Origin of the sequence: Micromonospora lupini str. Lupac 08, assembly GCF_000297395.2 — a bacterium.
Classification (GTDB): Bacteria; Actinomycetota; Actinomycetes; order Mycobacteriales; family Micromonosporaceae; genus Micromonospora; species Micromonospora lupini.
Genome location: NZ_HF570108.1, coordinates 5327296 through 5379599 on the forward strand (window position 1 = coordinate 5327296; position 52304 = coordinate 5379599).

The following is a 52304-nucleotide window of genomic DNA, read 5'->3' on the forward strand; positions in this document are numbered from 1 at the left end:
CGGGGTACGCCGCTGCTCGGCGCCGCGCGCCGGCGTGCCCTCGCGGACGGTCCGGCCCCTCGGGGTGTACGCGCGAGCGCCGGAGATGCCCCCGATGCCCGGCTCGCCGGCCCGCGACTCCTCGTCGGACGGGCCTGCCGCACGCGAAGAACCGCGCCGGGACCCCGTGGGATCCCGGCGCGGCTCGTCCGACCTCGGTGGCACCGGTCAGCCTCCCGTGCCCTGGCTGGTGACCGACGGCTGGCCGGTGGCCGGCTTCGGCACGCCGATCGTCTTGCCGTCCGGCATCCGGATGTACGCCGGCTCACCGGCGTCCACCAGGCCCAGCCGACGCGCCTCGGCGGTCAGGTTGCCCGGCGCCTCGTACTCGGTGATCTGCTTGTCGAGCTGCTGCTTCTCCAGGTCCAGTCGGGCCTGCTGCTGCTGCAGCTTCTCCAGCCGGAACGCGTTCTCATTGATCTTGGTGTTGACCGCCAGGATGCCGAGCACCCCGCCGACGACCAGCACCACGATCAGCGCCGCGAACGGCGCACGCGGCACCGACACGGGCGGCGGCGGCGCCACCCGCAGCCGGGGCGAGCGGGCGGTCGCCGCGACGCCGGCCTTCTCGGCCGGACGCAGCGCGGCACTGCCCTGGGTCGGGAACTCGCGCGCCCCCCGGGCGCGAGTCTCCCCCTGCCGGTTGACTCGATCGATGCGTGGCGTACCGTTCCCCACGCGCGGGGCTCGCTCCGCCGCGGTCCGGCCCCCCGACCGCGGTGCGCGCTGCCCGCCGCCGGTGACGTCCCGGCGGTCGCGCTTGTCAATGTTCATGTCCCCTCCCCCTCTACATCCGTCCCTCTACCGGGCCGGCGCCCCTGATCCCCCACGGATCAGGCTGACCCGGTGCCCGGCTGGTGCATCCCCTTCACCCTGCGGCGGGACCGTTCGCGGTCGGTCCGCCCCTGCTCTGTCGCGTTCGGGTCGAGTCGTTCCGCTGCCCGCAACCGCACCGAAGCGGCGCGCGGGTTCGCGGCGACCTCCGCCTCCCCGGGCAGTTCGGCGCCCCGGCTGAGCAGCCGGAACGTCGGACCGGACCCGGGAAGCTCAACCGGGAGGTCGATCGGGCCCTTACTGCGGACCCGGTCCGCGAGCGCCACCTTGGTGAGCCGGTCCTCCAGCGAGTGGTAGGACAGGACCACCATGCGACCGCCCACGGTCAGTGCGTCGAGCGCGGACGGCAGCGCCGTCTCCAGCGCTGCCAGCTCTCTGTTTACCTCGATCCGTAAAGCCTGAAACGTTCTCTTTGCCGGGTGTCCGCCCGTTCGTCGCGCTGGTGCCGGAATGGAGTCCCGGACCAGCTCCGCCAGCCGCGCGGACGAGGTGATCCGGGCGCGTTCCCGCTCCCGGATGATCGCCGAGGCGATCCGGCCGGCGAACTTCTCCTCGCCGTACACCCGCAGCACCCGGGCCAGATCCGGATGGCCGTAGGTGTTGACCACCTCTTCGGCGGTCACCCCCCGCGTCTGGTCCATCCGCATGTCCAGCGGCGCGTCCTGGGCGTACGCGAACCCGCGGTCGGGCGCGTCCAGTTGCAGCGACGAGACACCCAGGTCGAACAGGATCCCGTCGATACCCGGATAGCCCAGCCGCTCCAGCACCTCGGGCAGCTCGTCGTAGACGGCGTGCTCCAGGTGCACCCGGTCGGCGAACCGCGCCAGCCGGACCCGCGCGTGAGCGAGGGCCTCGGTGTCCCGGTCGAGCCCGATCAGGACCGTCTCCGGGTGCGCCTCCAGCACCGCCTCCGCGTGCCCGGCCAGGCCGAGCGTCGCGTCGACGTGCACCGTCCGGCCGCCTCGACCCAGCGCGGGGGCCAGCAGCTCGAGACACCGCTCGAGCAGCACCGGCACGTGCGTGCCGCGCAACTCCCCCATGTCGACCCCCACTGGTTGAAACGTCCGTTCTTCTCGCGCGCCTGCCGTGGCGACGGCGCTGCCGTCGTACCGCCAGATCCCCATCCGCTCCCGCCCGACACCAGGCCGTCGCCCGATGACTGGATCGTGCGCCTGGCACCGGGGAAGGGGTGCCAGGAACTCGAAAGCGGCTGGAGATCTCGCAGTACGTCGGGCGCCGTTCCGCCCTACAGACCGCCGGGCAGCACCCCCTCCTCGATGTCGGCGAAGTCGTCTTCGCTCTCGGCGAGGTAGGTCTCCCAGGCGACCTTGTCCCAGATCTCCACCCGCGTGCTCGCGCCGATGACCACCAGGTCACGGTCGAGCGCGGCGTACTGGCGAAGATGTGCCGGAATCGTCACGCGGCCCTGCTTGTCCGGCACCTCGTCGTGCGCGCTGGCGAAGAAGACCCGGCTGTAGGCCCGGGCCGCCTTGTGCGTCATCGGCTGCGCGCGCAACTGCTCCGCGATCCGCTGGAACTCGGGTGTCGGAAAGACATAGAGGCAACGATCCTGCCCTTTGGTGACCACGACACCCCCCGCCAGCTCATCCCGGAACCTGGCCGGAAGGATCAACCGGCCTTTGTCGTCCAGGCGCGGAGTGTGGGTGCCGAGGAACATCCGGCCCTACCCCCTCGCCCTTGAGCGGCGTTCGCGGCGCCGCTGACCCCCCGGGCCGGTGAGCCCTCCCGGCCTCACCATTGGGCCCCACCTTACTCCACTTCCCTCCACCTGCAACCAGATTCGCCCGCGTGGCGCGTCCGATCCGCGGGTAAAACCGCACGTCACACGGGGTGGAGCGGAGTGGAGGGCGTCAGCGCCCGCCCGGCGTGGTCCGCTTTCCGACATAGATCGACTCCGTCCGGTGGAGCGCGATCCGACCACCCGCACGGATGCCACGGCCGAACGGTTCACCGTCGGCGGCGATCTGGTGAGGCGGGCGGTCCGGTAACCTCGCTCGCGTGACGGACGCGAAAATGCCCCTACGGGCCAAGGTGGCCAGCTCCGTGTCACGGACCGCCGCGGCGCTCTCCCGGGCCGCCGGCCGTGGCGACGGATCGGTGATCGGCGGATGGATCGGGCTGAAGATCGATCCGGACCTGCTGGCGCACCTGTCGGCCGGACGCGCCATCGCGCTCGTCTCCGGCACCAACGGCAAGACGACCACCACCCGGTTGACCTCCGCCGCGGTCGGCGTGCTCGGCCGGGTCGCCACCAACTCCTTCGGCGCCAACATGCCCAGCGGGCACACCTCGGCGCTGGCCAAGGCCGGCAGCACCCCGTACGCGGTGCTTGAGGTCGACGAGCACTACCTCGCCCAGGTGCTCGAGTCGACCGAGCCGCACGTGGTCGCGCTGCTGAACCTCTCCCGCGACCAGCTGGACCGGGCCAAGGAGGTCGCCATGATGGCGCAGCTCTGGCGCGCGGCCCTGGTCCGGCACACGAACGTACGGGTGGTGGCAAACGCCGACGACCCGCTCGTGGTGTGGGCCGCCACCCCGCCGGGCGACCCGGCCCGGGGCATCAACCCGCCGCACGTGACCTGGTTCAGCGCCGGCCAGCGCTGGCACGACGACTCCTGGGTCTGCCCGGAGTGCGGCTCCACCATCCAGCGCTCCGGTGAGCAGTGGTGGTGCACGGGCTGCCCGCTGCGCCGACCGGAGCCGAACTGGGTCGTCGAGGACGAGGGGGTGCTCGACCCCACCGGGGCCTGGCACAAGGTGTCGCTCCAACTTCCCGGCAAGGTCAACCTCGGCAACGCGGCGACCGCGCTGGCGGTGGCCGCCGAGTTCGGCGTACGCCCGGTCGACGCGGTGTCCCGCCTCGGCATCGTCACGTCGGTGGCCGGCCGGTACGCGCAGGTCGACAAGGACGGGCGCAACATCCGGCTGCTGCTGGCCAAGAACCCGGCCAGCTGGCTGGAGGCCTTCGACATGGCCGACGAGGCGCCGACACTGCTCTCCATAAACGCGCGCGACCCCGACGGTCTGGACACCTCATGGCTCTACGACGTCGACTTCGCCCCGCTCCGTGGCCGGCAGGTGTTGATCACCGGCGACCGGGCATACGACCTGGCGGTTCGACTGGACGTCAACGACGTCCCGTTCCAGCACGTCCGCACGTTCGACGACGCGCTCCGGTCGGTCCCGCCCGGGCGGCTGGAGGTCATCGCGAACTACACCGCGTTCCAGGACATCCGAGCGGAGTTGGACCGTGTCATCTGAGAGTCTGCGCATCGTCTGGATCTACCCCGACCTGCTGTCCACCTACGGCGACCGGGGCAACGCGCTGATCCTCGCCCGCCGGGCCCGCCAGCGTGGCATGCCGGTCGAGGTGCTGGAGGTCCGCTCCGATCAGCGGCTGCCCGCGACCGCCGACATCTACCTGGTCGGCGGTGGCGAGGACGGCCCGCAGGCGTTGGGCGCCCAGCGGCTGATCGCCGACGGCGGCCTGCACCGGGCGGTCGCCCAGGGGTCGGTGGTGTTCGGCGTCTGTGCCGGTTACCAGCTGCTCGGTACCTCCTTCTTCGCCAAGGGTGTGCAGTGTCGAGGGCTGGAGCTGCTCGACCTGCGCTCCGACCGGGGCGAGAGCCGGGCCGTCGGCGAGCTGGCCGGTGAGATCGACCCCCGGCTGGGCCTGCCCCCGCTGACCGGCTTCGAGAACCACGGCGGTCGCACCCACCTCGGTCCGGAGGTCGCCCCGCTCGCCCGGGTCACCACCGGCATCGGCAACGACGGCGCCACCGAGGGCGCGTGGCGCGGCAAGCTGCTGGGCACGTATTCGCACGGCCCGGCGCTGGCCCGCAACCCCGCCCTGGCCGACCTGCTGCTGCGCTGGGCCACCGGGGCGCACCAGCTCCCCCCACTGGACGACACCTGGTCGGACCGGCTCCGCAACGAGCGCCGCTCCGCAGTGGCCCCCGCCCGGGCATGATCCGAGCCGTCCGGCGGCTGCTCCGGCAGCCGTCGGCCGCCCGGTTCGCCCTGCTCGTCCTGCTGATCGGCGCCTGCGGGCTGCTGCTGCTCCTGGTGCCCCGGCCGGATCCGGCGCGGCTACCGCTGCTCGCCGACCGGCTGGGTGACCTCGCCCCGGTGGCGGCGATCCTCGGCGGCGCGCTGCTGCTGGTGGCGCTGGTGCCCCGCACCTTCATCACGCTGGCGGCGGGCGCGATCTTCGGCCCGCTGGAGGGCGCCGCGTACGCCCTGGGCGCCGCGCTTGTCGCCGCCGCGATCGGGTTCACTGTCGGGCGGCTGCTCGGCCGGGAGTTCGTCGCCGAGCGGGTGCGCGGCCGGCTGGCCCGCCTCGACGGCTGGTTCGCCCGGCAGAGCGTGCTCGGCGTGATCACCGTCCGGCTGCTGCCGATCGCCGGGTTCGGGCTGGTCAGCTACGGCTACGGCACGACCGGCGCCCGGGTGCTGCCGTTCCTGGCCGGCAGCGTGATCGCCTCCGCGCCGACCGCGTTCGGTTACGCGGCGATCGGCGCGGCCGTCAGCTCACCCGGCCACATCAACTGGTACGCCGCCGCCCCGTCCAGCCTCGGTCTGATCGCCAGCCTCGTGCTCGTCCACAAGTGGTGGCGCGGCGAACGACGCCGCCGCCGGCTGCCGGTCTGACCGTGTCCCTGCCGACCGACGGCGTCGACGCCGAGGAGCCGCTCACCGGCGGGTACGTCGCCGACGTGGTTCGGATCGGCGACACGGTACGACGTACCCCTCCCGTCAACCTGGACTTCGTCGGTGCGCTGCTGCGGCACCTGGCCGAGGTGGGCGCGGACCTCGCGCCCCGCCACCTGGGCGTCGACGACCGTGGCAGGCAGGTGCTCAGCTACGTCGCGGGGCGGGTGCCGTGGCGGGACTCCGAGGATCGGAGGTTCTTCGCCGATCCGGCGCTGGTGCGGCTGGCCGAGCTGATCCGCCGGCTGCACGACGCGTGTGCGGGCAGCGACCTGGCCGGCGACGCCGAGACGGTGTGTCACCGCGACCTGTCGCCGAAGAACACTGTGTACCGCGACTCGCCGGCCGGGCCGCTCCCGGTGGTCTTCGTCGACTGGGACCTGGCCGCGCCGGGCCGGCGGATCGAGGACGTGGCGTTCGCCGGCTGGCACTGGGCCCCACTGGGCGAGGGCGCCGACCCGGCCGAGCTGGGTCGGCGGTGCCGTGTGCTCTGCGACGCCTACGACGCGGCCGGCCCCGGGGCTCTGCCCCGAGCGGAGCTGGTCGACGTGATGCTCGGGCAGATCGAGCAGACCTGGCGCGGCATCGAGGCCGGCGCCGACCGCGACGAGCCGGGCATGCGCCGGCTGCGCGACGCGGGCGCGGCCGACGGGGTACGCCGCTGGCACGACTGGCTGCGCGCCCACCACGACGTCGTGACGGTGGCGCTTACCGCGTGACAGCACACCGCGCCGGGGCGACACAGCCGGTGAGCGCTATGACTCAGAGGCATATTCATACCTCTGAGTCATAGCGCTCGTCGCAGTCTCCGCTCCCTGCGCGGTCACGCTCGGTAGCGCAGCCGCCCGTGGTCAGGCGACGACCGAGACCAGTCGGCCCGGCACCACGATGACCTTGCGGGGTTCCTTGCCCGCCAGCACGGCCGCCACCGCGTCCAGGGCCGCCGCGCGCACGGTCTCCTCGGAGGCGTCGGCGGGGACCTCGACGCGGCCCCGGACCTTGCCGTTGACCTGCACCGGATAGGTCACCGTCTCGGCCACCAGCAGCGCCGGGTCGGCGGTCGGAAAGTCCGCGTACGTCAGCGAGGTGTCGTGGCCCAGCTTGCGCCACAGCTCCTCGGCCACGTGCGGGGCGAACGGCGCCACCATCAGCACCAGCGGCTCGGCCACCTCGCGGGGCGTGGCCGACAGTCGGGTCAGCCCGTTGGTCAGCTCGATCAGCTTGGCGATCGCGGTGTTGAACCGGATGCCGTCCATGTCGCCACGGACCCCGTCGATCACCTTGTGCAGCAGTCGGCGGGTCGCCTCGTCGGCCGGGTCGTCGGTGACCCGCAGCGCGCCGGTCTGCTCGTCGACTATCGCCCGCCAGACCCGCTGCAGGAACCGGTACGAGCCGACCACCGCGCGGGTCTCCCAGGGGCGGGACACCTCCAGCGGGCCCATCGACATCTCGTACACCCGGAAGGTGTCGGCGCCGTACGCGGCGCACATGTCGTCGGGGGTCACCACGTTCTTCAGTGACTTGCCCATCTTGCCGTACTCGCGGTTGACCGTCAGGTCGCCCAGGTAGTACGCGCCGTCGCGCTCGACGACCTCCTCGGCCTGCACGTAGCTGCCGCGCGAGTCGGTGTACGCGTACGCCTGGATCATGCCCTGGTTGAACAGCTTGCGGAACGGCTCGAACGACGAGACGTGCCCCAGGTCGAACAGCACCTTGTGCCAGAACCGCGCGTACAGCAGGTGCAGCACGGCGTGCTCGGCGCCGCCGACGTACAGGTCGGTGCCCCCGCAGTCGCCCTCGCCGCGCGGACCCATCCAGTACCGCTCGTTCTCGGCGTCGACGAACCGCTCGCTGTTTGTCGGGTCCAGGTAGCGCAGCTCGTACCAGCAGGAGCCGGCCCACTGCGGCATCACGTTCGTCTCGCGGGTGTAGCGCTTCGGCCCGTCACCCAGGTCCAGCTCGACCTCGACCCAGTCCCGCCGCCGCGACAGCGGGGTCTCCGGGTCGGAGGCCGCGTCGTCCGGGTCGAACGTCTTCGGGGAGAAGTCGTCCACCTCGGGCAGCTCGACGGGCAGCATCTCCTCCGGCAGGGCGATGGCCGCGCCGCTGGAGTCGTAGACGATGGGGAACGGCTCACCCCAGTAGCGCTGCCGGGAGAACAGCCAGTCGCGCAGCCGGTAGGTCACCGCGCCGGTGCCGTGCCCGTTCGCCTCCAGCCAGGTGATGATCGCCGCCTTGGCGTCGGCGACCCCCAGGCCGTCCAGGTCCAGGCCGCGCTCGGGCGCGGCGCTGTTGATCGCCGGGCCGTCCCCGGTGTACGCCTTGCCGTCGAAGCCCTCCGCCGGCTGCACGGTGCGCACGATGGGCAGCTCGAAGACCTCGGCGAACGCCCAGTCCCGCTCGTCCTGCGCCGGCACCGCCATGATCGCGCCGGTGCCGTAGCCGGCCAGCACGTAGTCCGCGATGAAGATCGGGATCTGCTCACCGGTGACCGGGTTGGTGGCGTACGCCCCGATGAAGACGCCCGTCTTCTCCTTGCTGTCGGACTGCCGCTCGACGTCGGTCTTCGCGGCGGCGGCCTTGCGGTACGCCTCGACGGCCGCCCGGGGGCTGGCCTGCCCTCCGGTCCAGGCGTCCCTCGTGCTCTCCGGCCAGACGGCCGGCACCAGCGCGTCGACCAGCTCGTGCTCCGGTGCCAGCACCATGTAGGTGGCCCCGAAGATGGTGTCCGGGCGGGTCGTGAACACCCGGATCGGCTCCCGCTCGGTCGGGAAGTCGATGTGCGCGCCCTGCGAGCGACCGATCCAGTTGCGCTGCATGTGCTTGATCGGCTCGGGCCAGTCCAGCGCGTCCAGGTCGTCCAGCAGCCGGTCACCGTAGGCGGTGATCCGCATCTTCCACTGCTTCAGGTTGCGCTTGAAGACCGGGAAGTTGCCCCGGTCGGAGCGACCGTCGGCGGTGACCTCCTCGTTGGCCAGCACGGTGCCCAGCCCGGGGCACCAGTTGACCGGGGCCTCCGAGACGTACGCCAGCCGGTGGTCGTCGACGACTCCGCGGCGCTCGGCGACGCTCAGCTCGGCCCAGGCCCGGCCGTCCGGCGTGGACCGGTTGCCGCCCTCGAACTCGGCGATCAGCTCGGCGATCGGCCGGGCCCTGCCGGCGTCGCGGTCGTACCAGGAGTTGAAGATCTGCAGGAAGATCCACTGCGTCCAGCGGTAGAAGTCGGTGTCGATCGTCGCCACCGAGCGGCGCTCGTCGTGCGCCAGCCCCAGGCGGCGCAGCTGCGTCTTGTACCGCTCGATGTTCGCGACGGTGGTGGTCCTGGGGTGGGTGCCGGTCTGCACGGCGTACTGCTCGGCGGGCAGGCCGAACGCGTCGAACCCCATGGCGTGCAGCACGTTGCGCCCGGCCATCCGCTGGTAGCGGGCGAAGCAGTCGGTGCCGATGTAGCCCAGCGGGTGGCCGACGTGCAGGCCGGCGCCGGACGGGTACGGGAACATGTCCAGCACGTACAGCTTCTCCGCCCCGGCCCGGGGGTGGCCCGGGTCGGCCAGCGGACCGGTCGGGTTCGGTGCGTGGAAGGTGCCCTCGCGCGCCCAGGTGTCCTGCCAACGGGTCTCGATCTCGTCGGCCAGGGCCGCGGTGTACCGGAACGGGGGGATGTCGCCCGCCGGTGCGGCTGCCTCACTCATCGTCTCTCCTCGCTTCGCTTCGCTTCGTCTCGGCACCGCCGGGCCGGACCGGCGGCGGGCACAAAAAAGCCCCTCGCGCAGGAGGGGCCGCCGTGCTGTCGCGCGTTCAGCGCATCAGCACGGCCCGGTAAGAAGCAGGAAGACTCCGGCCATGTCCGGCAGTGTACCGCGTCGCCGTGCGGGCCGTCGGAGGCGTGGGGTGACAGTGGGTCGATCCCCCAACTCGGCGAATATCCGCCCGTAAGCGGCGGACTACCTGCGGGGGTCGGCGATAACGACAAACATGGTTAGCCTGAGAGGCCAGTGAGAATCCTGCGGCAGACGAGGCTCGACGTCGCGAACCCAACGGCGGGTCCAGGTGCTCTCTACAGAGCTGCCGTGACGGCGACGAGGAGGAGGCCCGTGACACAACAGACCTGGGACGAGGTGGGCGGCCTGTTGCCGCACGACGAGTTCCGCGCCGCCAGCGAGGCCATCGTGGCCAACATCGAGCAGGTCATCGAGGGTAAGACCGCCACCGTGCGGCTGGCCCTTGCCGTCCTGCTCGCCGAGGGTCACCTCCTCATCGAAGACGTTCCCGGCGTCGGCAAGACCAAGCTGGCCAAGGCCCTGGCGCGGTCCATCGACTGCACGGTGCGCCGGATCCAGTTCACCCCCGACCTGCTGCCCAGCGATGTCACAGGCGTCAGCGTCTACAACCAGGAGACCCACGACTTCGAGTTCCGCCCGGGGGCGGTCTTCGCCAACCTGGTCGTCGGCGACGAGATCAACCGGGCCTCGCCGAAGACCCAGTCGGCGCTGCTTGAGTGCATGGAGGAACGGCAGGTCACCGTCGACGGCGTGACCTACCAGCTCCAGACCCCGTTCATGGTCATCGCCACCCAGAACCCGATCGAGATGGAGGGGACGTACCCGCTGCCCGAGGCGCAGCGCGACCGTTTCACCGCCCGCATCGCGATGGGTTACCCGGACTCCAACGCCGAGCTGGCCATGCTCGACGGGCACGGTGGCACCGACCCGCTGAACGAGCTGCGCGCGGTCTCCGACGCGGACATCGTCCGGCAGCTCATCGCCACCGTCCGGCAGGTGCACGTCGCGGACGCCGTCAAGCAGTACGCCATCGACCTGGTCACCGCCACCCGCGAGGCCCCCGACCTGCGGTTGGGCGCGTCCCCGCGGGCGACCCTGCAACTGCTGCGCACGGCCCGGGCGGTCGCCGCGCTGGAGGGCCGCGACTACGTCCTCCCCGACGACCTGCAGGCCCTGGCGGTGCCGGTGCTCGCGCACCGGATCATCCCGACGGCCGACGCGCAGCTCGCCCGACGCACCACCGACGCGATCGTCTCCGAGCTGGTGCACCGCCTGCCGTTGCCGCACGACAGGCAACGCAACCCCTACGACACCCGGCCCGCCACCGGCAACGGTCGCGCGCCCTACGAGCCGCGGAGGCCGTGACGTGCGTGCCGGGCTGCGCGGGCTGACCACCCGCGGGCGCTCGTTCCTCGCCGCCGCGATCGCGGCGGCGATCTCGGCCGTCATCCTGGGCGAGAAGGACCTGCTCCGGGTGGCCGTGCTGCTGGCCGTCCTGCCGCTGCTCGCCGCCGCCTACGTGGGCCGCAGCCGTTACAAGCTGGCCTGCAACCGGTCGCTGGACCCGCACCGGGTTCCGGTCGGGGCCAACTCGCGGGTGGTGCTGCGCCTGCAGAACCTCTCCCGGCTGCCCACCGGCACCCTGCTGCTGGAGGACCGGCTGCCCTACGCGCTGGGCAGCCGGCCCCGGGTCGTGCTGGAGCGGCTCGGCGCGCACCAGGCCAGCTCCGTGGCGTACACGGTCCGCGCCGACGTCCGGGGCCGCTACGACGTGGGCCCGCTGGTGGTCCGGATGACCGACCCGTTCGGTCTCTGCGAGCTCACCCGGGCGTTTCCCAGCACCGACCACCTGACGGTCATCCCGCAGGTCACGCCCCTGCCGTCGGTCCGGCTCCCCGGGGAGTACGCGGGCAGCGGCGACAGCCGGGCGCGTTCGGTGGCGGTGCACGGCGAGGACGACGCGGCGACCCGGGAGTACCGCCGCGGCGACGACCTGCGCCGGGTGCACTGGAAGTCCACGGCACGCACCGGCGAGCTGATGGTGCGCCGGGAGGAGCAGCCCTGGGAGAGCCGGGCCACTGTCGTCCTGGACACCCGCGCGTACGGCCACCGGGGCGACGGCCCGACGGCGAGTTTCGAGTGGGCGGTCTCCGCCGCCGCCAGCATCGCCGTGCACCTGCGGCAGGCCGGCTACAAGCTGCGCCTGGTCACCGGTTCGGGGGCCGACGTGGACGCCTCGGAGGGCGGCGGTGACGGTGTGCTGCTCGACCACCTGGCCGAGGTGCGGCTGGACCAGCGGGCCGACGTGGCCGAGCTGGTGCAGCGGGTCCGGCAGCGCGCCGACGGTGGTCTGATCATCGGGCTGTTCGGCGCGGTGAGCGTCGCCGAGGCCGAGTTGCTGGCCGGGCTGCGGGGCAACGGCGCGACGTGCGTCGGTTTCCTGTTGGACAGCTCCACCTGGCTGAGCCTGCCCGAGAAGGCCCGCGCCGAGGCGGAGCACGCGCACGGCGCGGCGGTGCTCGCCATGGTGCGCAACGGCTGGCGGGTGGTCGGCGTCGACCACGGCAGCCGGCTGCCGGCGCTGTGGCCGCAGGCAGGCCGAGGATCCCAGGGCTTCGCCCTGCGCGCCGCGCTGGCCGAGACGGTGGCCGGCGGCGTGCGATGAACGGAAGGTTCCCCTCATGATCGCCAGCCGGAACACCGGCGCGGTGGCGGCCGCCGCGACACTGCTCGCCGCCGCGCCGCTGTCGGCCATCTTCCAGACCTGGACGTGGCTGATCCAGTGCGTGATAGCGGTCGCCGTGGTGGCCGGGGTCGCCGCGCTGACGCGGCTGGTCCGCGCGCCGCTGTGGGGTCAGGTGCTCGGCATGCTGGCCGCCCTGTTGCTCGCGCTGACCTGGCTGTTCCCCAGTGGCAGCGAGCTGCTGACCTTCCTGCCCACGCCGGCCACGATCGGGCACTTCGCCGACCTGCTCACCGGCTCGGCGCAGGACATGCGCTCGTACGGCGTCGAGGTTCCGGACACGGACCCGCTGCTGTTCATCACCGCGCTCGGCGTCGGCGGGGTGGCCGTGCTCGTCGACGTGCTGGCGGTGGGGCTGCGGCGGCCCGCGCTGGCCGGGCTGCCGATGCTCGCGATCTACTCGGTGCCGGTAGCCGTCTACGTGGACAGCGTCCCCCCGCTGCCGTTCGTGGTGGGCGCCGCCGGTTTCCTGTGGCTGCTGGTCACCGACAACGTCGACCGGGTCCGTCGGTTCGGCAGGCGGTTCACCGGCGACGGTCGTGACGTCGACGTGTGGGAGGCGTCGCCGCTGGCCTCCGCCGGCCGTCGGCTCGCCGTGGTCGGCGTGGTGGTGGCCGTGGCGCTGCCGCTTGCGGTGCCGGGCATGACCGGTGGGCTGCTCGACAGGCTGTCCGGCGGCACGGGCAACGGCAGCGGCACCGGCCGGGGCGCGGGCGGCTCGTCCGGCCGGATCGACCTGTTCGCGTCGCTCGCCGGCCAGCTCAACCAGTCCGAGGTGGCCGACCTGGTCAAGGTGACCACGTCCGAGCCGAACCCGTTCTACCTGCGCTACGCGGTGGCCGACGAGCTGCGCCCGAGTGGTTTCCAGGCCCGCAGCCCGAGTGGCCGGCCGGCCAACCGGGATCTGCCGGACCCGACCGAGCGGGGCGGCCAGGGGGTGCAGCAGGTCCGCTACCGGGCGACAGTCGAGGTCACCAAGAGCCTCAGCATGTCCCTCATGCCGGTGTACGCCGAGCCGGTGCGCACCGAGGACCTCAACAGCAACTGGCTGTACGACCCCAGCCAGCAGGTCGTCTTCTCCAACCGGGAGAACTCCCGGGGGCGCAAGTACGCCTTCGACTACGTTCGCTCGACGTACACGCCTGCCGCGCTGCGGGCCGCTCGGCCGCTGCCCGCCGACCACCCGGTCCGCCGCCAGCTCACCGCCACCCCCGGGCCGGTGCCCGAGGTGGAGGAGCTGGTCAAGGGACTGACCCAGGGCAAGCGCACCGACTACGACCGCGTGCTCGCGATCTACCAGCACTTCTCGGCGGACAACGGGTTCAGCTACCGGCTCAGCACCGCGAGCGGCAGCAGCGGCCAGGACATCGTCAACTTCCTCATCAACAAGGTCGGCTACTGCCAGCAGTACGCCGCCGCCATGGCCTGGCTGGTCCGTTCGGCCGGCATCCCGGCCCGGGTCGCGTTCGGGTTCACCAACGGCAGCAAGCGCGACGGCGACACGTACACGCTCACCAACCTCAACCTGCACGCCTGGACCGAGGTCTACTTCGACGGGGTCGGCTGGGTGCCGTTCGACGCCACCCCGGCGTACGGCGTACCCGGCTCCACCCGGTCGGCCTGGGCTCCGGACACTGATGCGCCCGAGCCGTCCACCCCGGAGACGGGTGCCACGGACAGCCCGACGGGCCCGGACTCGTCGGCGGGGCCGGCCGGCCCGGACAACGCCGACCGCGACACCGACACCGGGCTCTCCCTCGGGGGCGAGAAGCCGGCCGAGCAGGCGCCGGTGTGGCCGTGGTGGACGGCGGGCGTACTGGCCCTGTTGGCGCTGCTGGCGGTGCCGGCGCTTCGTCGACTGGCGCTGCGTCGGCGACGGGCCGGCCGCCCGGACGCCACGGTGGCCACCGCCGTCGGAGACGACGCCCGGTCGGCCGACGGCGGGCACGTGATGGTGGTCGAGGCGGACGCCGGTCGCGCTCGCGCGGACGCGCACGCCGCCTGGGCGGAGCTGCTGGACACGATGGTCGACTTCAAGGTCCGGGTGGACCAGACCGAGACGCCCCGGGCGACCGCGGATCGGCTGGTCCGCGACGCCCTCGCCGACGACACGGCGGCGGTCGGAGCGGCGCGCCTGCTCGGCCGGGCGGAGGAGCGGGCCCGGTACGCGCGGAACCCGCTGACCGGCGAACCGCTGCCGCCGGCGCTACGCACGATCCGCGGCGCGCTCGCCACCCGGGCGGATCGACGGACCCGATTTGTCGCCACCGTGCTGCCGCCGTCGGTGCTGCTGCGCTGGCGGCTCGCCCTCGCGGACGCCTCCGGCCGCCTGGTGGCGCTGACCGGACGGATCCGCTACCGGCTGCTGCGCTGGAACCCGCGGCGGATGCTGGCCGACCGGGCGGCCCGCTGAGCGACGCTGCTCAGGTTCGGGGCGACGGTCACCGACCGTCGCCCCGACCCGCACACACCCAGCCCCACCCGCGTGGCTCCCCCACGCCGCCGCGCGCGGCGGCACCCCGCCCTCGGATCCGGTTCGGCGTGCGGCGCCACATGATCACTTGATGCTGAGCAGTTTCAGAGACGTCCTTGCGACTGCTCTCCATCAAGTGATCATGCGATCGCCCCGACGGTCGGGGAAGAGCACCGGTTGGTCGAGCGGCGCAGGTCACGGCGAAAGGCGAGCAGCCGACAAGAGCGGCGGGACGCGACGAAGGCGCCGAGCACCCCGCAAGGCAGCGAGCAGACGACGAGTGGCGGGCGCGCGGATACGACAGTGGTCGCCGGGAGCTTCCCGGCGACCCGCTCGTCGCGGTGTACGGCCCGCCTCAGCGGCGGGACGGGCTCAGCGGTGCCCCTCCGGGCGCTGCCGCCACCTGTCTTCCATCCGGTCCAGGATCGACCGGCGGCGACCGGACCGGCCGCCGCGGGGACGGCGACGACTCGTCGTGCCACCCACCACGTGCAGGTCGGGTGACTGCGCCCGCCGGTGCGACTGCACCGCGAACGCGGCCGACGCCAGCATGACGACGAAGCCCGCCACCGCCAGCGGTGGAGTCTTGATCACCGCGCCATAGACCAGTAGAGCCAAGCCAGCGATGATCACGCCGGCAGCGACGAGCAGGCGACGCCGCGCGTGGAAGCGCGGATCGCTGGCGCGCACGGCCGAGGCGAATTTGGGGTCCTCGGCAAGCGACCGCTCGATCTGCTCGAACAGCCGCTGCTCGTGCTCCGAGAGCGGCACGGCACTCCTCCCCGGTCACGTTGGTCGGGCCCACTCGGGCCGACAGACCGTGGCAGCCAACCGGCTGCTTACCCGCAAGTCTACGAGGGGGGTCGCGCGTCGGAAAGCGGGACGACCTACGGGTGGGGCGGATTTTCCTTTCGATGGGCGTCACGGTCGCCCATCAGACTGGCCGGACCTATGACGGACCGCCCGAAACGGGCAGCAGCGGCGTCCGCGGCAGCTTCCGCCTCCCGCCAACCACGCTCGGGCGCGCCGAGGGTGAGCTGTCGGGGTGCGCCCTGCGCCGGGGCGAGTCCCTCCACCCGGACACCGACGAGCCGGATCCGCTCGCCCGGGTCGAGTGCGGTGTAAAGCGCCCAGACCGTGTCGAACATCTCGCGGGCCGTGTCGGTGGGCACTGTGAGGGTGCGGGAGCGGTTGACGGTGCGGAAGTCGGCAAGCCGCACCTTGAGGGTGACCGTGCGCCCGACCTGGCCGGAGCCACGAAGCCGGACGCCCACCTTCGCGCTGAGCGTGAGCAGGGCGCGGCGGATCTCCACCGGGTCGGCCACGTCGGCGTCGAAGGTCACCTCGGCGCCTATCGACTTGTCGACGTGCTCGGGGCTGACCCGCCGCGGGTCACGGCCCCAGGCCAGCTCGTGCAGGTGCGCCGCGGACGCCGCGCCCACCGCCCGGCGGAGCATGCCCACCGGGGCCTCGGCGAGGTCGCCGACGGTGGCCAGGCCGAGCCGGCGCAGCGCCTCGGCGGCGCGCTCCCCCACGCCCCACAGGGCGTCCACCGGAAGCGGGTGCAGGAAGTCGAGGACCTGGCCGGGGGGTACGACAAGCAGGCCGTCGGGTTTGGCCCGGGTGGAGCCGAGCTTGGCCACGAACTTGCTCGGCGCCACCCCGACCGAGCAGGTCAGCTCCTGCTCGTCGGCGACCCGACGCCGGATCAGCCGGGCGATGGTCGCCGGGGAGCCGAACAGCCTGCGGGCGCCTGTCACGTCGAGGAACGCCTCGTCGAGCGAGAGCGGCTCGACCAGCGGGGTGACGTCCCGGAAGATCTGCATGACCGCCCGGGACGCGGGCGTGTACACGGTGAAGTCCGGAGGCAGGTACACCGCGTGGGGGCAGCGGGCGCGGGCCTGGCTGGTCGGCATCGCGCTGCGGACGCCGTACCGGCGGGCCTCGTAGCTGGCCGAGCTGACCACGCCGCGCGGCCCCACGCCGCCGACGATGACCGGCTTGCCGCGCAGCTCGGGGCGGCGGCGCACCTCGACGGCGGCGAAGAAGGCGTCCATGTCGACGTGCAGGATCGGGCTGGCGGAATCGTCGGCGTCCGGCCCGAAGCGCGGATCGTCGCCCCGGGGCAACGACTGGCTGCGGCCCATCCCGGCAGGTTAACCCGGGGGTACGACAGCACCACCGGCCGACCGGCCGGACCGCGTGCCGCTCAGCCCCGCACGACCAGCAGCGGCACGGTCAGCTCGGCGGCCGTGTCCGCCCCGTGGTACGCCACCAGCTTCGACGCCATCGGCCGCTCGGTGCGGCTGGCCATGACGGCGTACGTGTCGTTGCAGGTCACCACCACGTCGCCGATCCGTTCCAGGTGCTCCTCGGGCACCGGCCCGAACCAGCCGGTGGCCACCGTCTCCGCCCGGGTACGCACTCGGGCCGCGTCGCCGAGCACCCCCGACCAGGCGGCCACCACGTCGTCGACCGCGCCCGGCTCGACGTGCAGGTAGCGCACCCGGGCCTCGCCGGCGACGACCCGGACCCCGTCGCGCAGCCGTGGATCGGTGTCCAGGTCGAAGCGGTGTGCCAGGGGCACGTCGAGCTGCCCGTGGTCGGCGGTCACCAGCAGCGCCGCGTCCGGCGGCAGCCCGTCGACAAGCCGGGCGAGCAGGCCGTCCACCTCGGTGGCGGCGACCCGCCAGGGCGCCGAGTCGACTCCGCTGAGGTGTCCGTGCCGGTCCAGGTCGGCGTGGTAGCCGGAGACCAGGGTCGGCCCCGGGCCGGCGGACAGCGCGGCCAGCATGGTGGCGGCGACCTCGTCGGCGCCGGCCGCGCCCCGGAAGTCGCCGCCCCGGTTCGCGGCCAGTGTCAGCCCGCTGCCGCCGAACTCCGGTCGGCTCACCACGCTCACCGCCACCCCGGCCGCGCGGGCCCGTTGGAGCTGCGTGGGCACCGGCTGCCAGCGCAGCGGCGACGGATCGGCGGCCCAGTCGGTGTGGGTGAGCACCCGGTCGGTGCCGGGCACCCGCACGGTGAAGCCGAGCACCCCGTGCGCGCCGGGCGTGACACCGGTGCCCAGCGTCACCAGGCTCGTCGGGGTGGTGGACGGGAAACCGGCGATCAGCGGCCGACCCACAGTCGCCGCCAGCCCGGCGAGCGTCGGCGCGTACGGGGCGGCGGTCGGCACCTGGTACCAGCCGAGCCCGTCGACAAGCAGCACGGCGATCCGGCGTACCCCGGCCAGGGCGGGCACGAGCCCGAGAGGGTCGGTCGACCCGGGCACGCCCAGCACGGCGAGCGCGCTGGGCAGCACGTCGGCGAGCCGGTCCCCGCTGCCCGCCGGGCCGAGGACGGCAAGCGGCGGCGGCCCGCCACCCGGCGCGACTGTCATGCCGGCCGGCGGGCGAACAGGTGCAGCTGGGCGGCCAGGTCCCGGTACGGGGACTGCGCGGCAAGCGCCAGTTCCAGCTCGACCAGCGAGGCGGACTGCCCGTCGGCGACCGCGGCCGGCAGCAGGTCGGCCAGTACGCGTACCCCGTGGATCTCCTCGACCGTGAGCCCGGCGGCGGTGAGCAGCGCGGCGGCGCCGGGGGCGTCGTAGCGGCGGCGCAGCGTGTCGCGCGGCCCGGCGGTGCCGGCCGGGTCGGCGGCCAGCGCCGCCGCGACCTCCAGGTGACCGTTCATGGCGCGGCCCAGCACGGCGGCGGCCCGCCCCGCGACCAGGACGCTCGCCGCGCCGCCGGGGCGCAGCGCGGTGGCCAGCGCGGCGACCACCGGCGCGGGGTCGTCGACGACCTCCAGGACGGCGTGGCAGAGGACCAGGTCGACGCCGGCCGGCTCGACAAGCCCGGCCAGGGCGTCGCCGTCGCCCTGCACGGCCACGATCCGGTCGGCGACCCCGGCCTCGGCGGCCCGCCGGGTGAGCGCCGCGAGGGCGTCCGGGCTCGCGTCGACGACTGTGACCCGGTGCCCGGCGCGGGCCAGCGGAACGGCGAACCCGCCGGTGCCGCCGCCCACGTCCAGCACCGTGAGCTCGGCGTCGCCGCGCCGGTCCAGCTCGGCGCGCAGCACCGACCAGAGCACGGCGGTACGGGGGGTCAGCGGCGGCCCGGCGAACGGGCGTCGGGTCTGCTCCACCCGGTCGAGCCTAGTCACCCGGTCCAGTCAGCCCTTGCGACCGGTGGTGGCGATGCCCTCGACGAAGTGTCGTTGGGCCAGGAAGAACAGGATGATCATCGGGATGGTCGCGAGCACGCTGCCGGCGAGCACGATCTCCCACTGCTGCTCACCGCCGTAGCCGAACCGGTCCAGCACGACCTTGAGCCCGCGCGGCAGGGTGTAGAGCTGCTCGTTGCGCAGGTAGATGAGGGGCTTGAGCAGGTCCGTCCAGCTGGCCTTGAACTCGAAGACGAACGCGACGAGCAGCGCCGGCCGGATCAGGGGGAAGGCCATCTTCCAGAACAGCTGCGGATAGCTCGCCCCGTCCACACGGGCCGCCTCGAAGTACTCCCGGGGCAGCGAGAGCAGGAACTGTCGCAGCAGGAAGATGTAGAACGCCGAGCCGAACAGGTTGCCCGCCCAGAGCGGCACCTGGGTGTCGGTAAGCCCCAGGTTCGACCAGATCAGGTACGTCGGGATCATGGTGACCGCGAACGGCAGCATCATGGTCGCCAGCACCAGCCCGAAGAGCAGGTTGCGGCCGGGGAACCGGAAGTAGGCGAAGCCGAAGGCCACCCAGGCGCTGGAGATCGTCACCGCCGCGGCGGCGGCCACGCCGACCACCACGCTGTTGCCGAACCAGGTCAGCAGGGGCACGGCCTGCCACGCCTCGGCGTAGTTCTCCGGGGAGAACGGGGTGGGCAGGAAGCCGGGGGCGAAGACGTACTCGCGGGGGCGCAGCGAGGCGCTGACCAGCCAGACGAACGGCAGCATGAAGATGATCGCGGCGCCGACCAGCGCCGCGACGAACAGCACCCGGTGCCAGAGGGGCCGGCCGGCCTCCTCGGCCGGCGGGCGGCGCGCCACCGCCCGGGCCGGCTCGATGCCGGGCACCGGTGCGGCGGCGCTGCGTTCGACGGCGGTGGTCACGACTGCTCACCGGCTGCGGGGTCGTCCTCCGCCCGGGACCGTCGAGCGTTGGCCACCGGCCCGTCGGTGACCTGGTACTCGCGCGGCTCAAGGTGCTGCTCGGGCACCCAGCCCGCGGTGAGTCGGGTCCGTCGCGCGTTGGCCACGCCGTTGTGGCCCATCATGCCCGTCACTTGTCTTCTCCCTCGTAGTACACGAACCGGTTGCTGAGTTTCACCTGTACCAGCGTGATGATCAAGATGATCGCGAAGAGCAGCCAGGCCATCGCCGAGGCGAAGCCCATGTGCAGGAACTGGAACGCCTCCTGGAACAGGTGGATGACGTAGAAGCTTGCCGCGTCGCTGTTGAACGAGTTCTGGGTCTCCCGGTTGCCGAAGTACATCGTGTAGACCTCGGTGAACATCTGCAGCGACGCGATGGTGTTGACGATAAGCGTGAAGAACAGCGCCCCGGAGATCATCGGCAGGGTGACCGAACGGAACCGCGCCCACGGGCCGGCGCCGTCGATGGCCGCCGCCTCGTACAGGTCACGGGGCACGTTCTGCAACGCCGCCAGATAGATGATCACCGTGGAACCGAGGCTCCACAGGCTCATCAGGATGATGCCGGGCATCACCCAGTGCGGGTCGGTGGTCCAGCTCGGACCGTCGATCCCCACCAGGCCCAGCACCCGGTTGATCAGGCCGTCCTGGGTGTTGAGCAGCAGCAGGAAGAGGATGCCCACCGCCACCGCCGGGGTCATCACCGGCAGGTAGAACACCGTCCGGAAGAAACCCTGCAACCGGCCGACCCGCTTGAGCAGCAGCGCCAGCCCCAGCGAGATGAGCATCACCAGCGGCACGTGCAGGGCCGTGTAGTAGACGGTGTTGCCGAGGCTGCGGGCCACCGCCGGGTCGCTCATCAACTCCCGATAGTTGTCCAGTCCGGTGTACCTCGGCGCGTTGATCACGTCGTACTCGGTGAAGCTCAACCAGAGGCTGGCGACCATCGGCCCGGCGTAGAAGATCAGAAAACCGACGATCCAGGGCGCCAGGAAGAGGTACGCCCAGCGGGCCTCCCGCCGGGCCAGCGGCGTACGGCGTCGCCGGCCCGGTGCCGCAGCGGTGACGGTGGCCATCGTGGTCTACTTCGCGGCCTTGTCGAGCGCGGCGGTGGCCTCCTGCTGGGCTCGCTGCAACGCCTGCGCGGGCTGGGCCTGACCGGCGAGCACCCGGTTGACCGCGTCGTAGTACGCCTTGTCGAACTCGGCGCCGGCCGGCGAGGCGGGCATCGCGAACGCGGCGTCCTGCACCGAGCGGATGGTCGCCACCGCGTCGTCGAAGCGCTTGTTGCCGGTCGGCTGGTACAGCTCGTCGAAGATCTTCTTGTCCGCCTCGGCGTTTGCGGTGTAGACGCCGGTGAACGGCTGGCCGGCGGCCTTGCGGGCCTCCACCCGGGCCTTCGCGGCGGCCACCCACGTGTCGGTGGCGGTCATCTGCTTGACGAACGCGCACGCCGCGTCCGGGTTCTTCGCGCCCTTGGTGATCACCCAGGCCTGCCCGGCGGACTGGGTCAGCGGCTTGCCCTGCCGGTCGGTGAACGGCTTGACCACCAGCTCGGCGTTCGGGCTGTTCTTGGCGGCCTGGTTGAGGAACCACTCCTCCATCGGCCAGGCCACGATCTGGTTCTTGGACAGCGGGTTCTGCGCGCCGAAGAAGTCGAAGGTGTCCCGGAAGGACTTGAACCTGCCCCAGCCGCCCTGCTGCTGGATCAGGTTGACCCCGGTGGTCAGCGCCTCGATCACCTTGGGGTCGTCCAGCTTCGCGGTACGGCCGTCGGCGGAGAGCATGTCGACACCGTTGGCCTTGGCCCACATCGGCAGGAACTCGGGGACCTTCGGGTCGATGCCGATCCGGGAGAGCCGGCCGCCGGACACCGTGGCCAGCCGGGCGTTGAGCGCGGGCAGCGCCGCCCAGTCGGCCAGGTTCACCTGGTCGGCGGTCAGACCGGCCTTCTTGAGCAGGCCCTCGTTGAGGTAGACCACCCGGACGGTGGAGAACTCCGGGATGCCGTAGACGGTGCCGTCCAGGGTGACCTGGGCGCGGGCGGCCGGCCGGTACTGCTCCAGGTTGATGTCCTGCTTCTTCACACAGTCGGTCAGGGGCTGGATCGAACCGCGCTCGGCGTACGTGCCGATCAACTTGCGGTCCATGTAGACCAGGTCCGGCGGGTTGCCCGAGGCGACCGCGGAGAGGAACTGTTGCTCGTCGAAGGCACCCTCGGTGACCTTCAGGTCGACGTCGGGATGATCCCGCTTGAACGCGTCGACCCGGGTGGTGGCGATCTCGTCGGAGAAGCCGAAACCCATGGTGCTGAGCGCGCCCTTGGTGGCGGTGCCGCCCCCCTCGTCGTTACCGCCGCCGACTCCCCCGCAGCCGGCGAGCGCCAGGGTGAGCACCCCGGCGAACGCGGTCGCCCGCATTTTCCGTGACATGAGACCCTCCCGAACAGGTCGCGGGCGACCTTGCCCGCGACCTGCACTTCTCCTCTTCTCGGGAGGTTCAAACCTGAGGCCCCGATCAGCGAAAGTCACGGGAGGCGGGACGGACCGGCGGCTCGATCGCGTCCAGTCGATCGGCGACCAGGTTGGTCACCCCCTCGTGCCGTTGCAGTCGCCCCCGGACCACGAGCGCGGCGCTGGTGCGGGCCACCCGCCGGTAGCGCTGCCACAGCCCCGGCGAGCAGGTGACGTTGAGCATCCCGGTCTCGTCCTCCAGGTTGAGGAAGGTGACCCCGCCCGCGGTCGCCGGTCGCTGCCGGTGGGTGACGATGCCGCCGACCCGGATCCGCTGCCCGGGCTCCACCCGACCGAGCCGGGCGATCGGCACCGCCCCGAGCACGTCGAGCTGACCCCTGATGAAGCGGGCCGGATGGCTCTCCGGTGACAAACCGGTGGCCCACACGTCGGCGACCAGCCGATCCACCGCCTCCATGCCGGGCAGCGTGGGCGCCGCCGCGCCGGTCACCGTGCCGGGCAGCCGACCCGGTCGGTCCTGGGCCGCCGCGCCGGCGGCCCAGAGCGCCTCCCGCCGGGTCAGCCCGAAACAGGCGAAGGCATCCGCGGTGGCCAGCGCCTCCAGCTGCGCGGCGGTGAGACCGACCCGCCGGGCCAGATCAGGCATGTCGCGGTACGCCCCACCGGCCGTCCGCTCGGCCTCGATCCGCTCCGCCACCTCGGCGCCGAGGGTACGCACGCTGGACAGCCCCAGTCGTACGGCCGGGCCGCCCAGCCCCCAGGCGTGCGGCGGCTCCCCCGGCCCGCTGCCCCACCGGGTGTCCGGGGTGGATTCCAGCACCGCCAGAGCCCCGCTGGCGTTGATGTCCGGACGGCGGACCTCCACCCCGTGCCGGCGGGCGTCGTCGACAAGGGTCTGCGGGGAGTAGAACCCCATCGGCTGGGCGTTGAGCAGCGCCGCCAGGAACGGCGCCGGGTGGTAGCGCTTGAGCCAGGAGCTGGCGTACACCAGGTAGGCGAAGCTCATCGCGTGGCTCTCCGGGAAGCCGTAGCTGGCGAACGCGGTGAGCTTGCGGTAGACGTCGTCGGCCAGCTCGCCGGTGATGCCCCGCTCGGCCATCCCGGCGTAGAGCCGGTCGGCGATGCGGGTCATCCGCTCGACCGAGCGTTTCGCGCCCATCGCCCGGCGCAACTGGTCGGCCTCGGCCGCGTCGAAGCCGGCCAGGTCGATGGCGAGCTGCATCAGCTGCTCCTGGAACAGCGGCACACCCAGGGTCTTCTCCAGCGCGTTGCGCATCAGCGGGTGGGCGAAGGTCACCGGCTCCTGGCCGTTCTTGCGCCGGATGAACGGGTGCACCGAGCCGCCCTGGATCGGGCCGGGTCGGATCAGCGCCACCTCGACCACCAGGTCGTAGAACTCGCGGGGCTTGAGCCGGGGCAGGGTGGCCATCTGGGCGCGGCTCTCCACCTGGAACACCCCGACGGAGTCGGCCCGGCAGAGCATGTCGTAGACCTCCGGGTCGTCCAGGGTCATGTCACCCAGGTCGAGGCTCTCACCGATCATGTCGTAGCCGTAGTGCAGCGCGGAGAGCATGCCGAGGCCGAGCAGGTCGAACTTCACCAGGCCGACGGCGGCGCAGTCGTCCTTGTCCCACTGCAGGACGCTGCGGCCGGGCATCCGCCCCCACTCCACCGGGCAGACCTCGATCACCGGCCGGTCGCAGATCACCATGCCGCCGGAGTGGATGCCCAGGTGCCGGGGGAACGTCTGCAGCTCGTTCGCGTACTCCACCACCTGCTCCGGGATGCCCTCGACGTCGACCGTGGCGACCGAGCCCCACCTGTCGATCTGCTTGCTCCAGGCGTCCTGCTGACCGGGTGAGAAACCGAACGCCTTGGCCACGTCCCGTACCGCCGACCGGGGCCGGTAGGAGATGACGTTGGCGACCTGCGCGGCGTGCTCCCGGCCGTAGCGGGTGTAGACGTGCTGGATCACCTCCTCCCGACGGTCGGACTCGATGTCCACGTCGATGTCCGGTGGGCCGTCCCGTTCCGGGGCGAGGAACCGCTCGAAGAGCAGCCGGTGCCGGACCGCGTCCACGTTGGTGATGCGCAGCGCGTAGCAGACCGCCGAGTTGGCCGCCGAGCCCCGGCCCTGGCAGTAGATGTCCTGCTCACGGCAGAAACTGACGATGTCGTAGACCACCAGGAAGTAGCCGGGGAAGCCCAGCTCCTCGATCATGTTCAGCTCGTGGTCGAGTTGCGCGTACGCCGTCGGGTGCGCCTGCGGCGGCCCGTAGCGCTCGTGCGCGCCGTCGGCGGTCAGCTTGCGCAGCCAGCTCATCTCGGTGTGCCCCGGCGGCACCGGGTACGCCGGCAGTTGCGGCGCGACCAGTTGCAGGTCGAAGGCCAACTCGGCGCCGAACTCGGCGGCCCGGGCCACCGCACCCGGGTACGCGGCGAACCGGGCCGCCATCTCCGCGCCGCTGCGCAGGTGGGCGGTTGCCGCCGCCGGCAGCCACCCGTCGATCTCGTCCAGGCTGCGTCGGGCCCGCACCGCGGCGACGGTGGTGGCCAACCGACGCCGGCCGGGGCTGGCGTAGTGCACGTTGTTGCTGGCCACCGTCGGCAGCCCGGCCGCGGCGGCCAGCTCGGCGAGCGCGTCGTTGCGGTCGGCGTCGACGGGATGCCCGTGGTCGGTCAGCTCCACCGCCACCGTCTCCGCGCCGAAGAGCGCGGTCAGCCGGTCCAGTTCGCGGGCCGCCGCGTCCACCCCCTCGGTGAGCAGCGCCCCCGGCACGTGCCCCTTGCGGCAGCCGGTCAGCACCAGCACGTGGTCGCGCAGCTCGGCGGCGACCTCCTCCAGCTCCCCGTAGACCGGGCGGCCCTTCTCCCCGCCGCGGAGCTGGGCGCGGGCGATGGTGGTGGCCAGCCGGGCGTACCCCTCGTGGCCGTGCGCGAGCACCAGCAGGTGCGCGCCGTGCGGGTCGGGCTCGCCGTTCTGCGGGCCGGGCAGCCCGAGGGACAGCTCCGCGCCGAAGATGGTCGGCAGGCCGAGCGTACGAGCCGCCTCGGCGAAGCGGACCACCCCGTAGAAGCCGTCGTGGTCGGTGACGGCGAGCGCGGTGAGCCCCAACCGGGCCGCCTCCTCGGCCAGCTCCTCCGGGTGGCTGGCGCCGTCGAGGAAGCTGAAGTTGGTGTGCGCGTGCAGCTCCGCGTAGGGCACCACCCCGTCGGGGCGGGTCAGCTCCGGCGGCTGGTACTGCTCGCGCCGGCGACTCCAGGCCGGGGAGTCCCCACCGTCGGCGTCCACGGCGAGCGGATCCACCACGTGCAGGTGCCGTTCGCCTCTGCTTCCCCCGTCACCGCCAGCCCGGGTGCCACCGGCCCGGGTGCCGCCGGCCCGGCCGGAGAGCACCCGCTCCAGCTCCGACCAGGGCATCTTCGGGTTGTGAAAGCTCATCCGGCCACTCCGGCCACTCGGACCGCGCCGCCCGCACCACCCGCTCGGACCGCATCACCCGCTCGGACCGCGCCACCCGCTCGGACCGCGCCGACCGCTTGGACCGGTCGGGCCGGCCCGGCGGCGGTGCCACGACCGGCCAGCCACCGGGCCGCACGCGACCCCGCCGGCGGCGAAGGGTTCGGTGAGCGATATGACTCACAGTCATAAATATGACTCCCAGTCATATCGCTCACCGGGACATCTGCCACCCGGCCAACGCCGAACCGGCCCATGCCGATCATGGGCCGACCTGGCTCAGTCATAGATCGCCTCCACCAGCCACTGACCGGACTCCACGGCGAGCAGCAGAGCGGTGCCGTCGGCGAGGCTGACCTGGAACCGGGCCCGGCGACGGGCCTCGGCCGGCGCCCACCAGCGCTCGTCCACCGGCCACGGACCGGCCCAGCCCACGATCTCCGCCGGCCGGCCGGTGCCGACCACCAGTCGGGCGGGAACAGCGCTCACCGCCAACCGCGCACTGATCACCACCGGCTCGCCGGCGGCGTCGTGCACGGTCGCGGCGAGCGGACTGGGCAGCACCACAGCGGGCGCGGGCGGCGGCAGCCGGCCCGGCCACGGCGGAACGTCCCCACCGCGATCAGCGGGCCGACCGGCACCGCCGGCCCGGCCACCGTCAGCCCGGCCACCGTCAGCCCGGCCACCGTCAGCCCGGCCACCGTCAGCCCGGCCACCGTCAGCCCGGCCACCGTCAGCCCGGCCACCGTCAGCCCGGCCACCGTCAGCCCGGCTACCGCCGACACGGTCACCGCCGGCAAGACCACCGCCGGCCCAGTCACTGCCGGCACGGGTTCCGCCGGCACGGCCACCGCCGGTGGCCCGATCGGCGCCGGCGACGGCCGGCGGACCGGGTCGGGCGGGGAGCCGCTCGTCGCCCCACGGCACCAGGCGCACCTGGTCGGCCGGGGAGCGCCCACCGCCGAGCACGGCCGTGACCACCGCTTCCGGGCCGAGGATGCCCTGTACCCGACTCAATGCCCGGTGCGCCCGCTCCCGCTCCTCGCCCGTCTCCCCCCAGAGACCGGCCTGCAGGCCGGCCTGGGCGAGCACCCCGTCCGGGATCAGCCGCAGCCGGATGATGCCGGCGGTCGGTCGGGCCGGTCGGGCGCCGGTGCGGCCGTTGCTGCCGGAGAGCCAGCCGTCGAGCTGCCAGCGCACCCGGTCGGCGATGGCGGCGGCGGTGAGCAGGCCGTCGTGCCGCCACACCCGGTGCAGCTCCTGCCCGTGCTCGGTGACCGCCTCGATGCCGAGCCGGGTGCAGGCCAGCCCGTGCCCGGCGAGCCGGTCGTGCAACTGCTCGGCCAACGCTCGGGCGGCGAACGCCGCCGCGTCGACCCGGTCGATCGGCTCGTCGTACGTGGCGGTCACCGTCAGGTCGGTGGGCGGCTCCCGGACGGCGAGTGGGCGGTGATCCCGGCCGGCGGCCAACCGGTGGGCCAGCGCGCCGTCGAACCCGAACCGGGCCAGCACGTCGCCGGCCGGTAGCGCGGCGAAGTCGCCGAGGGTCCGCACCCCCAGCCGGCGCAGCAGGTCGGCCAGCGCGGACCGACCGAGCGCCTCGACCGGCATCCCGGCCAGGAACGCCGGTGTTCCACCCGGCTCCACCACCCGGCCGGCGCGGGCGGCCAACCCCGCGGCGAACACCCCGTCGGCGATGCCCACCTGGCTCTCCACCAGACAGGACTGGGCGACGTGCTCGATGAGCCGCTCGGCGGCCGCCTCCTCGCCACCGAGGTAGCGACTCGGGCCCCGGGCGGCAACCGCACAGGCGCCCGGACGGACCACCTCGACGCCGGCGACCAGTTCCTCCAGCGCGGCGACCACCGGCTCGAACGCCCGGGCGTCCCGGCCGGGGTCGTACTCCACGACGGTGAGCTGCGGACAACGGCCCTGCGCCTCCCGCTTGCGCAGCCCTCGGCGCACGCCCTCGGCGCGGGCCCGCTCGGAGCAGGCGACCACCCGGTTGGCGTGCAGCACGGCGACCGGACCGGTGGCCGGCACCCCGTCGACGATCTCGGCGGCGAGCACCGGCCAGTCCGGGCACCACAGCAACAGGGTCCGGATCGGCGAGCCCGTCACCCCGACCCGACCAGGGCGAGCGACACGGACGGACGGCCCACTGTCGACCGGGCCGCCCCGGGAATGACCCGGGTGAGCTCGGCGCCGGGGAGCCAGACCTTGATCTCCTTGGGGCGGGCGGCTGCTCCGCGCCCACGCGCCGAGACGGTGACCTCCCGGCGACGCAGCCGCCCCCGGCCCTGGCCGAGCCCCTCCCAGACGCCACGGACCACCTGCAACGTCACGTCCGCGCCGTCCCACCGGCCGTACGGAACGAGCACACTGCCGCGCTGTCGGGCCCGCGCGGCCAGCCGGGTGGCGACCGAGGCGGAGACCGCAGCGGGTACGGCGGTGACCACGACGTCCACCCCGTCGATCAGCGCGGCGACAACTGTGGCCCACTCGGGGCCGGGATTCGGTACCAGGGCCAGCCGGTCCAGGGCGATGCCCAGCTCGGCTGCCGCACCCGCGCCGAACGTCGGCACTCCGACCACGGCGCACCACGAACCGGCCCGGGACGCCTCGGCCAGCAGGGCCAGCACCAGCGAGGTGCCGCCACTGCGTCGGGGTTGACCTGCGGCGACCGCGATCGTGCTGCCGCGACGCAGGCCCCGGTTGGGCAGCAGGCCGGTCAGCTCGGGCGCCACCGGCAGCACCCGGTGGCCGCCGACCGGATCGGGTGCGCTCGCCGGGCGTACCAGATCGGCCAGTGCGGCGGAACCGACCACCATGCGGCCCGCCATGGGACCAACCCCCCGTCGTTGCTGTGGAACAGATCAGGACCGACGCACCGTGACGCCGGCCGCCCGGCTTCCCTTCCAGGCGGTCGGCATCACGGCGGGCTCACGCGGCGAGGCCGTCCAGGGCCGGTTGGTGTGCCACGCCGAGCGCGGTCTCCACCACCGTGACGAACTGTTCGGCGGCGCGGAGCAGATCGTCGGCCTCACGGGCGCTGACCACCCGGGGGATGCCGGCTTCGGCGGCGGCTCGCTTGCTGGCCCCGGCGGCGAAGAACCGGGACCACTCGTCGAGCTCGGGGGCGACGGCGCAGAGCAGAACCCAGACGCTGGTGATCCGGTTGCGCCGGCTCGGGGCGGGCCGGGCCCGGGCGGCGAGCAGGGCGGCCGCCGCGCGCAACGCCGCCAGGTGGGCGGCCGCGTAGCGCAGGCCGTCGGGTCGGGTCTGGCCGGCCTCGACCAGCCCACGGCGGGCCAGGGTGAGGAGCTGGGCAGGGGTGCGGTGCGGCAGCACGTGCGCCGGCACCGTCGGTGCCTGAGCCGGGTTGGTCGGCATGGACTGTCTCCTCCACATGGCCGGGGCGTCGGCCGGGGCGGTGGTGCCGCCGACGAGACGCCGAGGTCGGGTGGTGCGGAGGAAGACGCACCGGGGGTGGCCGGCCGGGTGTGGATGCTTCCCCACACCACACCCGGCCGGCGTACCGGCGGGTTCGTCGCTCGCCGCCCGGGGGTCGTGGGCGGCGAGCGACGCTCCTGCCTGATGGGACCGGGCTCGCGACTGCCCGGAAACCCAGGTGCGGCCCGCGAAGCCACACCGCCCGGAGCTGGCGCCGCGAAACACCGCGCTCCGGCTGGTTGGAACGGGCGTTCGAGGCAATCGAACACTCGTTCTAACTGCTCCTGACAGTACACCTCCCCTCCGACGAAAATGCAACGTGTGACGCGCCGGGGCTCGCGTCGATGCGTACCGGCGTGAACCGGCACCGGCGGACCGGGAAGAATGTCCCCATGCAGCCACACCCGAACGTACGGGCGGTGCAGGACGCACTCGACGGCGCCGGTGCGCGCGACGACGCCGGCCAGCCCAGCACGGTCCGCCTGCTGCCCGACGCGGTGCACACCGCGGCAGCCGCCGCCGAGGCGCTCGGCGTCGAGGTCGGCCAGATCGCCAACTCGCTGATCTTCGACGCGGACGACGCGCCGCTGCTCGTGCTCACCTCCGGCGCGCACCGGGTCGACACCGCCGGCCTGGCCGCGTCCATCGGAGTCACCCGGCTGCGCCGGGCCACCCCGGAGTTCGTCCGCACGCACACCGGGCAGCCGATCGGCGGAGTCGCCCCGCTCGGGCACCCGCAGCCGCTGCGCACCCTGGTGGACACCGCGCTGGCGGCGTACCCGCAGATCTGGGCCGCGGGCGGCGTACCGCAGGCGGTCTTCCCGACCACCTACGCCGAGCTGCTGCGCGTCACCGCCGGCACCCCGGCCGAGGTGGCGTGAGCGCCGTACCGGAGCTGGTCACCCTGCACGTGTGGCGGACTCCCCGCGGCGCGCTGCCCCGGGCGCTGACCCGGATGGCGGTGGACCCGCGTCGGCTGCGGGCCCTGCCGGGCGTCCGGTTCGGCAAGCTGCTGGGCACGGGGACCGGCACCGGCTTCGGGCCGGGCGACGCCGACCTGACCCGGTGGGCGGCGCTTACCGTCTGGGACTCCCCCGCCGCGGCGGCCGGCTTCGACGACTCGCCGGTCGGACGCGCCTGGGCACGGATCGCCCACGCCCAGGCCCGGGTCGACCTACGCCCGCTGAGCAGCCGGGGCGAGTGGTCCGGCCGGCGGCCGTTCGGCGAGCCGCCGGGCGGCCGGGTCACCGGCCCGGTGCTGGCGCTGACCCGGGCCCGGTTGCGGGCCCGCCGGGCGGCCACCTTCTGGCGGGCGATCCCGCCGGTGGCCGCCGCCCTGCGCGACGCGCCCGGGTTGCTGGCCCGGTTCGGCGTCGGTGAGGCCCCGCTGGGTTGGCAGGGCACGGTGAGCGTGTGGCGTGACCCGACGGACCTGGTGGCGTTCGCGTACCGTCACCCGGAGCATCGGGCGGCGATCATGCGAACCCCCACCGCGGGCTGGTACGCCGAGGAGCTGTTCGCCCGGTTCGAGGTACGCGACGTGGTCGGCGACCGGACGGTCCTCGGGTGGGTCGCCGACGACGACCAGGCGACAGTGAAGGGTGGACGGGCATGAGGTTGGTGCGCTGGACGCCGGACGATCTCGTCCGACGGCTGGACGACGTGGTGGCCGTCTACGGCGAGGCGATGGGATACCGCACCGATCTGCTGGAGGCCCGGCGCGGCTACATCGCCACCCACGTCCGCCGGCCCGGGTTCCGGGCCGTGGCCAGCCTGACCAGCGAGGGTCACCTCGCCGGCTTCGGGTACGGCTATCTGGGCGGTCCGGGTCAGTGGTGGCACGACCAGGTGTACCGGGCGCTGGACGGCCCGACCCGCAAGCGCTGGCTCACCCACTGCTTCGAGGTGGTCGAGCTGCACGTCCGCCCGCCGGCGCAGGGGCACGGGCTGGGCGCCGGACAGTTGCGGGCGCTGCTCACGATGGCCGAGGGCGACACGACGCTGCTGTCCACCCCGGAGGCCCCGGAGCAGACCTCGCGGGCCTGGCGGCTGTACCGGCGGTTCGGCTTCGTCGACGTGCTGCGCGACTTCCACTTCCCCGGTGACGAACGGCCCTTCGGCGTACTCGGTCGAGATCTGCCGCTTGAGCCGTCCGCGTCATGACCCGGCGGATCTCCTGGACGCTGCTGGCCGTCCTGGTGCTCGCCCAGATCTGCTACCCGCTGACCACCGGTGCCACCCGGGCCGGGCTGACCGTGGCCACTGTCGTGCTCGGCTGGTTGCTCTCGGTCGGTCACGCGCTGCTCAGTCGCGGGCCCCGGGTCGCGGCGGCGCTTGTCGCGGTGGCCACCGGCGGCGGGTTCGCGATCGAGGCGATCGGGGTGGCCACCGGTGTGCCGTTCGGCAGCTACGACTACTCGGGTGAGCTGGGCCCCAAGCTGGCCGGGGTGCCGTTGATCATCCCGCTGGCGTGGACCTGGATGGCCTGGCCGGCGTGGCTGGCCGCGGTCCGCCTGACCGGCGGCAGCGGCACGCCGACCGACAGCCGCACGACGGCCAGCCACGGCACGCCGGTCGGCAGCGGCACGACGGTCGGCAGCGGCACGACGGCCGGCCGGTGGGTGGGCAGGATCGCGCTGGCGGCGGTGGGGCTGGCCGCCTGGGACCTCTTCCTCGACCCGCAGATGGTCGCCGAGGGCTACTGGGTCTGGCGGGACGCCACCCCGGCGCTGCCCGGCCTGGCCGGCATCCCGGTCAGCAACTACCTGGGCTGGCTGCTCTTCGCGGTGCTGCTGATGAGCGCGCTGCGCCCGTTGGCCGGGCCGTCCGCCGAGCACACCGATCGGCGGGACCACCCGATGCTCGCGCTGTACCTGTGGACGTACTTCTCCAGCATCCTGGCCCACGCGGTCTTCCTGGACCTGCCCGCGTCGGCGCTCTGGGGCACCGCCGGCATGGCGGTCACCGCCGTGCCGTTGACGGTCACCCTGCTGCGCGCCCGCCGGCCCCACCACGCGCGCCGGGACGACCACCAACCGCACCGCCCCGGCGTCGACGCGACCCGATGATCGTCCTGGCCGCACTGCTGCTCGCCGTCGCGGCGCTGACCGGGCACACCTGGGTCAACGCCGCCCGATGGCTGCGTCGCCCCACCGACCGACCCGACGACGTCGACGAGCCGGTGGCCGTCCTGCTGCCGCTTCGCGACGAGGCCACCCGGGTCACGCCCTGTCTCCGCGCCCTGCTCGCCCAGCGTGGTGTGCCGGCGCTGCGCATCGTGGTCCTCGACGACGGATCCACCGACGGCACCGCCGACGTGGTCCGCGCGGTCGTCGGCGACGACCCGCGGGTCACCCTGCTCAGCGGGGTCGCCCCGCCGCCGGGCTGGTTGGGCAAGCCGCACGCCTGCTGGCAGTTGGCCACCCGGGCCGACCCGGGGGCCACCGCGCTGGTCTTCGTCGACGCCGACGTGGTGCTCGCCCCGCACGCCGTGGCCGCCGCCGTCACCGAACTGCGCGCCGCCCGCGCGACGCTGCTGTCGCCGTACCCCCGGATCGTGGTGGCGACGGCTGCCGACCGGCTCGTGCAGCCGCTGTTGCAGTGGTTGTGGCTGACCTTCCTGCCGCTGCGGGCGATGGAGCGCTCGCGGCGGCCGTCGCTGGCCGCGGCAGGCGGGCAGTTCCTGGTGGTGGACCGGGCCGGCTACACCGCCGCCGGCGGGCACGCCGCCGTCGCCGACAAGATCCTGGAGGACGTCGAGCTGGCCCGGGCGGTCAAGCGCGCCGGCGGGCGGATCGCCCTGGCCGACGGCTCCCGGCTGGCCACCTGCCGGATGTACGACGACTGGCCGCAACTGCGTGACGGGTACTCGAAGTCGCTGTGGGCGTCGTTCGGGCACCCCGGCGCGGCGGCCACCGTGGTGACACTGCTGCTCCTGCTCTACACCGCTCCGCCGCTGGTCGCGCTGGTCGGGCTCGTGGTCGGCTCGACGCAGGTGGCCGCCGTGGGCCTGGCGGGCTACCTGCTCGGGGTGGCCGGGCGGGTGCTCACCGCCCGCGCGACAGGCGGCCGGTGGTGGCCCGACGCGCTCGCACACCCCGTGTCGGTCGTGGTCCTCGGTTGGTTGACGCTGCGGTCGTACCATCTGCGAAAGCGACGCCGCCTGACCTGGCGGGGCCGCCCGGTCAGCTAGGAGGGCGCGGCATGGCGCGGATCGTGGTCGTCGGCGCCGGGGTGGGTGGCCTCGCCACCGCCGCCCGGCTGGCCGCAACCGGGCACCAGGTGACCGTCTTCGAGGCCGCCGACACGGTCGGCGGCAAGCTCGGCCGGTACGTGCACGACACCCCGGCCGGGTCGTTCCACTTCGACACCGGGCCGAGCCTGCTCACCCTGCCGCAGGTCTTCCACGACCTGTTCGAGGCGACCGGGGCGAAGCTCGACGAGTACCTGGACCTGACGCCGCTGGACCCGATCGTCCGGCACGTCTTTCCCGGCGGTGGCCCGGCACTGGATTCGTGCGCCGACCCGGCGGAGTTCGCCGCCCGGATCGGGGCCGCCCTCGGCGACCGGGCGGCGGCCGACTGGCAGCGACTGTGGGGCCGCGCCGAACGGGTGTGGCGGGCCTCCGAGCGGGACATCCTGCGCCGTACCGTCGACTCCCCCCGCGACCTCGCGTCGCTGGCCTGGCGCATCGGCGACCTGGCCGCCATCGCCCCGGGCCGCACCCTGCGCGGCCTGGGCCGCCGGCACCTGTCCGACCCGCGGCTGCGGATGCTGCTGGACCGGTACGCCACCTACACCGGCGCCGACCCGCGCCGGGCGCCGGCGGCGCTGGTCGCGGTCCCGTACGCCGAACTGACCTACGGCGGGTGGTACCTGCGCGGCGGGCTGGGCACGCTCGCCGACGCGCTGCTGACCCGCTGCCTGGACCTCGGCGTGGTCGTGCAGACCGGCACCGCGGTGACCCGGATCGACGCGGCGGGCGGGCGGGTGCACGGGGTACGCCTCGCCGGCGTCACCGCGCCGGTGCCCGCCGACGTGGTGGTGGCAAACGTCGACGCGCTCACCGTCTACCGCGACCTGCTGCCGCACGCGCGCCGGCTGGCCGGCCTGACCGATCGCAGCCTGGCCGGTTTCGTGCTGCTGCTCGGCGTCTCCGGCAGCACCGGCCTGGCGCACCACAACGTCTTCTTCCCGCGCGACTACGACGCGGAGTTCGACGCGGTCTTCGGCGACCCGGGACGGGGCGTACGGGCCCGACCGGCGGCCGACCCGACGGTGTTCGTCACGGTGGCCGACGACCCGATGGTCCGCCCGGCCGGGCACGAGGCGTGGTTCGTGCTGGTCAACGCCGCCCGGCAGGGCACCGCCGGTGGCGCGGTCGACTGGCGACGCCCGGGGCTGGCCGACGCGTACGCCGACCGGATCCTGGACGTCCTGGCCGAACGCGGCGTCGACGTGCGGGACCGGCTGCTGTTCCGCGAGGTGCGCACCCCGGCCGACCTGGACGCGGCGACCGGGACGCCGGGCGGCGCGATCTACGGCACCGCCGGTGGGCTGCTGCGCCCGGCCAACCGGGGCCCGGCGCACGGGTTGTGGCTGGTGGGCGGCTCCAGCCACCCCGGCGGCGGCCTGCCCATGGTGACCCTCTCCGCGCAGATCGTCGCCGACGAGATCGGCCCCGCCTGGTAGGCCCGACCACTCAGCCGGCGGGTCGCTCAGCCGACCGGAGCGCCCAGCCGACCGGAGGGCTCAGCCGGCGTCGAGCAGGGCGCGGCGGACGGTGGAGAGCAGTTGCCCCAGCCCGAAGCCGGCCAGCAGCACCCACACCGCGGTCGCCATGGTGATGGTGCCGGCGGCCAGGTCCGGTTCGATCAGACCGGCCAGCCCGGCGACCACCAGGCCCGCCAGCGCGACCGAGACCCGGGTGGGTCGTTCGCCGACGGTCACCGCGCCGATGTCGCGCATCCCGGCGGACACCGCGCGGGCCCGGACGTACTCGTGCAGCCAGGACAGCGCGCCGCCCGCGACGACAAGCGCGCCCGGCGCGCCGACCAGCCAGAACGCCAGCAGCCACGCCACCTCGCCGAGCCGGTCGGCAAGCGAGTCGTAGACGTAGCCGAGTCGGGTGGTGCGACCGGTGGCGACCGCCACCGCGCCGTCCACGCTGTCGGCCACCGCGGCGAGCAGCACGAACAACGCGCCGAGGAACGGGCCGTCGCCGGGCCGGGTCGCCAGCAACGGTACGCAGAAGCAGAGCAGCACCCCCGCCACGGTGACCGGGGTGGGGCCGACCCGCAGCCGGCCCAGCACATACCCGACGTGGTACGCGAACCGCAGCCAGGCGCGCACCACCGGCGCGGCGACCCGCGGGTCGAACCCGCCGTGCAACCGCGCCCACGCCGTGGCGTACTGGTCCCAGTTCAGCTGTGTGCCCACCTGAGGATCAACCGTCGTGCCGGGCATCAGGTGTCGCAGACTCCGCGTTCACACCCGCGCGCCGGCCTTGAGGTTCTGCCAGACCTCTCGGGTGGCGGTGGACCTGTTGAGGGTGATGAAGTGGATTCCCGGTACGCCCTCGTCCAGCAGTCGACGGCACATGTCGCTGGCCTGTTCGATGCCGAGCCGGCGCACCGCCTCCGGGTCGTCGGCCACCCGCTCGAAGCGCGCCGCCAGCGCCGGCGGGAAGGGCGCCCCGGACAGCTGCACGGACCGCTCGATGGTGGCGATCTGGGTCACCGGCATCACCCCGGCCAGGATGGGGGTGTCGCAGCCGGCGGCGGCCACCCGGTCGCGCAGGCGCAGGTAGTCGTCGGCCTCGAAGAACATCTGTGTGATCGCGAACTCGGCGCCGGCCCGGCACTTGCGGACGAACTGCGCGGTGTCGCTCGCCACGTCGGGCGAGCGGGGATGCTTGTACGGGAAGGCCGCCACACCGACGCTGAAGTCACCGGAGTCGCGCACCAGCCGGACCAGGTCCTCGGCGTAGTCGACGCCCTCGGGATGCCGGACCCACTCGCCGCCCGGGTTGCCCGGCGGGTCACCGCGCACGGCAAGCACGTTGCGCACCCCGACACCGGCGAGTCGGCCGATCACGTGCCGCAGCTCGGCCACGGAGTGGTTGACAGCGGTCAGGTGGGCCATCGGCAGCAGTGTGGTGTCGGTGGCGATCCGCTCGGTCACCGCCACCGTGGTGTCCCTCGTCGAACCGCCCGCGCCGTAGGTGATCGACACGAACGACGGGCGCAGCGACTCCAGCTCGCGGATCGCCTGCCAGAGCAGCCGCTCCCCCACCTCCGTCTTGGGCGGGAAGAACTCGAACGAGAAGGTCGGCTGGCGGTCACGGATGAGCTCCCCGATCGCCGGCTGCGGATTGGGGAGTACCGAGGGAAGACCGAGCGCCACGACCCGACTCTAGCGGGCGGGGCCATCGACACCCAGGCGCTTCCCACCGGCGGGGAAGGCCGTCGTACCCCAGGGGTAGGAATGAGGGGCGCGGGAGGGGCGGTGGGGGCGGCCCGGGGGTCCGGCGCGGGGGTCACGCAGCCGAGAGGTGCACCGGTCCCGTCTGCTCGGACGGGTGGGGTGTCACCGCGCCGACGCCCCGCCGGGAGGACCCATGACCTCACCCCCACCGCCGACCCGCACCCCGCTCGGGCCGCTCCTGGTCCGGCTTCGGCTGGCCCGGGGTTGGAGCCAGCGGCGCACCGCCGCCGAGCTGTGCGCCGCCGCGGGCGTGCCGACGTTGAGCCGCCACGAGGTGTCCCGGTGGGAACGGCAGCGACGCGTGCCCGGCGGGTTCTGGCTCGGTTGGCTCGCCGTCGTGCTGGACGTGCCGCTGGTGGTGCTCGCCGAGGCCGCCGTGCACACCCGACGAACCCGCCCGACGGCAGCCGGCGGGCCGGGCCGGCGCGGGGTGGCGGGGGGTACGCGGCCGGCCGGCCGGGTCGGGCCCGGTCACGCCGGCGGGCGACCCGGCGGGACTTCGCGTGGCGGTGGAGCACGAGCCGGGGCGACCCGCTAGCGTCGGGGCGTGACCCACGCTGCTCCCGTGTCCCCCGTCGACCGTGCCGGCCTGCGGGAGCGGGTCGACAAGGCCCTCACCGAGTTCCTGGCCGGCCAGCGCGCCCGGTTGACCCGGGTGGACGAAGCCCTCGTCCCGGTGGCGGAGGCGATCGAAGCCTTCGTGCTCGGCGGCGGCAAGCGCCTGCGCCCGGCGTTCGCGTACTGGGGGTTCCGGGGCGCCGGCGGGGTGGACGGCGACCAGGTCCTCACGGCCCTCGCGGCGCTGGAGTTCGTGCAGGCCAGCGCCTTGATCCATGACGACCTGATGGATCGTTCCGACACCCGGCGCGGTGAGCCGGCGGTGCACCGGCGGTTCGCCACCCGGCACCGGGCGGCCGGCTGGGGCGGTGACCCGGACGGGTTCGGCGACGCCGCCGCGATCCTGCTCGGTGACCTGTGCCTGGTGTGGTCCGACGAGCTGCTGCACTCCGCCGGCCTGGACCTGCGGGCGGTGGCCCGGGCCCGGCCGGTCTTCGACGAGATGCGCACCGAGGTCACCGTCGGGCAGTACCTCGACGTGCTGACCCAGGTCACCGGCGACACGTCGGTGGAACGGGCCAGCAAGGTCGCCCGGTACAAGTCGGCGAAGTACACCGTCGAGCGTCCGCTGCTGCTCGGCGCCGCGCTGGCCGACGCCGGGGAGGTCGTCCGGACGACCTACTCGGCGTACGGGTTGCCGTTGGGCGAGGCGTTCCAGCTCCGCGACGATGTGCTGGGGGTCTTCGGCGATCCGGCGCAGACCGGCAAGCCGGCCGGGGACGACCTGCGCGAGGGCAAGCGCACCTACCTGGTGGCGGCGGCCGTGGAGGCCACCGACGACGCGGGCCGGGACCTGCTGCTCAGCCGCCTCGGCGACCCGAACCTGGACGAGCAGGGCGTGGCCCGGCTCCGCGAGCTGATCCACGCGAGTGGTGCGCTGGCCCGCACCGAGCAGCGGATCGTCACGCTCACCGACACCGCGCTGGCCGCGCTGGCCGCCGTCGACCTCGACACCGAGGCCCGCCAGGCCCTGGTGGACCTGGCCATAGCGGCGACCCGCCGAGCCGACTAACCCGGCTCCCCTCCCCCGCCGTCCTGGGTGATCATGAGGTTAGCGGCGTTCGCCTCGGCGTGTCGCGCCGCCAACCTCATGATCAACGCGGGAGGGGTAGGGGGTCAGAAGCCTAGGGCTTGGGCTCGACGTTTGACCTCGCGGGCCTGGTCGCCGGAGAGGGCGGCGGCGGGGGTGTTGCCGGGGAGCGTCTCGTCCGGCTCGTAGAGCCAGCGCAGCGCCGCCTCGTCGTCGTAGCCGTTGTCGGCGAGCAGGTTGAGCACGCCGGGCAGGTGCTTGAGAACGACGTCGTTGGCCACCAGGTCCGCGGGTATCCGGCGGATGCCGTCGCGGCGGACCGCCAACAGCTCCCGGTCGCGGATCATCTGGTGCACCTTGCTGATCGACACGTCGAGCCGCTCGGCGACGTCGGGCAGGGCGAGCCAGCCCGCCGGGTCGGTGGGGCCGGCGAGCTCGGGGCCGGGTACGGCCTGGTCGGGTACGGATTCGGTCACCCGATCACCCTGCCACGCCGCCACCGGCGAGGGCCACCGGCACCCCGCACGACCGCTCCGGGTGGGGCGGCGATCACGACGGGACGGACCGGTACGCCCCCGCGCTGTAGCATCCTGTTCAACTCTCACCTCCTGGACACATAGACTCCCTGCCGATGGACACACAGGTCGCCGACACGTTGCTGGGCTCGCTGATCGACGGGCGCTACCGCATTCGCGGTCGCGTGGCCCGTGGCGGCATGGCGACCGTGTACACCGCCACCGACGAACGCCTCGAGCGCACCGTCGCAGTCAAGATCATTCACCCGACCCAGGCGCCCGAGGCGCGGGCCCGGATCGCCAACTTCGTGGCCCGGTTCACCGACGAGGCGAAGACCATCGCCCGGCTGACCCACCCGAACGTGGTCGCGGTCTACGACCAGGGCACCCACGCCGGCCTGCCGTACCTGGTGATGGAGTACGTGCGCGGCCGCACGCTGCGCGACGTGCTGGCCGAGCGACGCCGGCTCAACCCGGACGAGGTGCTGGCCATCGCCGAGCAGATGCTCGCCGCGATCGCCGCCGCGCACCGGGCCGGCCTCGTGCACCGCGACGTCAAACCGGAGAACGTCCTGGTCGCCGAGGCACCCACCGGCGGGGTCGCCAACCTGGTGGACAGCGTCGTCAAGGTGGCCGACTTCGGGTTGGCCCGCGCGGTCGAGGCCAGCGCCGACGACGAGCAGGGCAACCAACTGATGGCCACCGTGGCGTACGTCGCCCCGGAGCTGGTCACCGAGGGTCGGGCCGACCCGCGCACCGACGTCTACTCCGCCGGCATCGTGCTGTTCGAGATGCTGACCGGTCGGGTGCCGTACGACGGGGACCGTCCGGTGGACGTGGCCTGGCAGCACGTCGACCGGGACGTGCCGGCGCCCTCGACGCTGGTGCCCGGCCTGCCGCCGGCGCTCGACGGCCTGGTGCAGCGCGCCACCCGGCGTGATCCCGCCGCCCGGCCCGCCGACGCCGGAGCGCTGCTGGCCGAGGTCCAGGTCGCCCGGGACCGCCTGGGTGACGTCAACAGCACCAGCACCGCCGTGCTGCGCCGGGTGACGGACGAGCCGCCGGTCTCCCAGCCGACGATGATGGTCGCCACGGTCCGTCCGGCCGAACGGCCGACCTGGGCCCGGCTGCCCGAGGGCGGCAGCCAGGGAACGGGCCGGCGACGGGCCGCACCGGAGCCGGACGAGGGCCTGGGTGCCCGGCTTGCCGCGCTGCGCAGCGCCGTGATGGGCAACCCGCGCGGCCGGTTGGCCGTCGCCGCCGTGGTGGTGACGCTGGGCCTGGTGGCGGCGCTGGGCGGCTGGTGGTTCGGTGTCGGCCGCTACACGTCCGCCCCGCAGCTGGTCAGCCTGAGCAAGGCCGACGCGCAGGCCCAGGCCGACCGCGCCGGCCTCATCCTGGCGTACGGGGAGCCGCGCTACGACGAGAAGGCGCCGAAGGACAGCGTCCTCGGGCAGGACCCGGCGTCGGCCAGCAAGATCGTCAAGGGCGGCACGATCACCCTGACCCTCTCGCTGGGTCCGGAGCGCTTCCCGGTGCCGGACGTGATCGGCAAGGAGTACGAGCTGGCCGAGGCCGATCTGGTCAACCTGAAACTGGTGGCGGCCAAGGGCACCTCCCGCTACGACGACACCCTGCCGGCCGGCGTCGTCCTGGACAGCTCCCCGAAGGTGGGCGCCGAGGTCAAGCCGGGCACGAAGATCACCCTCATCCTGAGCCGCGGCCGGGCGCCGGTGTCGGTGCCGAACCTGGTCGGCAAGAGCCTGACCCAGGCCCGCACCATCCTCGCCCAGCTCAACCTGAAGCCGGTGGAGACCTACAAGGACTCCGACAAGCCCAAGGACGAGATCCTCGGCCAGAGCCCGGCCGACGGGGCGGGCGTGGAGAAGGGCACCGAGGTCAAGCTGGACGTCAGCAAGGGTCCGCCGCTGGTCGTGGTGCCCCGCGTGATCGACCTGCCCTGTCAGCAGGCCAAGCAGGTGCTGGAGAGCCAGGGCTTCCCGGTGACGGTCGCGCTCAACCCGAACGCGGTGGCCCGGATCCAGGCCCCCGGCGAGAATTCGCAGGTGCCGCCGGGCACCCCGGTCGTCATCACGTGCTTCTGATGCCGGCGGTCTCCTCGCGCCCGGTGGGCGCGCACACTCCGACCTCCGGCGGGCTGGCCAGGGCGGCCCTGCCGTACCTCGACGCGACAGGCGCCGAGGCCGTGCAGGTGTACGTCTCCAACTCGCGAGGCTGGGCGCTGCCCCCGGGCGATCCGGCGCAGGACGCGCTGTTCCGCGAGGGCTGCGTCGAGCGGGGCATCCCGGCGTTCATCCACGCCTCGCTGCTGGTCAACCTGGGCTCACCCACGGCGGCCACGGTCGAGAAGTCGGCAGAGACGCTCGCGCACGCGCTGCGCCGGGGTGTGGCGATCGGCGCGCGGGCGGTGGTGTTCCACGCCGGCAGCTCGGTCGACGAGGGGCACGCCGAGGCGGCGATGCGGCAGGTCCGCCGGGAGCTGCTGCCCCTGCTCGACTGGGCCGCCGAGGCCAGTGGGCCGATGCTGCTGGTCGAGCCGAGCGCCGGTGGTGGCCGCTCGCTGGCCTCCCGCGTGGAGCAGCTCGGGCCCTACCTCGACGCGGTGGACCGGCATCCGATGCTCGGGGTCTGCTTCGACACCTGCCACGCCTGGGCAGCCGGGCACGACCTGGCCGCCGAGGGCGGCATGACCGCGACCCTGGACACGCTCGTCGCCACCGTGGGGTCCGACCGGTTGCGGCTGGTGCACGCCAACGACTCGAAGGATCTGTGCGGCTCCACCCGGGACCGGCACGAGAACATCGGCAAGGGCACCATCGGCGAGCCGGCCTTCGCGGAGCTGATGACCCACCCGGCCACCGCCGGCGTCCCGATCGTGGTGGAAACCCCAAGCGAGAAGCAGCTCGGCCACACGGCCGACATCGCAACTCTCACCCGCCTGCGCCCCTGACCCGCCCACTCCTCGTTGATCAAGAGGTTCGCGTCGGATTCTGGTCTGCGCATGACGCAAACCTCTTGATCAACCGCAGGGCTCGGGGTCAGGCGGCCAGGATCTTGGTCAGAGTGGTGGCCGCCTGGCTGATCGCGGCGTCGTCGATGCCCAGGTGGGTGACCAGGCGGGCGGTACGGGGGCCGAGCACCGAGACCAGGACGCCCTGGGCGCGGGCGGCGGCGGCCAGAGCGCGGGCGTCCAGCGCGTGCTTGGTCAGGTCCAGCGGGACGAGATTGGTGCGGACCGTGCTGGCGAGCACCCCGAACGGCGCGACCGCCTCGGCGAGCCGGGCCGCCCTCGCGTGGTCCTCGGCCAGCCGGTCGACGTGGTGCGCGAGCGCGTACCGGCCGGCGGCGGCGAGGATGCCGGCCTGACGCATGCCGCCGCCCATCCGCTTGCGGATCATCCGGGCCCGTTCGATCTTCTCCGCGCTGCCCACCACCAGCGAGCCGACCGGCGCGCCGAGCCCCTTGGACAGGCAGACGGACAGCGTGTCGAAGAGCCGGCCGTACTCGGTCAGCGGCACCCCGTCGGCGACGTGCGCGTGCCAGATCCGGGCGCCGTCGCAGTGCAGCGCCACTCCGGCATCGTCGGCGACACCGCGCAGCTCCCGCAGGGTGGCCAGCGGGATCACGCCGCCACCGCCCCGGTTGTGGGTCTGCTCCACGGCGATCGCGCGGGTGGGCACGGCGAAGTAGCCGTCCGGACGGATCATCCGGGCCACCAGCTCCGGGTCGATGTCCGCGCCCACCGCCGGCCAGGTCCGCGAGGAGATCCCGCCGTACGCGGCGGCGGCGCCGATCTCGTACGTCACGACGTGCGCGTCAGCGTCGCAGAGCAGCTCGTCGCCGGGCGACACCAGCAGTTGCAGGGCGATCTGGTTGGCCATCGACCCACTCGGGGCGAAGAGCGCCGCCTCGTGCCCGAACAGCGCCGCGACCTCGGCCTCCAGCGCGTTGACGGTGGGGTCCTCGCCGTAGACGTCGTCACCGACCTCGGCGGCGGCCATCGCCTCCCGCATCCCGGCGGTCGGCCGGGTCACCGTGTCGGAACGCAGGTCCACGAACGCCTCAGCCATGATCATCCCTTCGTCCACCGACCGTGGCTGGACAACTCAGCCACCGCGCCGGCCTTTCGGCTGCCGACTGCGGGGCTCGCAAGCTCACTCCTCGCGTCAGCCACTGTTGTCCTTTCGGCTGCCGACTGCGGGGCTCGCAAGCTCACTCCTCGCGTCAGCCACGCAGCATCTCCGCCACGAGGAAGGCCAGCTCCAGCGACTGCTGGGTGTTCAGCCGAGGATCGCAGGCGGTCTCGTACCGGTCGGGCAGGTCGAGGTCCTCGATGCCCTGGGCGCCGCCGAGGCACTCGGTGACGTCCTCACCTGTCAACTCGACGTGGATGCCACCCGGGTGGGTGTCCAGGCCACGGTGCACCTCGAAGTAGCCGAGCACCTCGTCGACGATCCGGTCGAAGTGCCGGGTCTTGTAGCCGTTGGACGACTCGTGGGTGTTGCCGTGCATCGGGTCGCACTGCCACACCACCTTGGCGCCGGAGGCGGTGACCTTGGCGACGATCGGCGGCAGGGCATCGCGGACCCGGTGGTTGCCCATCCGACTGATCAGGGTGAGTCGACCGGGGATGTTGTCCGGGTTGAGCTTCTCGCACAGCTCGATGGCCTCGTCCGGGGACGTGGTCGGGCCGAGCTTCACGCCGATCGGGTTGGCGATCCGGGAGATGAAGTCGATGTGCGCGCCGGTGATCTGCCGGGTGCGCTCGCCGACCCAGAGGAAGTGCCCGGACAGCCCGTACGCCCGGCGGTCGGAGACCCGGGTGAGCGCCCGGTCGTACTCCAGGGCGAGGGCCTCGTGGGAGCAGTAGAGGGTGACGGTCCGCAGCGCCTCGTCGTCGGTCATCCCGCAGGCCCGGATGAAGGCCAACGCCCGGTCGATCTCCCGGGCGATCGCCTCGTAGCGCTCCCCCGCCGGGGAGGTCTTCACGAAGCCCTTGTTCCAGTCGTGTACGGCGTGCAGGTCGGCGAGCCCACCGGCGAGGTACGCCCGCAGCATGTTCATGGCGGCGGCCGAGTTGGCGTACGCCCGGATCATGCGCTGCGGGTCGGCGACGCGGGCGGCGGGATCGGTCTCCAGCGAGTTGATCATGTCGCCGCGGTAGGCGGGCAGGCCACGCGCGTCGGTGGGCAGCGAGCGAGGCTTGGTGTACTGGCCCGCGACCCGGGCGACCTTGACCACCGGCAGCGACGCGCCGTAGGTGAGCACGATCGCCATCTGGAGCAGGGTGCGGGCGTTGGCCAGCAGGTGGCTCTCGGTGTTGTCCACGAAGGTCTCGGCGCAGTCACCGCCCTGCAGCAGGAACGCCTTGCCCTCGCAGACGAGGGCCAGCTTCTGCCGGAGCTGGTCCACCTCGTAGGGCGCGACGACCGACGGCACGGTGTCGAGCACCTTGCAGACCGCGGCGACGGCGGCCGGATCGGACCACGGTGGGATCTGCTCGCGGGGCAGCTCCCGCCAGCGGTCCAGACCGAGGGCGGCGTCCTCGGCGGAGTCGACGGTCGGACGGCTTGTCTGCAGGCCCGGGCTGCCCACCGCGGGATGGCTCAGCTGATGCCACTCATGGCGCATGAGAGAAAGCGTACGGCGACCATGGGCGTGCCCGGGCGGCGAGGGGGACGGTTCCGGCAGATGGGAGATCAAACTCCCTGGCTCTGCTCTGGACGCGGCGAGCGCTACCCCTTGGGGCGCGGTGGGGCTGCCGGCGACGACGGAGTGGCCGTCCTGCCCGGCGCCTCCCCGGCGATGCACCAGTCGCCGCCGTCACGGGTGACGGTGAACACCAGCGGGCGGGTGACCTTGCTCTTGCCTGCGGTGACCGACACCGAGACGCTGACCTCCTGGCCGCGCGGGCCGGACCGGACGTCGGTGATGGTCGCCGCGGGCACCTGGAAGTGGTCGGCGAAGTCGCCGTTGGGGCCGGTGGCGGCGAGGTCGAACCCGTCGTGCAGCAGCTTGCAGAGCTGACTGCGGCCGGCGGCGACGTCCTTGGCGGTCATCGCGTCGAGGTACGCCTGCACGCGCTCGCGGGACCGGGTGCCGGCCTCCTCGGCGGGGACCTTCGCAGGCTCGGCTGTCGACTCGTCCTCGTCATCGCCGCCGATCCCGCAGCCGACCAGGGCTGCCGGGAGCAGCACCAGCCCGGCGGCGGTCGCCGCCAGCCTGCGGTGGATCGGGCGCATGACCACCTCCGTCGACGGGGAATCGAGACGTGCCGAGCCGCGAGTCTGCCACAAAGGGCCCGACCCGCCCAAGGCCGGCGGCCCGGCCGACCCCACCCACGGCCCGGCCGACCCCACCCACGGCCGGCGGCCCGGCCGACGCTGGGCGTCGACCGGGCCGGTACGGCACGGGCGGGGAGAGGCGGTGCGGGCCCCTCCCCGCCGTGTGGGTGGTGCGTCGACCTTCGGCTCAGCCGAGGCCGCCCTTGATGGCGCCGATGAGCTCGCCGTTGCTGGTGTCACCGGAGAGCTCCCAGAAGAACGCGCCACCGAGGCCCTGGTTGTTCGCGTACGTCATCTTGCCGTTGATGGTCGACGGGGTGTCGTAGCTCCACCAGTTGCTGCCGCACTTGGCGTACGCGGTGCCGGCGACCGTGCCGGTGGCCGGGCAGCTGTTCTTGAGGACCTTGTAGTCCTCGATGCCCGCCTCGTAGGTGCCCGGCGCCGCGCCGGTGGCGCTGCCGCCCGGTGCGGCCTGCGTGACGCCCGTCCAGCCCCGACCGTAGAAGCCGATGCCGAGCAGCAGCTTGTTGGCCGGGACGCCCTTGCTCTTGAGCTTCTGGATCGCCGCGTCGGAGTTGAAGCCCTGCTGCGGGATGCCCGTGTACGAGGTGAGCGGCGAGTGCGGCGCCGTCGGGCCCTGGGCGTTGAAGGCGCCGAAGTAGTCGTACGTCATCGGCATGAGCCAGTTGAGGTTGCCGATGGCACCGGCGTAGTCGGTGGCGTCGATCTTGCCGCCGTTGCTGCCGTCCGCGGTGATCGCGGCGGTGACCAGGGCGCTGGACCCGAACCGCGACCGCAGCGCGCCGATCACGTTCTTGAACGCGTTGGGGCCGCTGGTGTCGCAGCTCAGGCCGCAGGCGTTGGGGTACTCCCAGTCGACGTCGATGCCGTCGAAGACGTCCGCCCAGCGCGGGTCCTCGACCAGGTTGTAGCAGCTCTCGGCGAACGCGGCCGGGTTCTGCGCGGCCTGGGTGAAGCCGCCGGACCAGGTCCAGCCGCCGAACGACCAGATCACCTTGAGGTGCGGGTTCAGCTGCTTGAGCTTGCGCAGCTGGTTGAAGCTGCCCCGCAGCGGCTGGTCCCAGGTGTCGGCGACGCCGTCCACGCTCTCCGCCGCCGTGTACGCCTTGTCGTAGTCGGCGTAGCTGTCACCGATGGTGCAGCGGCCGCCGGTGGTGTTGCCGAAGGCGTACAGGATGTGGGTCAGCTTGGCGGCCGAGCCGCTGGTCTGGATGTTCTTGACGTGGTAGTTGCGCCCGTAGACGCCCCACTCGGCGAAGTAGCCGACGACCTTCTTGCCGCCCGTGTTCGGCGGCGTGGTGGTCGGGGGCGCCGTCGTCGGCGGAGCGGTGGTGGGCGGCGCGGTGGTCGGCGGCGCCGTGGTGGGCGGCGCGGTCGTGGTCGGCGGGGTGGTCGGGTTTCCGCCGCCGCACGGCGCGCCGTTGACGGTGCAGTTCAGCGGCGCCTTGTAGGCGCCGCTGCCGTTGTAGCCCCAGCTGAACGAGGCGCCCGGCGCGAGCCCACCGGCCCAGCTCTTCTTGACCGCGACGTAGTGGTTGCCGCTGCTGGTGACGTCGGCGTCCCACGCACTGCTGATGGTGGTGCCCGACGGCAGGTCGAACTCGATGCGCCAGGTGGCGACCGTGGCGCTGGAGCCGTTGGTCACGGTCACCTTCGTCTCGTGACCGGTCCCCCAGTCCTGCGCCTTGGTGAACGTGGTGGTGACCGTGCCGGCGCCGAACGCGGTCGTCATCGGCACCGCCGCGACGGTCACGGCGACCACGGCACCGGCCCAGAGGGCCCGGCGGAGCGATCTTTTCATAAGGCGTCTCCCGAACTGTTAGGAAACTTTCCAAAAGAGATGGTGAGACGGTACTCACGCCGTCATCACTTCGTCAAGATGTCCATGTTTCGATTTCTCCTGGTGCGTGGACTGCGCTCCTGGTCGAGCCGCCGGCGGGCGGTCGGGGGTCCCGGGGCGGCGCGTAGCCTCGGGCCCATGACCGTCTTCGACATCCCGATCGACGCCCTCAGCGGCGGGCCCGCCGACCTCGCCCAGTACCGGGGCCGGGCGCTGCTGGTGGTCAACGTCGCCTCCCGCTGCGGCCTCACCCCGCAGTACGCCGGCCTCCAGACCCTCGCGGACACCTACGGCGAGCGTGGCCTGGTGGTGTTGGGCGTGCCGTGCAACCAGTTCGCCGGGCAGGAGCCGGGCACCGCCGCCGAGATCAGCGACTTCTGCCAGGTCAACTACGGGGTGACCTTCCCGCTGACCGAGAAGGTCGACGTGAACGGGCCCGACCGGCACCCGCTCTACGCCGCCCTGGTGGACACTCCGGACGCCGACGGGCACACCGGGGACGTCCGCTGGAACTTCGAGAAGTTCCTGGTGGCCCCGGACGGCACGGTCGCGGCCCGCTTCGCCCCCACCGTCGAACCCGACTCCGAAGACCTCCGCACCGCGATCGAAAAAACCCTCCCCACCCCCGCCTGAGGCAGCCGGTGATCAAGAGGTTTGCGTCACGGACGAGCCTCCACCTGACGCCAACCTCTTGATCACCAGGTGGGAGGCGGGCACGGCTGCCCACCGGAGGGGTGGAACCTTCCCGCAGGCCCGGTCGGCAGCGTCCGTGGGCAGTACATTGTGCACGACCGGCTCGCGGCGCGGGCGAGCGTCCGCGCCGGCCGTCCGCGCGGGCGTTCGGCGTCGGGCAACCGGAATAACCCACCGCTCCGGTCGGGAATGCGTCGTGGGTGGACGAGGTTGGGAAGAAGCATGACAACAGTGGGACTGATCGGCAGCGGCAACATCGGCGGCACCCTGGCCCGGCTGGCGGTGGCCGCCGGCTACGACGTGGTGCTGAGCAACTCGCGCGGGCCGGAGACGCTCACCGAACTGGTCGACGAGCTGGGCGAGCGGGCCAGCGCCGGCACGGCGCAGGACGCGGCGCAGGTAGGCGACCTGGTGGTGGTCACCGTGCCGCTCAAGGCGTACCGGGCGGTGCCCGCGGAGCCGCTTGCCGGCAAGGTCGTCATCGACACCAACAACTACTACCCGCAGCGCGACGGCGCCTTCCCGGAGCTGGACGCCGGCGAGATCACCAGCAGCGAGCTGCTCCAGCAGCACCTGCCGACCTCGCGGGTGGTCAAGGTCTTCAACAACATCTACTTCAAGGGCCTCGCCGCGCTCCCCCGGCCGTCCGGGGCGGCCGACCGCAGCGCTCTCGCGATCGCCGGTGACGACGCCGCCGCCAAGGCCGAGGTGACCGCCTTCCTGGACCGGATCGGCTACGACGCGGTCGACGCCGGATCGCTGGCCGAGGGGTGGCGCTACCAGCCGGACACCCCGGCGTACGGCACGATCTACTCCGCCACGCCGACCGACTGGGAGAACCCCGCACCGGGCGACGCCGAGAAGCTGCGCGCCGCGCTGGCCGCCGCCACCCGCTGAGCACCGCCGCCGTCCCGGGGACGACCGCCTACCGGGTGGCCGTCTCCAGGGCGGCGGCGAGCTCGTCGTCGTAGCTGGCGACGGGCTGACCGTCCGCGTCGTACGCGACAAGTCGGCCCTGCGCCATGCTCGCCGAGCGGAACGAGAACGTCCGCGTACCCGGATAGGCCGCCAGCAGGGGAATCTCCCGGGGCGCACCACCCGGGGCGGAGTAGTACGCCAGCCGGGCCACCCGCGCGGAGACCACACCGTTGACCCGTACCTTCGTCCTCTCCGCCCGTGTGCCGAAGGTGACCGGCGCGTCGGTGGCGTAGGCGGCGCACTCGGCCGAGCCCCGGCAGACGAAGAAATACCGCGGATTGACGACGTCGCCGAGGGCGTACGCCTTGAACGTCGGGTCCGCTCCGGCGGGCAGCGGTTGCACGGCGAAGAAGGCGAGAGCCACCGCGCCCGTGACGCCCACCCGCAGCCAGGCCCGGCCGGCGGCCGGTCGCCGGTCGCTCCGGGCGGTCGCGACCGCCACACCGCCGAAGCCGGCCAGGCACAGCAGGCACACGCCGACGGTACGGGCGTTCTCGAACAGGAACTGCACCCCCGGCCGCGTCGACACCGGGCCGAGGACCGCGCCCAGCGAGACGACCATGGCGGCGAGCAGCCCCGCGCCGGCCACCCGCTGGGCGATGCCGGACGCGCCGACCAGCAGCATCGCGGCGAGCACCGGCCACACCTGATGATGGGTCCAGGACACCGGGGACGCGGCCACCGTGGCGCAACCGACGAGCACCGCGGCGTGCCCGGGGCGGTCCCGCGCGGCCAACTGCCGGGCGCGCAGCAGCGCCACCCCGCAGATCACCGCCACCAGAGCGGCCCAGAGCACCGGTAGCGTCGCCTCGTCGACCCCGATGCGCAACAGCATCCCGTGCACCGACTGGTTGCCCAGCGAGGCCAGGTTGCCGATCCGGGAGGTCTGCCGGACCGCCTCGGTCCAGTAGGTCCAGCTCTCGCCGGGCAGCACGACCGCCGCCAGCCCGGCGCAGGCCACGAACGTCGCCACCGCGCGGCCGGCGTCGCGGTAGCGGCCGGTGACGAGGAAGTACGCGACGAACAGCAGCGGGGTCAGTTTGATCGCCGCGGCCACCCCGACCAGCACCCCGCGCAGCCGGGGCGGGACGACGCCCATCCCGTCCAGCAGTGCCAGCAACACGATGAAGATGCTGACCTGCCCGAAACGCAGGTTGCTCTGCACCGGCGCCGAGAGCATCAGCACCATGGCGGCCACCGCGACGACCAACGGGCGGCGCGATCGTCGGATGTTCAGCGCGACGCCGACCAGGCCCGCGATGACGACGACCGCCGCGCACGTCGCCACCAGCCAGACGCCCTGGAGCACACCCTCGCTGACGGCGGTGATCGGGCCCAGCACCAGGGCGGCGAACGGTGGATAGGTGAACGGCCCGCCGTTCGGGGCGCGGTACTCGTACAGCGGCCGGCCGGCGTGCAGATCGGACAGCGCGCCGTAGTAGATGTGCAGGTCGGAGAGCCGGTCGTCCCGCGTCAGCACCAGCACACAGGACACCGACGCGACGACGACGAACGCCGCCCACGCCAGCGCCACCCGCCGGTCCCGCATCGACCAACAATAAGGGAGTACGACCCCCGGCTACGCCCCGTCAACGGTTGACTCGCAGTCCAACGGCCGGTGCAGGGCTCCGAGTGTCGGGAGCAAGCGCTACTTCTGGAACAGCACGGACACGACGTCCGCCAGGGTTGATCAAGCGCTCGGGACCAGTGGGCGTCCAGGACCCGCTCCGCGGTGAAGAGTTCGGTCGCCCTGGACACCGGCTCGTCGATCGCCATCGTCCGCACCTTTCCGGAGGTCGCGAGGAGCACACCCTGGAGGGCGGAGTCCATGCGTCGCGCCCTCCAGGGTGGACGGACCGAAAACCTCCGCTGAAGTCCAGGAGAGCCGATCATGCCAACCAGGCCACCGCACTACCGCCGCCAACGGAACCTGGTCTACGGCCAACAGGGGCAGGGCGTTTTCGTCGCCGAAGCCGAGTAGCAGGCGACGAGGGTCCGACCGCGTCTGCCCTCGGGAGAATGGGGACCGCGGGTCCGGCGTCCGTTCGTAGCATCGGTGGATGGGAGCGACGAGCACGCCCGCGTACGACGCGCACGCGGACTGGTACGAGGGTTTCATCTCCGGCGGCGGCGACTATCTCCGACGGGTGCACGCGACCGTGGCGGACCTGCTCGGCCCCGGTACGGGCCCCTGCCTCGACATCTGCTGCGGCACCGGCACGCACGCGTCCGTGCCTGGCGGTCTGGGCTGGACGCCGCTGGGCGTTGACCTGTCCGGCGGGCAGTTGCGGCACGCGCGCGGGCGACTGCCGGTGGCCCGGGGCGACGCGAGCGCCCTGCCGATCGCCGACGCGTCGTCGCCGGCCGCGATGTGCGTCCTGTCCAGCACCGACGTGCCCGACTATCCGGCCGTGCTGCGTGAGGTCGGCCGGGTGCTGCGACCGGGCGGGAGGTTCGTGCACGTGGGCGTGCACCCGTGCTTCGTGGGCGCGTTCTCCGACTGGGGTCGACACCCGAGCGTCGTCGTCGACGAGCGCTACGCCGACCGGTCACGCAGCTTCGACAGTTGGAACACCGAGGGCGTCCGGGTTCGGGTCGGCGCGTGGCACCTTCCGCTGGCCGACCTGCTCAACGCGACAGTGGCCGCCGGCCTCCGACCGGTCCGGTTCGTCGAGGCGGGCTCGGGAGGGGTGCCGGACCTGTTCGGCTTCCTCGCCGAACGCCCCCGGTGACGAATCCCCGGATCTTGCGGGCAGCACGGCGCGGAGAAACTTCGCGCGTACAACTTGCGTTGGAGTCCCACACACGGGACTCTGTCCGTGGGTTGCCGCCCGCTCACCGAACGTGCCTTCCGGAGGCGACATGCACACGCTTCGTACCGCGTCCCGCCGGCTGCTGGCCGGCGCTGGCGCACTCCTGTTCGGCACCGCCCTCGCCGCCGCCACGGCTGTGGCCCCGGCCAGCGCGGACACCGTCGGATACGTCCGGCTCGCCCACCTCTCCCCCGACACCCCGGCCGTCGATGTCTACCTGGCCGCCCCCGACGCCGCGAAGCCGAAGGTGTTCCCGGGCGTCGGCTACGGCGTGGTCTCCGACTACCTTCAGTTGCCCCCGGGCCGGTACGCGGTGGCGATGCGCGAGGCCGGCACCCCCGCCAGCGAGCCCCCGGTGCTCACCACCGAGGTCGCGGTGGTCAGCGGCCGGGCGTACACGGTGGCCGGTGTGGGCCGGCACGCCGACCTGGGGCTGCGGGTCCTCACCGACGATCTGAGCGCTCCCGCGCAGGGCCGGGCCAAGGTGCGCGTGGTGCAGGCGTCGGTGCGCACGCCCGTCCTCGACGTGGCCGCCGCCGACGGCCCGACCATCGCCGACGGCGTGCAGTTCGCCACCACCACCGACTACCAGCAGGTCGAGCCGGGCGCCTGGCGGCTGAAACTGACCGGCGCGGGCGGCCCGAGCACCGACGCCGAGGTGCGGCTCACCGGCGGCGCGGTCTACTCGTTGCTGGTGCTCGACGGCAAGCAGGGCGGGCTCACGGCTGAGCTGCGCCGCGACGCCGAGGGCGGCATCGTCGTACCCGCCGGTGGGGTGGACACCGGCGCGGGCGGCACGTCCGATGCCGGGTTCGGCGCGTACCCCCTGGTGGCCGGCGGGTTGGCCGCGGCGGCCGGCGCGGCGAGCCTGCTCCTGTGGCGCCGGCGGCGGCGCAC

The 52304-nt window shown here is 73.2% G+C and carries 46 protein-coding genes; 21 read left to right on the forward strand and 25 right to left on the reverse strand.

What is annotated here, in order from left to right:
* The 4 genes from MILUP08_RS36935 to mraZ form a co-directional block, all read right to left on the reverse strand.
* A partial coding sequence (locus MILUP08_RS36935) for a hypothetical protein (RefSeq protein ID WP_144057204.1) occupies positions 1–204 on the reverse strand: 204 nt, incomplete at its 3' end.
* 3 nt (positions 205–207) lie between these two features.
* Positions 208–813 (reverse strand): cell division protein FtsL, encoded by a 606-nt coding sequence (gene ftsL, locus MILUP08_RS25295; RefSeq protein WP_007463032.1) that lies wholly within the window; start codon positions 811–813, stop codon positions 208–210.
* 59 nt (positions 814–872) lie between these two features.
* Positions 873–1913: a 16S rRNA (cytosine(1402)-N(4))-methyltransferase RsmH gene (gene rsmH / locus MILUP08_RS25300; RefSeq protein ID WP_051066055.1), complete on the reverse strand. Its 1041-nt coding sequence runs from the start codon at positions 1911–1913 to the stop codon at positions 873–875.
* 206 nt (positions 1914–2119) lie between these two features.
* The gene (gene mraZ, locus MILUP08_RS25305; protein ID WP_007463034.1) at positions 2120–2551 is read right to left on the reverse strand and encodes a division/cell wall cluster transcriptional repressor MraZ; all 432 of its coding nucleotides are present in this window, start codon (positions 2549–2551) and stop codon (positions 2120–2122) included.
* A 356-nt stretch (positions 2552–2907) separates the two neighbouring features.
* On the opposite strand from mraZ, the gene MILUP08_RS25310 reads away from it, so the two are divergent.
* From MILUP08_RS25310 to MILUP08_RS25325, 4 genes are read left to right on the forward strand one after another with little or no spacing between them, the layout of a single operon-like run.
* Complete coding sequence (locus tag MILUP08_RS25310; protein ID WP_007463035.1) at positions 2908–4155, forward strand: MurT ligase domain-containing protein; 1248 nt, start codon at positions 2908–2910, stop codon at positions 4153–4155.
* Positions 4145–4864 carry a type 1 glutamine amidotransferase gene (locus tag MILUP08_RS25315; RefSeq protein ID WP_007463036.1) on the forward strand — a complete coding sequence of 240 codons (720 nt, stop codon included), beginning with the start codon at positions 4145–4147 and terminating at the stop codon, positions 4862–4864. Before MILUP08_RS25310 ends, MILUP08_RS25315 begins: the two co-directional genes overlap by 11 nt.
* Positions 4861–5544: a TVP38/TMEM64 family protein gene (locus tag MILUP08_RS25320; protein ID WP_007463037.1), complete on the forward strand. Its 684-nt coding sequence runs from the start codon at positions 4861–4863 to the stop codon at positions 5542–5544. Before MILUP08_RS25315 ends, MILUP08_RS25320 begins: the two co-directional genes overlap by 4 nt.
* Positions 5545–5546: 2 nt before the next feature.
* The gene (locus MILUP08_RS25325; RefSeq protein WP_007463038.1) at positions 5547–6323 is read left to right on the forward strand and encodes a phosphotransferase; all 777 of its coding nucleotides are present in this window, start codon (positions 5547–5549) and stop codon (positions 6321–6323) included.
* A gap of 132 nt (positions 6324–6455) precedes the next feature.
* Here the strand turns inward: MILUP08_RS25325 and leuS are convergent, their stop codons facing one another.
* A complete protein-coding gene (leuS, locus tag MILUP08_RS25330; RefSeq protein WP_007463039.1) occupies positions 6456–9296 on the reverse strand; it encodes a leucine--tRNA ligase in 2841 nt (946 codons plus the stop codon).
* A gap of 402 nt (positions 9297–9698) precedes the next feature.
* Here leuS and MILUP08_RS25335 point away from each other — a divergent pair, with 402 nt between their 5' ends.
* Genes MILUP08_RS25335 through MILUP08_RS25345 form a run of 3 tightly spaced genes read left to right on the forward strand, consistent with a single transcriptional unit; the run spans position 9699 to position 14542 of the window.
* A complete protein-coding gene (locus MILUP08_RS25335; protein WP_007463040.1) occupies positions 9699–10751 on the forward strand; it encodes an AAA family ATPase in 1053 nt (350 codons plus the stop codon).
* Position 10752: 1 nt separating this feature from the next.
* Positions 10753–12051, forward strand: a complete 1299-nt coding sequence (locus MILUP08_RS25340; protein WP_007463041.1) for a DUF58 domain-containing protein — start codon at positions 10753–10755, stop codon at positions 12049–12051.
* 16 nt (positions 12052–12067) lie between these two features.
* The gene (locus tag MILUP08_RS25345; protein ID WP_007463043.1) at positions 12068–14542 is read left to right on the forward strand and encodes a transglutaminase TgpA family protein; all 2475 of its coding nucleotides are present in this window, start codon (positions 12068–12070) and stop codon (positions 14540–14542) included.
* Between the two features lie 432 nt (positions 14543–14974).
* On the opposite strand, the gene MILUP08_RS25350 is transcribed toward MILUP08_RS25345, so the two are convergent.
* The 12 genes from MILUP08_RS25350 to MILUP08_RS25400 all read right to left on the reverse strand — a co-directional run bounded on the left by MILUP08_RS25350 (position 14975) and on the right by MILUP08_RS25400 (position 29049).
* Positions 14975–15373, reverse strand: a complete 399-nt coding sequence (locus MILUP08_RS25350) for a DUF3040 domain-containing protein (RefSeq protein WP_007463044.1) — start codon at positions 15371–15373, stop codon at positions 14975–14977.
* Positions 15374–15489: 116 nt separating this feature from the next.
* Entirely contained in the window at positions 15490–16749 is a 1260-nt protein-coding gene (locus tag MILUP08_RS25355; RefSeq protein WP_007463046.1) for a DNA polymerase IV, read from the reverse strand.
* 62 nt (positions 16750–16811) lie between these two features.
* Complete coding sequence (locus MILUP08_RS25360) at positions 16812–17984, reverse strand: alkaline phosphatase family protein (RefSeq protein WP_007463048.1); 1173 nt, start codon at positions 17982–17984, stop codon at positions 16812–16814.
* Positions 17981–18748 (reverse strand): methyltransferase domain-containing protein, encoded by a 768-nt coding sequence (locus MILUP08_RS25365; RefSeq protein ID WP_039906629.1) that lies wholly within the window; start codon positions 18746–18748, stop codon positions 17981–17983. The genes MILUP08_RS25360 and MILUP08_RS25365 overlap by 4 nt, the downstream gene beginning before the upstream one ends.
* A gap of 9 nt (positions 18749–18757) precedes the next feature.
* Complete coding sequence (locus MILUP08_RS25370) at positions 18758–19681, reverse strand: carbohydrate ABC transporter permease (protein WP_007463052.1); 924 nt, start codon at positions 19679–19681, stop codon at positions 18758–18760.
* Positions 19678–19854 carry a hypothetical protein gene (locus MILUP08_RS36110; RefSeq protein ID WP_007463054.1) on the reverse strand — a complete coding sequence of 59 codons (177 nt, stop codon included), beginning with the start codon at positions 19852–19854 and terminating at the stop codon, positions 19678–19680. Before MILUP08_RS36110 ends, MILUP08_RS25370 begins: the two co-directional genes overlap by 4 nt.
* The gene (locus tag MILUP08_RS25375) at positions 19851–20798 is read right to left on the reverse strand and encodes a carbohydrate ABC transporter permease (RefSeq protein ID WP_007463055.1); all 948 of its coding nucleotides are present in this window, start codon (positions 20796–20798) and stop codon (positions 19851–19853) included. The genes MILUP08_RS36110 and MILUP08_RS25375 overlap by 4 nt, the downstream gene beginning before the upstream one ends.
* A 6-nt stretch (positions 20799–20804) precedes the next feature.
* Positions 20805–22154: an extracellular solute-binding protein gene (locus tag MILUP08_RS25380; protein ID WP_007463058.1), complete on the reverse strand. Its 1350-nt coding sequence runs from the start codon at positions 22152–22154 to the stop codon at positions 20805–20807.
* An 85-nt stretch (positions 22155–22239) separates the two neighbouring features.
* On the reverse strand, positions 22240–25638 hold the full coding sequence (locus MILUP08_RS25385; protein WP_007463063.1) for an error-prone DNA polymerase: 3399 nt from the start codon (positions 25636–25638) through the stop codon (positions 22240–22242).
* 297 nt (positions 25639–25935) lie between these two features.
* Complete coding sequence (locus tag MILUP08_RS25390; RefSeq protein ID WP_007463066.1) at positions 25936–27777, reverse strand: DNA polymerase Y family protein; 1842 nt, start codon at positions 27775–27777, stop codon at positions 25936–25938.
* On the reverse strand, positions 27774–28499 hold the full coding sequence (locus MILUP08_RS25395; protein WP_007463068.1) for a hypothetical protein: 726 nt from the start codon (positions 28497–28499) through the stop codon (positions 27774–27776). The genes MILUP08_RS25390 and MILUP08_RS25395 overlap by 4 nt, the downstream gene beginning before the upstream one ends.
* 100 nt (positions 28500–28599) lie before the next feature.
* On the reverse strand, positions 28600–29049 hold the full coding sequence (locus MILUP08_RS25400; RefSeq protein WP_007463070.1) for an SAV_6107 family HEPN domain-containing protein: 450 nt from the start codon (positions 29047–29049) through the stop codon (positions 28600–28602).
* 452 nt (positions 29050–29501) lie between these two features.
* Between MILUP08_RS25400 and MILUP08_RS25405 the strand changes: the two genes are divergently transcribed.
* Genes MILUP08_RS25405 through MILUP08_RS25430 form a run of 6 tightly spaced genes read left to right on the forward strand, consistent with a single transcriptional unit; the run spans position 29502 to position 34800 of the window.
* The gene (locus MILUP08_RS25405; RefSeq protein ID WP_039908776.1) at positions 29502–29990 is read left to right on the forward strand and encodes a YbaK/EbsC family protein; all 489 of its coding nucleotides are present in this window, start codon (positions 29502–29504) and stop codon (positions 29988–29990) included.
* Positions 29987–30724 carry a hypothetical protein gene (locus tag MILUP08_RS25410; RefSeq protein WP_007463074.1) on the forward strand — a complete coding sequence of 246 codons (738 nt, stop codon included), beginning with the start codon at positions 29987–29989 and terminating at the stop codon, positions 30722–30724. Before MILUP08_RS25405 ends, MILUP08_RS25410 begins: the two co-directional genes overlap by 4 nt.
* Complete coding sequence (locus tag MILUP08_RS25415; RefSeq protein WP_007463076.1) at positions 30721–31272, forward strand: GNAT family N-acetyltransferase; 552 nt, start codon at positions 30721–30723, stop codon at positions 31270–31272. Before MILUP08_RS25410 ends, MILUP08_RS25415 begins: the two co-directional genes overlap by 4 nt.
* On the forward strand, positions 31269–32177 hold the full coding sequence (locus MILUP08_RS25420) for a carotenoid biosynthesis protein (RefSeq protein WP_007463078.1): 909 nt from the start codon (positions 31269–31271) through the stop codon (positions 32175–32177). The genes MILUP08_RS25415 and MILUP08_RS25420 overlap by 4 nt, the downstream gene beginning before the upstream one ends.
* A complete protein-coding gene (locus MILUP08_RS25425; protein ID WP_007463079.1) occupies positions 32174–33301 on the forward strand; it encodes a glycosyltransferase family 2 protein in 1128 nt (375 codons plus the stop codon). Before MILUP08_RS25420 ends, MILUP08_RS25425 begins: the two co-directional genes overlap by 4 nt.
* Positions 33302–33312: 11 nt before the next feature.
* Positions 33313–34800: a phytoene desaturase family protein gene (locus tag MILUP08_RS25430; RefSeq protein ID WP_007463081.1), complete on the forward strand. Its 1488-nt coding sequence runs from the start codon at positions 33313–33315 to the stop codon at positions 34798–34800.
* 60 nt (positions 34801–34860) lie between these two features.
* On the opposite strand, the gene MILUP08_RS25435 is transcribed toward MILUP08_RS25430, so the two are convergent.
* Together MILUP08_RS25435 and metF are read right to left on the reverse strand one after the other, a co-directional pair.
* Positions 34861–35574: a CDP-alcohol phosphatidyltransferase family protein gene (locus MILUP08_RS25435; protein ID WP_007463082.1), complete on the reverse strand. Its 714-nt coding sequence runs from the start codon at positions 35572–35574 to the stop codon at positions 34861–34863.
* A gap of 21 nt (positions 35575–35595) precedes the next feature.
* Positions 35596–36513, reverse strand: coding sequence for a methylenetetrahydrofolate reductase [NAD(P)H] (gene metF, locus MILUP08_RS25440; protein WP_007463083.1), 918 nt, complete (start codon positions 36511–36513; stop codon positions 35596–35598).
* A 214-nt stretch (positions 36514–36727) separates the two neighbouring features.
* Here metF and MILUP08_RS36415 point away from each other — a divergent pair, with 214 nt between their 5' ends.
* Together MILUP08_RS36415 and MILUP08_RS25450 are read left to right on the forward strand one after the other, a co-directional pair.
* Complete coding sequence (locus tag MILUP08_RS36415; protein ID WP_007463085.1) at positions 36728–37132, forward strand: helix-turn-helix domain-containing protein; 405 nt, start codon at positions 36728–36730, stop codon at positions 37130–37132.
* A gap of 9 nt (positions 37133–37141) precedes the next feature.
* On the forward strand, positions 37142–38224 hold the full coding sequence (locus MILUP08_RS25450) for a polyprenyl synthetase family protein (RefSeq protein ID WP_039906632.1): 1083 nt from the start codon (positions 37142–37144) through the stop codon (positions 38222–38224).
* A 104-nt stretch (positions 38225–38328) separates the two neighbouring features.
* Here MILUP08_RS25450 and MILUP08_RS25455 read toward each other — a convergent pair whose 3' ends face one another.
* Positions 38329–38718 (reverse strand): Rv2175c family DNA-binding protein, encoded by a 390-nt coding sequence (locus tag MILUP08_RS25455; RefSeq protein WP_039908780.1) that lies wholly within the window; start codon positions 38716–38718, stop codon positions 38329–38331.
* A gap of 155 nt (positions 38719–38873) precedes the next feature.
* Here MILUP08_RS25455 and pknB point away from each other — a divergent pair, with 155 nt between their 5' ends.
* Together pknB and MILUP08_RS25465 are read left to right on the forward strand one after the other, a co-directional pair.
* The gene (gene pknB / locus MILUP08_RS25460) at positions 38874–40862 is read left to right on the forward strand and encodes a Stk1 family PASTA domain-containing Ser/Thr kinase (protein ID WP_007463090.1); all 1989 of its coding nucleotides are present in this window, start codon (positions 38874–38876) and stop codon (positions 40860–40862) included.
* Positions 40862–41728 carry a deoxyribonuclease IV gene (locus MILUP08_RS25465; RefSeq protein ID WP_007463091.1) on the forward strand — a complete coding sequence of 289 codons (867 nt, stop codon included), beginning with the start codon at positions 40862–40864 and terminating at the stop codon, positions 41726–41728. The genes pknB and MILUP08_RS25465 overlap by 1 nt, the downstream gene beginning before the upstream one ends.
* 88 nt (positions 41729–41816) lie before the next feature.
* On the opposite strand, the gene MILUP08_RS25470 is transcribed toward MILUP08_RS25465, so the two are convergent.
* The 4 genes from MILUP08_RS25470 to MILUP08_RS25485 form a co-directional block, all read right to left on the reverse strand.
* Positions 41817–42848: a threonine aldolase family protein gene (locus MILUP08_RS25470; protein WP_039908782.1), complete on the reverse strand. Its 1032-nt coding sequence runs from the start codon at positions 42846–42848 to the stop codon at positions 41817–41819.
* A gap of 154 nt (positions 42849–43002) precedes the next feature.
* Positions 43003–44409 (reverse strand): class II 3-deoxy-7-phosphoheptulonate synthase, encoded by a 1407-nt coding sequence (locus MILUP08_RS25475; protein WP_007463096.1) that lies wholly within the window; start codon positions 44407–44409, stop codon positions 43003–43005.
* 104 nt (positions 44410–44513) lie between these two features.
* Positions 44514–45020, reverse strand: a complete 507-nt coding sequence (locus MILUP08_RS25480) for a nuclear transport factor 2 family protein (RefSeq protein ID WP_007463097.1) — start codon at positions 45018–45020, stop codon at positions 44514–44516.
* A 229-nt stretch (positions 45021–45249) separates the two neighbouring features.
* Complete coding sequence (locus tag MILUP08_RS25485; RefSeq protein WP_007463099.1) at positions 45250–46884, reverse strand: glycosyl hydrolase family 18 protein; 1635 nt, start codon at positions 46882–46884, stop codon at positions 45250–45252.
* A gap of 177 nt (positions 46885–47061) precedes the next feature.
* On the opposite strand from MILUP08_RS25485, the gene MILUP08_RS25490 reads away from it, so the two are divergent.
* Positions 47062–47556 carry a glutathione peroxidase gene (locus MILUP08_RS25490; protein ID WP_007463101.1) on the forward strand — a complete coding sequence of 165 codons (495 nt, stop codon included), beginning with the start codon at positions 47062–47064 and terminating at the stop codon, positions 47554–47556.
* 282 nt (positions 47557–47838) lie between these two features.
* Positions 47839–48513 carry an NADPH-dependent F420 reductase gene (locus MILUP08_RS25495; protein WP_007463103.1) on the forward strand — a complete coding sequence of 225 codons (675 nt, stop codon included), beginning with the start codon at positions 47839–47841 and terminating at the stop codon, positions 48511–48513.
* Positions 48514–48541: 28 nt separating this feature from the next.
* On the opposite strand, the gene MILUP08_RS34015 is transcribed toward MILUP08_RS25495, so the two are convergent.
* On the reverse strand, positions 48542–50143 hold the full coding sequence (locus MILUP08_RS34015; protein WP_007463105.1) for a glycosyltransferase 87 family protein: 1602 nt from the start codon (positions 50141–50143) through the stop codon (positions 48542–48544).
* 511 nt (positions 50144–50654) lie between these two features.
* Here MILUP08_RS34015 and MILUP08_RS25505 point away from each other — a divergent pair.
* Positions 50655–51326, forward strand: coding sequence for a class I SAM-dependent methyltransferase (locus MILUP08_RS25505; protein ID WP_007463107.1), 672 nt, complete (start codon positions 50655–50657; stop codon positions 51324–51326).
* Between the two features lie 130 nt (positions 51327–51456).
* Positions 51457–52304, forward strand: an 848-nt coding sequence (locus tag MILUP08_RS25510) for a DUF4397 domain-containing protein (RefSeq protein ID WP_063827233.1), incomplete at its 3' end; no start/stop codon positions are given.

Bases quoted from the DNA above. Each gene is read 5' to 3' on its own strand.
- ftsL (WP_007463032.1), bottom strand. From the start codon at position 813: ATGAACATTGACAAGCGCGACCGCCGGGACGTCACCGGCGGCGGGCAG.
- rsmH (WP_051066055.1), bottom strand. From the start codon at position 1,913: ATGGGGGAGTTGCGCGGCACGCACGTGCCGGTGCTGCTCGAGCGGTGT.
- mraZ (WP_007463034.1), bottom strand. From the start codon at position 2,551: ATGTTCCTCGGCACCCACACTCCGCGCCTGGACGACAAAGGCCGGTTG.
- MILUP08_RS25310 (WP_007463035.1), top strand. From the start codon at position 2,908: ATGCCCCTACGGGCCAAGGTGGCCAGCTCCGTGTCACGGACCGCCGCG.
- MILUP08_RS25320 (WP_007463037.1), top strand. From the start codon at position 4,861: ATGATCCGAGCCGTCCGGCGGCTGCTCCGGCAGCCGTCGGCCGCCCGG.
- leuS (WP_007463039.1), bottom strand. From the start codon at position 9,296: ATGAGTGAGGCAGCCGCACCGGCGGGCGACATCCCCCCGTTCCGGTAC.
- MILUP08_RS25345 (WP_007463043.1), top strand. From the start codon at position 12,068: ATGATCGCCAGCCGGAACACCGGCGCGGTGGCGGCCGCCGCGACACTG.
- MILUP08_RS25355 (WP_007463046.1), bottom strand. From the start codon at position 16,749: ATGGGCCGCAGCCAGTCGTTGCCCCGGGGCGACGATCCGCGCTTCGGG.
- MILUP08_RS25360 (WP_007463048.1), bottom strand. From the start codon at position 17,984: ATGACAGTCGCGCCGGGTGGCGGGCCGCCGCCGCTTGCCGTCCTCGGC.
- MILUP08_RS25375 (WP_007463055.1), bottom strand. From the start codon at position 20,798: ATGGCCACCGTCACCGCTGCGGCACCGGGCCGGCGACGCCGTACGCCG.
- MILUP08_RS25380 (WP_007463058.1), bottom strand. From the start codon at position 22,154: ATGTCACGGAAAATGCGGGCGACCGCGTTCGCCGGGGTGCTCACCCTG.
- MILUP08_RS25385 (WP_007463063.1), bottom strand. From the start codon at position 25,638: ATGAGCTTTCACAACCCGAAGATGCCCTGGTCGGAGCTGGAGCGGGTG.
- MILUP08_RS25395 (WP_007463068.1), bottom strand. From the start codon at position 28,499: ATGGCGGGCCGCATGGTGGTCGGTTCCGCCGCACTGGCCGATCTGGTA.
- MILUP08_RS25400 (WP_007463070.1), bottom strand. From the start codon at position 29,049: ATGCCGACCAACCCGGCTCAGGCACCGACGGTGCCGGCGCACGTGCTG.
- MILUP08_RS25405 (WP_039908776.1), top strand. From the start codon at position 29,502: ATGCAGCCACACCCGAACGTACGGGCGGTGCAGGACGCACTCGACGGC.
- MILUP08_RS25415 (WP_007463076.1), top strand. From the start codon at position 30,721: ATGAGGTTGGTGCGCTGGACGCCGGACGATCTCGTCCGACGGCTGGAC.
- MILUP08_RS25420 (WP_007463078.1), top strand. From the start codon at position 31,269: ATGACCCGGCGGATCTCCTGGACGCTGCTGGCCGTCCTGGTGCTCGCC.
- MILUP08_RS25425 (WP_007463079.1), top strand. From the start codon at position 32,174: ATGATCGTCCTGGCCGCACTGCTGCTCGCCGTCGCGGCGCTGACCGGG.
- MILUP08_RS25430 (WP_007463081.1), top strand. From the start codon at position 33,313: ATGGCGCGGATCGTGGTCGTCGGCGCCGGGGTGGGTGGCCTCGCCACC.
- MILUP08_RS25435 (WP_007463082.1), bottom strand. From the start codon at position 35,574: ATGCCCGGCACGACGGTTGATCCTCAGGTGGGCACACAGCTGAACTGG.
- MILUP08_RS36415 (WP_007463085.1), top strand. From the start codon at position 36,728: ATGACCTCACCCCCACCGCCGACCCGCACCCCGCTCGGGCCGCTCCTG.
- pknB (WP_007463090.1), top strand. From the start codon at position 38,874: ATGGACACACAGGTCGCCGACACGTTGCTGGGCTCGCTGATCGACGGG.
- MILUP08_RS25465 (WP_007463091.1), top strand. From the start codon at position 40,862: ATGCCGGCGGTCTCCTCGCGCCCGGTGGGCGCGCACACTCCGACCTCC.
- MILUP08_RS25470 (WP_039908782.1), bottom strand. From the start codon at position 42,848: ATGGCTGAGGCGTTCGTGGACCTGCGTTCCGACACGGTGACCCGGCCG.
- MILUP08_RS25475 (WP_007463096.1), bottom strand. From the start codon at position 44,409: ATGCGCCATGAGTGGCATCAGCTGAGCCATCCCGCGGTGGGCAGCCCG.
- MILUP08_RS25480 (WP_007463097.1), bottom strand. From the start codon at position 45,020: ATGCGCCCGATCCACCGCAGGCTGGCGGCGACCGCCGCCGGGCTGGTG.
- MILUP08_RS25485 (WP_007463099.1), bottom strand. From the start codon at position 46,884: ATGAAAAGATCGCTCCGCCGGGCCCTCTGGGCCGGTGCCGTGGTCGCC.
- MILUP08_RS25490 (WP_007463101.1), top strand. From the start codon at position 47,062: ATGACCGTCTTCGACATCCCGATCGACGCCCTCAGCGGCGGGCCCGCC.
- MILUP08_RS25495 (WP_007463103.1), top strand. From the start codon at position 47,839: ATGACAACAGTGGGACTGATCGGCAGCGGCAACATCGGCGGCACCCTG.
- MILUP08_RS34015 (WP_007463105.1), bottom strand. From the start codon at position 50,143: ATGCGGGACCGGCGGGTGGCGCTGGCGTGGGCGGCGTTCGTCGTCGTC.
- MILUP08_RS25505 (WP_007463107.1), top strand. From the start codon at position 50,655: ATGGGAGCGACGAGCACGCCCGCGTACGACGCGCACGCGGACTGGTAC.